The sequence below is a fragment of the Streptomyces sp. NPDC003032 genome, assembly GCF_053591415.1.
The window spans coordinates 112,521-167,029 of record NZ_JBSFTT010000018.1; the positions used below are offsets into that span (position 1 = coordinate 112,521).

Annotated in this window: 58 protein-coding genes and 1 pseudogene (2 of these 59 cut by a window edge); 24 read left to right on the forward strand and 35 right to left on the reverse strand. The window is 72.7% G+C overall.

Annotation, left to right across the window (positions count from 1 at the left end):
- Positions 1-655: the 3' portion of an ANTAR domain-containing protein gene (locus tag ACWDZ7_RS24845; RefSeq protein WP_451799850.1), read on the forward strand. It extends 230 nt beyond the left edge of the window; the window shows 655 of its 885 coding nt (coding positions 231-885); the start codon falls outside the window, past its left edge; the stop codon is at positions 653-655.
- A 143-nt stretch (positions 656-798) separates the two neighbouring features.
- A complete protein-coding gene (locus tag ACWDZ7_RS24850) occupies positions 799-1,035 on the forward strand; it encodes a hypothetical protein (RefSeq protein WP_451799852.1) in 237 nt (78 codons plus the stop codon).
- Between the two features lie 66 nt (positions 1,036-1,101).
- Here ACWDZ7_RS24850 and ACWDZ7_RS24855 read toward each other — a convergent pair whose 3' ends face one another.
- Complete coding sequence (locus tag ACWDZ7_RS24855; RefSeq protein WP_423591155.1) at positions 1,102-1,272, reverse strand: hydrophobic protein; 171 nt, start codon at positions 1,270-1,272, stop codon at positions 1,102-1,104.
- A 92-nt stretch (positions 1,273-1,364) separates the two neighbouring features.
- Between ACWDZ7_RS24855 and ACWDZ7_RS24860 the strand changes: the two genes are divergently transcribed.
- Positions 1,365-1,625, forward strand: a complete 261-nt coding sequence (locus ACWDZ7_RS24860; RefSeq protein WP_451799854.1) for a hypothetical protein — start codon at positions 1,365-1,367, stop codon at positions 1,623-1,625.
- A gap of 47 nt (positions 1,626-1,672) precedes the next feature.
- The gene (locus ACWDZ7_RS24865; protein ID WP_451799856.1) at positions 1,673-2,578 is read left to right on the forward strand and encodes a YihY/virulence factor BrkB family protein; all 906 of its coding nucleotides are present in this window, start codon (positions 1,673-1,675) and stop codon (positions 2,576-2,578) included.
- 18 nt (positions 2,579-2,596) lie between these two features.
- Here ACWDZ7_RS24865 and ACWDZ7_RS24870 read toward each other — a convergent pair whose 3' ends face one another.
- On the reverse strand, positions 2,597-2,992 hold the full coding sequence (locus ACWDZ7_RS24870; RefSeq protein WP_451799858.1) for a hypothetical protein: 396 nt from the start codon (positions 2,990-2,992) through the stop codon (positions 2,597-2,599).
- A 251-nt stretch (positions 2,993-3,243) separates the two neighbouring features.
- On the opposite strand from ACWDZ7_RS24870, the gene ACWDZ7_RS24875 reads away from it, so the two are divergent.
- The 3 genes from ACWDZ7_RS24875 to ACWDZ7_RS24885 all read left to right on the forward strand — a co-directional run bounded on the left by ACWDZ7_RS24875 (position 3,244) and on the right by ACWDZ7_RS24885 (position 5,285).
- Positions 3,244-3,822, forward strand: a complete 579-nt coding sequence (locus ACWDZ7_RS24875) for a VanZ family protein (protein ID WP_451799860.1) — start codon at positions 3,244-3,246, stop codon at positions 3,820-3,822.
- A 129-nt stretch (positions 3,823-3,951) separates the two neighbouring features.
- Positions 3,952-4,584: a hypothetical protein gene (locus ACWDZ7_RS24880; protein ID WP_451799862.1), complete on the forward strand. Its 633-nt coding sequence runs from the start codon at positions 3,952-3,954 to the stop codon at positions 4,582-4,584.
- Between the two features lie 152 nt (positions 4,585-4,736).
- Positions 4,737-5,285, forward strand: coding sequence for a hypothetical protein (locus tag ACWDZ7_RS24885; protein WP_451799864.1), 549 nt, complete (start codon positions 4,737-4,739; stop codon positions 5,283-5,285).
- A 65-nt stretch (positions 5,286-5,350) separates the two neighbouring features.
- Here ACWDZ7_RS24885 and ACWDZ7_RS24890 read toward each other — a convergent pair whose 3' ends face one another.
- The 5 genes from ACWDZ7_RS24890 to ACWDZ7_RS24910 form a co-directional block, all read right to left on the reverse strand.
- Positions 5,351-5,917 carry a type 1 glutamine amidotransferase domain-containing protein gene (locus tag ACWDZ7_RS24890; protein ID WP_451799866.1) on the reverse strand — a complete coding sequence of 189 codons (567 nt, stop codon included), beginning with the start codon at positions 5,915-5,917 and terminating at the stop codon, positions 5,351-5,353.
- Positions 5,918-5,975: 58 nt separating this feature from the next.
- Positions 5,976-6,245 carry a GlsB/YeaQ/YmgE family stress response membrane protein gene (locus ACWDZ7_RS24895; protein ID WP_451514640.1) on the reverse strand — a complete coding sequence of 90 codons (270 nt, stop codon included), beginning with the start codon at positions 6,243-6,245 and terminating at the stop codon, positions 5,976-5,978.
- Positions 6,246-6,416: 171 nt separating this feature from the next.
- Entirely contained in the window at positions 6,417-6,983 is a 567-nt protein-coding gene (locus ACWDZ7_RS24900; protein ID WP_451799868.1) for a TetR/AcrR family transcriptional regulator, read from the reverse strand.
- 9 nt (positions 6,984-6,992) lie between these two features.
- The gene (locus tag ACWDZ7_RS24905; RefSeq protein ID WP_451799870.1) at positions 6,993-8,423 is read right to left on the reverse strand and encodes an amidase; all 1,431 of its coding nucleotides are present in this window, start codon (positions 8,421-8,423) and stop codon (positions 6,993-6,995) included.
- Positions 8,410-8,589, reverse strand: a complete 180-nt coding sequence (locus ACWDZ7_RS24910) for a hypothetical protein (RefSeq protein WP_451799872.1) — start codon at positions 8,587-8,589, stop codon at positions 8,410-8,412. Before ACWDZ7_RS24910 ends, ACWDZ7_RS24905 begins: the two co-directional genes overlap by 14 nt.
- A gap of 109 nt (positions 8,590-8,698) precedes the next feature.
- Between ACWDZ7_RS24910 and ACWDZ7_RS24915 the strand changes: the two genes are divergently transcribed.
- Positions 8,699-9,640: an MBL fold metallo-hydrolase gene (locus ACWDZ7_RS24915; protein WP_451799874.1), complete on the forward strand. Its 942-nt coding sequence runs from the start codon at positions 8,699-8,701 to the stop codon at positions 9,638-9,640.
- A 20-nt stretch (positions 9,641-9,660) separates the two neighbouring features.
- Here ACWDZ7_RS24915 and ACWDZ7_RS24920 read toward each other — a convergent pair whose 3' ends face one another.
- The 4 genes from ACWDZ7_RS24920 to ACWDZ7_RS24935 form a co-directional block, all read right to left on the reverse strand.
- On the reverse strand, positions 9,661-10,272 hold the full coding sequence (locus ACWDZ7_RS24920) for a hypothetical protein (protein WP_451799876.1): 612 nt from the start codon (positions 10,270-10,272) through the stop codon (positions 9,661-9,663).
- Between the two features lie 155 nt (positions 10,273-10,427).
- The gene (locus ACWDZ7_RS24925; RefSeq protein WP_451799878.1) at positions 10,428-10,802 is read right to left on the reverse strand and encodes a hypothetical protein; all 375 of its coding nucleotides are present in this window, start codon (positions 10,800-10,802) and stop codon (positions 10,428-10,430) included.
- Complete coding sequence (locus tag ACWDZ7_RS24930; RefSeq protein ID WP_451799880.1) at positions 10,799-11,503, reverse strand: Asp23/Gls24 family envelope stress response protein; 705 nt, start codon at positions 11,501-11,503, stop codon at positions 10,799-10,801. The genes ACWDZ7_RS24925 and ACWDZ7_RS24930 overlap by 4 nt, the downstream gene beginning before the upstream one ends.
- On the reverse strand, positions 11,494-12,084 hold the full coding sequence (locus ACWDZ7_RS24935) for an RNA polymerase sigma factor (protein ID WP_451799882.1): 591 nt from the start codon (positions 12,082-12,084) through the stop codon (positions 11,494-11,496). The genes ACWDZ7_RS24930 and ACWDZ7_RS24935 overlap by 10 nt, the downstream gene beginning before the upstream one ends.
- A 245-nt stretch (positions 12,085-12,329) precedes the next feature.
- On the opposite strand from ACWDZ7_RS24935, the gene ACWDZ7_RS24940 reads away from it, so the two are divergent.
- From ACWDZ7_RS24940 to ACWDZ7_RS24955, 4 genes are all read left to right on the forward strand, one after another.
- Entirely contained in the window at positions 12,330-12,857 is a 528-nt protein-coding gene (locus ACWDZ7_RS24940; protein WP_451799884.1) for an Asp23/Gls24 family envelope stress response protein, read from the forward strand.
- Between the two features lie 83 nt (positions 12,858-12,940).
- Entirely contained in the window at positions 12,941-13,126 is a 186-nt protein-coding gene (locus ACWDZ7_RS24945; protein ID WP_451799886.1) for a hypothetical protein, read from the forward strand.
- Complete coding sequence (locus ACWDZ7_RS24950) at positions 13,123-14,160, forward strand: DUF6286 domain-containing Asp23/Gls24 family envelope stress response protein (protein ID WP_451799888.1); 1,038 nt, start codon at positions 13,123-13,125, stop codon at positions 14,158-14,160. Before ACWDZ7_RS24945 ends, ACWDZ7_RS24950 begins: the two co-directional genes overlap by 4 nt.
- Complete coding sequence (locus ACWDZ7_RS24955; RefSeq protein WP_451799890.1) at positions 14,157-14,741, forward strand: alkaline shock response membrane anchor protein AmaP; 585 nt, start codon at positions 14,157-14,159, stop codon at positions 14,739-14,741. Before ACWDZ7_RS24950 ends, ACWDZ7_RS24955 begins: the two co-directional genes overlap by 4 nt.
- Positions 14,742-14,946: 205 nt before the next feature.
- On the opposite strand, the gene ACWDZ7_RS24960 is transcribed toward ACWDZ7_RS24955, so the two are convergent.
- The 5 genes from ACWDZ7_RS24960 to ACWDZ7_RS24980 all read right to left on the reverse strand — a co-directional run bounded on the left by ACWDZ7_RS24960 (position 14,947) and on the right by ACWDZ7_RS24980 (position 20,455).
- Positions 14,947-16,068 carry a DUF2867 domain-containing protein gene (locus ACWDZ7_RS24960; protein WP_451799892.1) on the reverse strand — a complete coding sequence of 374 codons (1,122 nt, stop codon included), beginning with the start codon at positions 16,066-16,068 and terminating at the stop codon, positions 14,947-14,949.
- A gap of 194 nt (positions 16,069-16,262) precedes the next feature.
- Positions 16,263-16,661 carry a nuclear transport factor 2 family protein gene (locus ACWDZ7_RS24965; protein ID WP_451799894.1) on the reverse strand — a complete coding sequence of 133 codons (399 nt, stop codon included), beginning with the start codon at positions 16,659-16,661 and terminating at the stop codon, positions 16,263-16,265.
- Positions 16,648-17,877: a DegT/DnrJ/EryC1/StrS family aminotransferase gene (locus ACWDZ7_RS24970; RefSeq protein WP_451799896.1), complete on the reverse strand. Its 1,230-nt coding sequence runs from the start codon at positions 17,875-17,877 to the stop codon at positions 16,648-16,650. The genes ACWDZ7_RS24965 and ACWDZ7_RS24970 overlap by 14 nt, the downstream gene beginning before the upstream one ends.
- 76 nt (positions 17,878-17,953) lie before the next feature.
- A complete protein-coding gene (locus ACWDZ7_RS24975; RefSeq protein WP_451799898.1) occupies positions 17,954-19,069 on the reverse strand; it encodes a GNAT family N-acetyltransferase in 1,116 nt (371 codons plus the stop codon).
- 336 nt (positions 19,070-19,405) lie between these two features.
- Positions 19,406-20,455, reverse strand: coding sequence for a MerR family transcriptional regulator (locus ACWDZ7_RS24980; protein WP_451799900.1), 1,050 nt, complete (start codon positions 20,453-20,455; stop codon positions 19,406-19,408).
- Between the two features lie 122 nt (positions 20,456-20,577).
- Here ACWDZ7_RS24980 and ACWDZ7_RS24985 point away from each other — a divergent pair, with 122 nt between their 5' ends.
- The 6 genes from ACWDZ7_RS24985 (at position 20,578) to ACWDZ7_RS25010 (ending at position 29,074) form a co-directional block, all read left to right on the forward strand.
- Complete coding sequence (locus ACWDZ7_RS24985; RefSeq protein WP_451799902.1) at positions 20,578-21,168, forward strand: RNA polymerase sigma factor; 591 nt, start codon at positions 20,578-20,580, stop codon at positions 21,166-21,168.
- A 505-nt stretch (positions 21,169-21,673) separates the two neighbouring features.
- Positions 21,674-22,888 (forward strand): alpha/beta hydrolase family protein, encoded by a 1,215-nt coding sequence (locus ACWDZ7_RS24990; RefSeq protein WP_451799904.1) that lies wholly within the window; start codon positions 21,674-21,676, stop codon positions 22,886-22,888.
- Positions 22,889-22,993: 105 nt separating this feature from the next.
- Positions 22,994-23,899 carry a bis(hydroxyethyl) terephthalate hydrolase gene (bdeA, locus tag ACWDZ7_RS24995; protein WP_451799980.1) on the forward strand — a complete coding sequence of 302 codons (906 nt, stop codon included), beginning with the start codon at positions 22,994-22,996 and terminating at the stop codon, positions 23,897-23,899.
- Positions 23,900-23,972: 73 nt separating this feature from the next.
- Positions 23,973-26,789, forward strand: a complete 2,817-nt coding sequence (locus tag ACWDZ7_RS25000) for a LuxR C-terminal-related transcriptional regulator (RefSeq protein ID WP_451799906.1) — start codon at positions 23,973-23,975, stop codon at positions 26,787-26,789.
- Between the two features lie 102 nt (positions 26,790-26,891).
- Entirely contained in the window at positions 26,892-28,499 is a 1,608-nt protein-coding gene (locus tag ACWDZ7_RS25005; protein ID WP_451799908.1) for a sigma-70 family RNA polymerase sigma factor, read from the forward strand.
- 128 nt (positions 28,500-28,627) lie between these two features.
- The gene (locus ACWDZ7_RS25010) at positions 28,628-29,074 is read left to right on the forward strand and encodes a hypothetical protein (protein WP_451799910.1); all 447 of its coding nucleotides are present in this window, start codon (positions 28,628-28,630) and stop codon (positions 29,072-29,074) included.
- Positions 29,075-29,112: 38 nt separating this feature from the next.
- Here the strand turns inward: ACWDZ7_RS25010 and ACWDZ7_RS25015 are convergent, their stop codons facing one another.
- Entirely contained in the window at positions 29,113-30,225 is a 1,113-nt protein-coding gene (locus tag ACWDZ7_RS25015) for a hypothetical protein (protein WP_451799912.1), read from the reverse strand.
- A gap of 430 nt (positions 30,226-30,655) precedes the next feature.
- Here ACWDZ7_RS25015 and ACWDZ7_RS25020 point away from each other — a divergent pair, with 430 nt between their 5' ends.
- Together ACWDZ7_RS25020 and ACWDZ7_RS25025 are read left to right on the forward strand one after the other, a co-directional pair.
- Positions 30,656-30,988, forward strand: a complete 333-nt coding sequence (locus tag ACWDZ7_RS25020) for an STAS domain-containing protein (RefSeq protein WP_451799913.1) — start codon at positions 30,656-30,658, stop codon at positions 30,986-30,988.
- 81 nt (positions 30,989-31,069) lie between these two features.
- Complete coding sequence (locus ACWDZ7_RS25025; protein ID WP_451799915.1) at positions 31,070-31,912, forward strand: DUF1206 domain-containing protein; 843 nt, start codon at positions 31,070-31,072, stop codon at positions 31,910-31,912.
- A gap of 27 nt (positions 31,913-31,939) precedes the next feature.
- On the opposite strand, the gene ACWDZ7_RS25030 is transcribed toward ACWDZ7_RS25025, so the two are convergent.
- Positions 31,940-32,887, reverse strand: coding sequence for an oxidoreductase (locus ACWDZ7_RS25030; RefSeq protein ID WP_451799917.1), 948 nt, complete (start codon positions 32,885-32,887; stop codon positions 31,940-31,942).
- A 105-nt stretch (positions 32,888-32,992) separates the two neighbouring features.
- Here ACWDZ7_RS25030 and ACWDZ7_RS25035 point away from each other — a divergent pair, with 105 nt between their 5' ends.
- Entirely contained in the window at positions 32,993-33,580 is a 588-nt protein-coding gene (locus ACWDZ7_RS25035; protein WP_451799982.1) for a TetR family transcriptional regulator, read from the forward strand.
- Between the two features lie 111 nt (positions 33,581-33,691).
- Here the strand turns inward: ACWDZ7_RS25035 and secD are convergent, their stop codons facing one another.
- From secD to ACWDZ7_RS25085, 10 genes are all read right to left on the reverse strand, one after another.
- Positions 33,692-36,115 carry a protein translocase subunit SecD gene (gene secD, locus ACWDZ7_RS25040; protein WP_451799919.1) on the reverse strand — a complete coding sequence of 808 codons (2,424 nt, stop codon included), beginning with the start codon at positions 36,113-36,115 and terminating at the stop codon, positions 33,692-33,694.
- Positions 36,116-36,205: 90 nt separating this feature from the next.
- A complete protein-coding gene (locus ACWDZ7_RS25045) occupies positions 36,206-36,580 on the reverse strand; it encodes a hypothetical protein (RefSeq protein WP_451799921.1) in 375 nt (124 codons plus the stop codon).
- A 304-nt stretch (positions 36,581-36,884) separates the two neighbouring features.
- Positions 36,885-37,913, reverse strand: a complete 1,029-nt coding sequence (locus ACWDZ7_RS25050; RefSeq protein WP_451799923.1) for a LacI family DNA-binding transcriptional regulator — start codon at positions 37,911-37,913, stop codon at positions 36,885-36,887.
- 41 nt (positions 37,914-37,954) lie between these two features.
- Positions 37,955-38,884, reverse strand: a complete 930-nt coding sequence (locus ACWDZ7_RS25055) for an ROK family protein (protein ID WP_451799925.1) — start codon at positions 38,882-38,884, stop codon at positions 37,955-37,957.
- Positions 38,881-40,596 carry a class I mannose-6-phosphate isomerase gene (locus ACWDZ7_RS25060; RefSeq protein ID WP_451799927.1) on the reverse strand — a complete coding sequence of 572 codons (1,716 nt, stop codon included), beginning with the start codon at positions 40,594-40,596 and terminating at the stop codon, positions 38,881-38,883. Before ACWDZ7_RS25060 ends, ACWDZ7_RS25055 begins: the two co-directional genes overlap by 4 nt.
- Before the next feature lie 52 nt (positions 40,597-40,648).
- Complete coding sequence (locus ACWDZ7_RS25065; protein ID WP_451799929.1) at positions 40,649-43,813, reverse strand: glycoside hydrolase family 38 N-terminal domain-containing protein; 3,165 nt, start codon at positions 43,811-43,813, stop codon at positions 40,649-40,651.
- A 35-nt stretch (positions 43,814-43,848) separates the two neighbouring features.
- Entirely contained in the window at positions 43,849-44,661 is an 813-nt protein-coding gene (locus ACWDZ7_RS25070) for a carbohydrate ABC transporter permease (protein WP_451799931.1), read from the reverse strand.
- Positions 44,662-44,675: 14 nt separating this feature from the next.
- Positions 44,676-45,650 (reverse strand): carbohydrate ABC transporter permease, encoded by a 975-nt coding sequence (locus ACWDZ7_RS25075; RefSeq protein ID WP_451799933.1) that lies wholly within the window; start codon positions 45,648-45,650, stop codon positions 44,676-44,678.
- Positions 45,647-46,954, reverse strand: coding sequence for an ABC transporter substrate-binding protein (locus ACWDZ7_RS25080; protein WP_451799935.1), 1,308 nt, complete (start codon positions 46,952-46,954; stop codon positions 45,647-45,649). Before ACWDZ7_RS25080 ends, ACWDZ7_RS25075 begins: the two co-directional genes overlap by 4 nt.
- A gap of 101 nt (positions 46,955-47,055) precedes the next feature.
- On the reverse strand, positions 47,056-47,238 hold the full coding sequence (locus tag ACWDZ7_RS25085; RefSeq protein ID WP_451799937.1) for a hypothetical protein: 183 nt from the start codon (positions 47,236-47,238) through the stop codon (positions 47,056-47,058).
- A gap of 142 nt (positions 47,239-47,380) precedes the next feature.
- On the opposite strand from ACWDZ7_RS25085, the gene ACWDZ7_RS25090 reads away from it, so the two are divergent.
- Both ACWDZ7_RS25090 and ACWDZ7_RS25095 read left to right on the forward strand, forming a co-directional pair.
- A complete protein-coding gene (locus ACWDZ7_RS25090; RefSeq protein ID WP_451799938.1) occupies positions 47,381-48,271 on the forward strand; it encodes an SGNH/GDSL hydrolase family protein in 891 nt (296 codons plus the stop codon).
- Between the two features lie 69 nt (positions 48,272-48,340).
- Complete coding sequence (locus tag ACWDZ7_RS25095) at positions 48,341-49,195, forward strand: endo alpha-1,4 polygalactosaminidase (RefSeq protein ID WP_451799940.1); 855 nt, start codon at positions 48,341-48,343, stop codon at positions 49,193-49,195.
- A gap of 543 nt (positions 49,196-49,738) precedes the next feature.
- Here ACWDZ7_RS25095 and ACWDZ7_RS25100 read toward each other — a convergent pair.
- From ACWDZ7_RS25100 to ACWDZ7_RS25130, 7 genes and pseudogenes are all read right to left on the reverse strand, one after another.
- Positions 49,739-51,334, reverse strand: coding sequence for a PTS ascorbate transporter subunit IIC (locus ACWDZ7_RS25100; protein WP_451799942.1), 1,596 nt, complete (start codon positions 51,332-51,334; stop codon positions 49,739-49,741).
- 24 nt (positions 51,335-51,358) lie between these two features.
- Positions 51,359-52,168 (reverse strand): PTS sugar transporter subunit IIA, encoded by an 810-nt coding sequence (locus tag ACWDZ7_RS25105; RefSeq protein ID WP_451799944.1) that lies wholly within the window; start codon positions 52,166-52,168, stop codon positions 51,359-51,361.
- A 34-nt stretch (positions 52,169-52,202) separates the two neighbouring features.
- Positions 52,203-52,355 (reverse strand): annotated as a pseudogene (locus ACWDZ7_RS25110) (RICIN domain-containing protein); the annotation flags it as partial.
- 42 nt (positions 52,356-52,397) lie between these two features.
- Positions 52,398-52,763, reverse strand: a complete 366-nt coding sequence (locus ACWDZ7_RS25115) for a hypothetical protein (RefSeq protein WP_451799946.1) — start codon at positions 52,761-52,763, stop codon at positions 52,398-52,400.
- Between the two features lie 31 nt (positions 52,764-52,794).
- Positions 52,795-52,986: a hypothetical protein gene (locus ACWDZ7_RS25120; protein ID WP_451799948.1), complete on the reverse strand. Its 192-nt coding sequence runs from the start codon at positions 52,984-52,986 to the stop codon at positions 52,795-52,797.
- A 125-nt stretch (positions 52,987-53,111) separates the two neighbouring features.
- The gene (locus tag ACWDZ7_RS25125; protein ID WP_451799950.1) at positions 53,112-53,498 is read right to left on the reverse strand and encodes an NAD(P)-dependent oxidoreductase; all 387 of its coding nucleotides are present in this window, start codon (positions 53,496-53,498) and stop codon (positions 53,112-53,114) included.
- Positions 53,499-53,545: 47 nt separating this feature from the next.
- Complete coding sequence (locus ACWDZ7_RS25130) at positions 53,546-54,355, reverse strand: NAD(P)H-binding protein (protein WP_451799952.1); 810 nt, start codon at positions 54,353-54,355, stop codon at positions 53,546-53,548.
- 106 nt (positions 54,356-54,461) lie between these two features.
- On the opposite strand from ACWDZ7_RS25130, the gene ACWDZ7_RS25135 reads away from it, so the two are divergent.
- Positions 54,462-54,509, forward strand: partial view of a winged helix-turn-helix transcriptional regulator gene (locus tag ACWDZ7_RS25135; RefSeq protein ID WP_451799954.1) — the beginning only. 372 nt of this gene lie beyond the right edge of the window; only the first 48 of its 420 coding nucleotides appear in the window; it begins with the start codon at positions 54,462-54,464; its stop codon lies off the right edge, out of view.

The window sequence follows — 54,509 nt, forward strand, 5'->3', positions numbered from 1 at the left end:
CCAGGCGTCCCAGCGGGCCAACATCAAACTGCACCAGTTGGCCATCGCGGTCGCCCGTACGCCGGGGCCCGCCAAGGGCGCCGACGTATGGCTCGGCACCCGGGCGCGGCATCCGGCTCCGCCCCTGACGACGCTGGGCGCCGGCACGCTCGACGCGAGCAACCAGGGCGAGGTCCTCGGCGCCGCGCTGCACCGCGTCCTGAACATCACCAGTGCGTACATGGGCAACGTCCAGCTGGTCGAGGACGGCGCGCTGCGCATGGAGAAGCACGCCGGTCTGCCCCGGCAGTTCACCGACTACTTCGCGTTCGTCGACGGGGGCACCGCCTGCTCCCGGGCCGCCGTCGCCAACCACCAGGTCACCGTCAGAGACTTCGTCTCATCGCCCGGCTTCGACGACGTCACGCGCCGCGTCATCCTCTCGGCCGGCAGCCGCGCCTGCCACAGCATCCCCCTGGTCGACGGGACCGACACCGTGCACGGCGTCATCTCCTCGCACCACCCGCGCCCCCTGGACGGCTTCACCCAGACACAGCTCCAGGCGCTGCAGCACACAAGCCGTGCCGTCGGCACATGGATCGACTGGCACCAGCGCACGATCCTGCTCGACGCGCTGGAGGACCTGCACCAATTGGCCCTCGCGCAGCAGCGGTAGTCGAATCTCCGCCTCCTGTGCGGCGTCACCGCGTGGCGCCGCACAAGCAGTGCCGATTTGTTGCGGAATCTTCACGTCACGGCGCTGTTTCCCGCCGGTTTGACGGGCACCCGCACCGCGTCCTCAACGGAAAGGGGTGCGGCATGATCGCGGTCGCCGTCCTACTCCTGCCGGGGCTGGCGCTTCTGCTGTTCATGATGGTGCGTCTGGAGGACGGGCTGCTCGCCGCCAAAGGCGAGGCCCCTTCCACCCGTCACGCCCGGCATGCCCGTCGGCAGCACCTGCGCCTGATCCACGGCGGAAGTGACGCGTCACCGGCATCGGAGAACCACGGACAACTGCAGGAATTGCGGGACAGGCAGGGCAGAAACGCTGCCTGAACCGATGGCGCGGCCGGGGCCCGGACGAATTCGTCCGGACCCCGGCCGCGGTTGTGCTGCGGATTCCTACCAGCGATACCAACGGCCTCGCCGGCCACCCGCTCCCGCGGAGCGCATCACGAAGCCGAGCAGCCACAGGACGAGCACCACGGCCGCGACGAACCACAGCGCCTTCAGTGCGAATCCCGCACCGAAGAGAAGCAGGGCCAGCAGAAGAACAATCAGCAGGGGAACCATCGATATCAACCTCCAGTGCACCGTGTGCCCCGGGTCAGCTTCCTTAAGCATGCGTTTGGCGTGATGGTCATAGGACGTGAAAGTCTACGGGCATGACGATGAATGACTACGACCGTGTGCGCGCCGGGATCGAAGCCATGACCGCGTACATTTCCGGCGAGCGCGTAATGGAGGAATACGTCGCGGAGAAACGCACCGTCGACGGCAATCTCGACCAACTCGCCGACAGCGCGACCGCGTTGTGTGCCGCATTGCTCTTTCAGATCGCCGAAATGACCGGAAAGACCCAGCACGAAGTGCTGCAGGAACTGGCGCACGGGCTCAACCGCAACGAGGCGGAGCAGCAGGACTGAACGCGGCACACCGCGCCGCGAACATGCGAGAAGGAGCTGGCAGCACCATGGAAAGTCCCCCGTCGGCCGCGCGCGGAGCGCGTGCCGGGTGCGAGCCCTTGGGCGGCTCGTCGGCGTGGGCCCCGCGGCGCACCGCCCTGCGCCGCACCCCCATATCGATGTGGAACGACGACGTCTCGGACTGGGCCGCGGCGTTGACGTACTACGCGATCCTCGCCCTGCTCCCCGCTCTCCTCGTCACGGTGAGCCTCATCAGCCTGGTCAGCCCCGCCACGACCGAGGCGCTCATCGCCGAGGTGACGGACTGGGCGCCCGCGGAGTCGGGCCGCTCCTTGCACGAGGCGCTCAGCGAGATGGCCGACGCCCGTTCCGCGGCCCTCACGGTGGTGATCGCCGGAGGGGTCAGCGCGCTGTGGTCGGCGTCCAGTTACTCGGCCGTGTTCCGGCGGGCGCTGCACGCGATGCACGGGGTGGAGGACGCCCGGCCCGCCTTGCGCAAGGCGCATCGCGTGCTCATGACCGCGGCGACGCTGCTCGCGCTGCTGGTCGCCAGCGCGCTGCTTCTCGTACTGAGCGGACCGCTCGCCGAGGGGCTGGGGCGGCGCGTCGGCTTCGGGGGCGCGGGGCAGACCGCCTGGAGTGTGCTGCAATGGCCCGCGCTGGTCTGTCTGGTGGCGCTGCTCGTCCTCGTGCTCTTCCGCAACGGGCCGTCCGCGGCCCGCGGTTGGCGTCAGATCCTGCCGGGCGGGGTGCTGGCCTCGCTGCTCTGGCTGCTCGCCTCGGGCCTGTTCACGTGGTACGCGTCGGGGTTCGGCACCTACGGCAAGCTCTACGGCTCCCTCGCGGGCGTCGTCGTCTTCCTGGTCTGGCTGTGGGTGTCCAATCTGGCGCTGCTCGCCGGGGCGCAGTTCATGGTGGAACTGACCCGCGCGCGGGCCGCCGTGAGCCCGTGATCGCCCCGGACGGCACGATCACGGGGTGACGCGGCGGTACGCGGCGCGCGCGTACATCAGCCGGGCGGTCGTCGTGCCGATGAGAGCCGCCGCCAGCAGGCAGGCCATCCAGCCGGGGTCCCGGTGCCCCGCCCAGGAGATCTCCCCGGTGGGATGGGTGGCGAAGACGTTGAGCAGCGCCCAGCACAGCAGCGCCGTGCCCGGTGCCGCCGCGAACCGGCCCAGCATGCCGAGGAGCGCGGCCAGCAGGGACAGTGCGGCGAGGGCGAGGCCGGTGCGGTCCAGGGCGCCGAGCAGGTCGAGCACACTCACCAGTACGAAGGAGCCCCAGGAGGCCGCTGTCCAGACGAAGGGTGTGGCCAGGGGCTCGGGAACCGCCTTCGCGCCCTTGGCGACGTCACGCCACTCCACCACCGTCGGTTCCTCCCCACCACCGGGCGCCGGGCACGACAACGAATCCCGGACCCTTCACAGCCAATTCCTCGAACGACGAGACCACCGCGCCGGTCAGAGGCACGGCCGTGGTCTTGTCAGCAGATTGTCGCACCCCTTCCGGAGGGCGATAAGGCGTCTTCCCGCGCTTGGGAGGCGCGGCTCGAGGAACCCGTCGGCCTGGGCACCCCGCGCCGTGCCGCCCCGTCCAATGGCCCTTCCTGGAGGCACTGATGGCACGAACAGGTCGTTACAAGGAGCTAAGGGAAGAAAGCGGAGCACGAGGAGAGGGTGATGACCCGGCACACCGGCGCAGAGCGCCGCTGCGGCCACTGGCGCGCGCGGCCACGATGCTGGTCGCCTTCGCCGCGATGGTCGCGTTCGGCGTGGTGCTCACCCGTCTGACCCTGGAGCCGTCGGCGGCCTCCGAGGCGCTGACGCACAGCAACTTCAAGCCCGGTGACTCCATCCGCGACTACCTCGCGCAGCCCGCCTTCCGCGACACCGTCAAGCAGATCGGCGGCAACATCCTCCTGGGCGTGCCGTTCGGGATGCTGCTGCCGGTGCTGCTCCCCCGCACGCGCGGCCTGGTGCGGGTGGCGGTGGCGACGGCGGTGACCATGGTGCTGGTCGAACTGGCCCAGGGCGCCTTCGTGACCGGCCGGACCTTCGACATCGACGACGTCATCCTCAACACGACGGGCGCGCTCCTCGGTTACCTCCTTCTGGGGCGCCGGCTCGGACGGGCCGTGCATCCCCGGCGGCGGCACTGGTGGCACCGGTACACCAGGCGTGGCCCGGCGGGCGCCTGACGGGCCTCTTCACACCTGGAAAGGTGAATCACCCCCCGAATGTCACCCAATGCGTTTATTTCCGCCCTCGGTTGGTAACTCGCTGTAGCGAAAGCCTCGCGTGAGGGATCCTCTGCGGAAGGCAGGCACATGTCCGTAAGCATGCTGGCCGTCCTGGGCGCGGCGGTGGCGATCATCACCGCGCTGCTGCTCGCCCGCCCGCTGAACCAGACGACCACCGACGACCTCCGGCGCCGCTTCGGCCCCGAGTTCGACCGCGCGGTGGCGGAGCACCAAGGGGACACAGAGGCCGCCGAGCGAGAGCTCAGCGAGCGGCTGCGGCGCTTCGGCGGCCTCCGCGTCAAGGGCCTGACCACGGCGGCCCGCGAGCGCTACAGCACCGAATGGGCGCTCCTCCAGGAGCGGTTCATCGACGCCCCGGGGCAGACCGTCGCCCGGGCCAACGCCCTTCTCAACCGGCTGGCCGCCGAGCGCGGCTTCCCCGCCGAGTCGCGTGAGCGCCAGGCCGACGCCCTGTCCCTGCACTGTCCGCGGCACGCTCACGGCAGTCGCGTACTGCACGAGTCCGCGCGGCGCGCCGCCGCGGGCGACACCGACACCGAAGCCATGCGCCACGCCATGCTCGCCGGGTACGAGCTGTTCCACGAGCTGCTCCTTCCCCGGCCGCAGGACCGCAGGGCCGATGCCCTGGCCGGCCACTCCCGGCCTCACCGCCCCTTCGGGGTCCCGCCCCAGCGGTCCATCCACTCCACGCGCCACTGACACACGCCGTGACCGGCACGGTGCCGGTCGCGGCTACTCCGCGTGGCCGTGTCCGACGCGCCGACCGCGGTGGTTGCGCCTTGCATGAGGGACAGCGCGGAGTCCGCAGGGACGGCATGCTCCCGGCCGCGCGAAGGATCGAGGTATGTCTCATGCGCGTCCGTCCCACCGTCACCGCAGCCGCTTTCACCGTCGCGGCGTTCGCCTTGATGGCGCCGCAGGCGCTGGCCGAAACCGAGGTGCCGACAGCGCCGCACGTACGGAACGACACCGAACCGACGACGGTGCCGGACGCGCGGACCGACGGCCAGCCTTCGCTGTCGATCAATCCGAGCCCCGGCAGGCCCGGGCAGTCGGTGGTCGTCTCGGTCAGCGGCGGGTGCGCCGCCGAGTCGGCCACCGCCAGTTCGGACGCCTTCACCGAGAGCGTTCCGCTGTCCACCGGTTCGGCCGGCATCTACACGGGCACCGGCACCATCCGCGCCGACGCCCGGGCCGGCAGCCACTCCGTGAACGTCTCCTGCCCCGGTGGCGGCACGTCCACATACTCGATCACCGTGGCCGGTGCGACGTCGCCGGAGCGGGGCGTGCGGGCGGGCACCGGCGGTTCCCTGGGTACCGACGCGCTCTACGTGGGGGCGGGCGTCGCGCTCGTCCTCGTGGCGGGCGGGTACACCGCGTACCGGATGCGGCGCCGGTAGTCCTGACACACACCAGCGGCCGGGAGGTCTCCTCCCGGCCGCCGCGTCGTAAGGCGTCCGCCGGATCAGGCGGCCGCTTCGAGCATGGTGTCGATCTCACGGAGGAAGTCGTCGAGGTCGTCGGGGGTACGGGAGGTGACGAGTTCCCAGCCGTTGGCGTCGCAGTGCATGACGGGCTTGTCGACCCAGGTGCCCTTGGCGTTGCGGATGTCGGTGGCGACCGAGGCGTACGACGTCAGGGTCTTGCCCTCGACCACGCCGGCCTCCACCAGGAGCCAGGGGCCGTGGCAGATCGCCGCCACCTTGCCGCCGGACTCCGCGCAGGAGCGGACCATCTGGACGGCGCTGTCCTGCATGCGCAGGTTGTCGGCGTTGACCGTGCCGCCGGGAATCAGCAGTACGTCGTACGAGGAGGCGTCCGCGTCGGCGAGGGTGAGGTCGGGCTGGACGGTCTTGCCGGGGTCCTTGTCGCCGACGAGAGTGCGGATCTCGTCCGTCGACACGGCGGCCACGTCGACGTGCGCGCCGCGGTCGCGCAGGTGCTGCACCGGCACCACCAGCTCGTCCTGTTCGACTCCGTAGTTGGTGACGATCGCCAGTACGCGGCGGCCGTTCAGGGTGTTGTCAGCCATGACGTTGCCTTTCCTGGTGCTGTGCTGCTGCTGTGCTGCTGTTTCTGTGCCGTATTCCTCAGTGGGCGGTGCGGCGGCCGGACAGCATTCGGTAGACGAAGAGGACGACCACGGATCCGACGACAGCCGCGATCCACGTCGACAGGTGGAAGAAGCCGTTGATCGACTCCACCCCGAAGATGATCTTGCCGAGCCAGCCGCCGAGCAGTCCGCCCACGATGCCGATCAGCATCGTGACGATGATCCCGCCCGGGTCCTTCCCCGGAGTGAGCGCTTTCGCGATCGCTCCCGCGATCAAGCCGACCAGAATCCAGGCGATGACGCCCACGGTGCTACCTTCCGTTCACTTTCGAGGTCGTCGGTCGCTCCGGTACCCGCCTTCAGCATGACCACACGGCGGGACGCCGCCAGACGGGTCCGGCGACCGGAGTAATGGTCGGGTGCCCGGCGGCCCGAGCGCCATTCGGGACCAACGACCCCCACGGGAAGGAACGAAGTCCTACGGCAGAGGCATCAGCCGGTAGAAGACGGTGGCGACGAGATCGCGGGCGTACCGCGCGTCGAGCAGGCCCGGCCGGAAGAGGATGCGGTACATCATCGGCGACACGACGTGGTCCATCACCGTGTCGGTGTCGGGGACGTGTTCGCCGCGCTCGGTCGCGCGGCGAAGGATGGTCTGGACCTGTTCGACGGCGTAGGCGGAGCACTGGCCGGCGTTGCCGCCGTCGGGGTCGCCCGCGAGGGCGTCGCGGATGTAGGAGCGGCCCGGCGGGGAGGACATCTCCTCCAGGAAGTCGGCGGCCCAGTGCTCCAGGTCCTCGCGGAGGTTCCCGAAGTCACCCGGAGGCGTCTCGGGTCGCAGCCGTTCCACCGCGACGTCCGCCAGCAGCTCCTGAAGGTCTCCCCACCGCCGGTAGATCGTCGACGGGGTGACACCGGCGCGCGTGGCGATCCTGGGGACGGTGAGATCGCCGCCCTCCGCCTGTAGTTCGCGCACGGCGGTGTGCACCGACTGCTGGACTCGGGCGCTGCGTCCCCCGGGACGGACGGCTGGTCTTGGGCTCACCCCTTCACCTTAACGCAAAGACATTGCGACACTGTTCGAGTGCGTGTCGGCATCGCTTCGCGTCGCCTCGTACGCGCGACCTGTCCGCAGGATCGTCGCCTCGCCGAAGGGGCGGCCGATGAGCTGCATGCCGATGGGGAGCCCGGCGCCGTCAATGCCGACCGGCAGGGTGAGGGCGGGCATGCCCGTGATGTTCGCCGGCGCCGACAGACGTACGTAGGCGTCGGACACGCTCTCCTGCGTTCCGTCCGGCCAGAGCAGGCTCCGCTGGTCGCGGTGGGCGGCGGTGGACGGCACCGTCGGGGCGGCGATGACATCGACGGCGCCGAACAGCCGCGTCCACGCGTCGCGCATGAGCGCGCGGGACCGCCGGGCGCGGAGGTGGTCGCTCGCCGATACGAGTCCGCCCGCTTCGAGCAGGGTGCGGACGTCGCCGGAGTACAGCTCGGGGGACGTACGAAGGGTCCGCTCGTGGTAGGTCGTGGCCTCGGGCACCATGAGCCCCCACTGGGTGGCCTGGACGTACTCGGTCATCGGGATGTCGACGCCGACCAGTCCGGCGCCGAGCCCGCCGAGTGCGTCGATCGCGCCGCGCACCGCCTCTTCGACCTCGGGCTTGACGCGGTCGAAGTAGTAGTTGCGGGGGATGCCGACCCGCAGGCCGGTCAGGCTGCCGTCGGCGGGGCGCGAGCCGGGGGCGGGACGCGAGCCGGGGGCGGGGGCGGACGCGGGGGCGGGCGCGGTGTCGCGTTCGCTTCGGAGGAGCGCTTCGAGCACGAGGCCGGCGTCCTCGACGGTGCGGGTGATCGGCCCCACGTGGTCGAGGGACCACGACAGAGGCGTCACGCCGCGCCGCGGGACGAGTCCGTAGGTGGGCTTGAGGCCGACCACGCCGTTCAGTGCCGCGGGGACCCGGATGGACCCGCCGGTGTCCGTCCCCAGGGCGAAGGTCGCCCCGCCCGCCGCGACCGCGACCGCCGATCCGCCGCTGGAACCGCCGGCCACCCGGTCGTGGGCCCACGCGTTGCGGGTCTGGGGCGTGGTCAGTCCGTAGGCGAACTCATGCGTGTGCGTCTTGCCGAGCAGGACCGTCCCGGCGGCGCGCAACCGGCCCGCGACCGTGCTGTCGTGGTCGGCCGCGGCGGCCTGTCCGCGCACGCGGGAACTGGCCGTGGTGGGCACGCCCGCGACGTCGATGAGGTCCTTGAGACCCATCGGGATGCCGTGCAGCGGGCCGAGGTACGCGCCCGCCACGATGTCCCTTTCCGCCCGCGCGGCCGCCTCGTGCGCGGCGTCGGCGAGGACGGTCACGTAGGCGCAGAGGCGTCCTTCCACGGACTCGATCCGCCTCAGCACCGATTCGGTCAGTTCCATGGGCGACAGCTCCTTCGCCGCGATCGCCCTCGCCGCTTCGGCGAGCGTCAGCTCATACGGACGCATCGTCGCGCTCCTCGCCCGGATCGAGGTCGCGCAGTACGCCGATGACGCTCCGGATGTGGTTGGCCGTGGCCGTCACCAGGTCGAGGCGCTCGGCCTCGACGGTGAGTCCGGCCCGCTGGGCCCATCGGGCCACCTCGTGCGGGAGGAGATCTGTGGTGGTCGACATGGCCGCTCCCTAAAAGCTGAACATTTGCGTTAGCTGGACCGTACGGCATACCGTCGCCTTAACGCAAAGACATTGCTTTAGCTCTGCCCGGACGTGAAGGACCCTCCTGATGCCGCACTCCCTCCCGCCCCTCCCTGTCTCCACGCAGACCTCCGGCGGCGCCGCTCCGAGCTGGGCGGTGGGCGACCTGCTCGTGCACCGCATCGACGAGGTGGCGCTGCCCGCCCGGACCGGCCCCTGGCTGCTGCCCTCCGCCACGCCCGATGTCGTGCACCGCACCCCGTGGCTCCGGCCGGACTTCGCCGGGTCCGACGGCGTGCTGCGGCTGGCCAGCCACACCTTCGCCGTCGAGGCGAACGGGCTGCGCGTACTGATCGACACGGGCATCGGCAACGGCAAGACCCGGGCCAACCCGGCCTGGCACGACCTGGACACCGACTACCTCGCCCGGCTCACCGCGGCGGGCTTCGCGCCGGAGAGCGTCGACCTGGTCGTCCTGACCCACCTCCACACCGACCACGTCGGATGGAACACCCGTCAAGACGGCGGTAGTTGGGTGCCCACCTTCCCCAACGCCCGCCATCTGACGTCCCGCGCCGAATGGGACCACTGGACGGGAAGGGAGCTGGAGGAGCCCCGTCGGCAGATGTTCCGGGACTCCGTGCTCCCGATCCGTGACGCCGGACTGCTCGACCTCGTCGACATGACGGGCCCCGAGACCGAAGTGGCCGACGGCATCCGCCTGTTGTCCACCCCCGGCCACACACCGGGGCACGTCGCCGTGCGGCTGCGCAGCTCCGACCACGCCGCCGCCGTCGTCACCGGCGACTGCGTGCACCATCCGGTGCAGATGCGCCACCCCGACATCACCAGCTGCGTGGACACCGACCCGGTCCGGGCCACTCGCAGCCGCCGGGACCTCCTCGCGGCGCTCGCCGACACCGAGACGCTGCTGCTGGGCGGCCACTTCCCGCCGCCGACCGCCGGTCTCGTGGTCTCCGACGGCAACGGCGGCTATCGTCTCGACACCGCGGGCATACGCCGAGGCTGAGGCTGAGGGTCGGCGGAGGTTCAGTAGAGCTTGTTCACGGCCGTGGCGGTCGTCGTCCTGAAGTCGGTGACCTGGGCGTTGGCGAAGTCGCCCATCCGGCCCCAGTGGACGAGCGTCACCGTCCGCCCGTCGCGGCCCACCGAGAACATGTTGATGTCGGAAGCCCCCCACGAGGCGGCCGTGTGGACGCCGTAGACATGGGCCCCCTCCTCGGCGTTCACCTTGCCGTAGTACTTCTGCTTCGCGGTGATGTCGGGGTACTGCTTCATCATCTCCTCGGCGCACCCGTCGAGCTTCTTGCGCAGCAGGGCCGCGAAGTCCTTGGCCCGCTGCTCGTCGCGCTCGACCACGGTCACCTGCAGCGCACCGGTGTCCAAGTCGGTGCGGTACGCGCGGTGCACGGACGTCGACGGCAGCGCCTCGCCGACGCACATCGGCAGCGGGTCCGGCTGTCCCGCCGTCACCGGCCCTGCGTACCAGGCCGACGACGCGTGCGGCGGCAGCTCGGAAGGCGCCAGGAAGCGGGGCGTGTCGGCCGCGGCGGCCGGCATCGTTCCCGCGGCGACCCCTGACGCGGCCAGCACGGCGGCCGCGGCGAACAGTCTCCTGTCGATGCGTACGTTCATCCTCATCGTCTCCCCCACATGGTTCGGTCGTTCGGTCTGCTCCGGGCGGATCCGTCCGCCCTTGGATCCCACGCCCCGTACGACCCGCCACCCCCCGCGCCCGTTGCCCTCGCGCGCGTCACAGCTCTGTCTCCCATGTCACCGGACGGCAACACCGCACCTCACACAAGCCCCGTCACGGTCACGGACACGGACACGGACGCGCGGAGGGGCTCCGGCGCCCCTGTCTCCCGGCGCAGGGTCTCGGTGACCGCGGCGCGTACCTCCCGGGTGACGTCCACGGCGCGGTGTCCGCGGTGCAGGACGACGTACACCTCGACGTGCCAGTGCTCGGCGCCGTCGCCCCGTGTCAGCCGTACGCCCGAGGCGTGTGCGGATCTCGCGGAGCCGTCGCCGCCCAGGCGAAGCCGGGTCAACGGGCCTGAGGCGCGCAGGAGTTGGGCCAGTCCCGGGCGCAGGAAGGCGACCCCGGCCGTGCCGAGCACCGCCCTCGCGACGGCATCGGTCAGATCACCGGAAGAGAGCTGTTCCGTCACGGCCGCCGTCCCTCCATGTCGTCGTCCACAGTGTCGGTGATGTCGGTGATCGTCACGTCGACGGTCACCGTCCGCATGCCCAGCTCGGCGTCGACCGCCTCCAGCACCCGGTGGCGGACCCGGTCCGCGACCTCCTGGAGATTCCAGCTGAGGGGCGTCTCCACTTCGAGGCGGATCATGACCGGGTCCCGTCGCGGACGTCCCTCAGGCGCGGCGGGGGCGGTGGGGGCGGCGGCCGGGGCGGCGTCCTGGGGCCGGACCTCGATACGGCAACTGCCCGCGCGTACTCCCGGCAGGCTCTCCGCGGCCGCGCGGACGGTTCTGGCGGCGGCCGCCTCGACGATCCACGCGTCCTCGTCCTCTTCACCGAGCGGGAGCGTCCGGCCGGGCCGCAGTTCGAGCCGCACCACGTCCATGACACGGCCGACCAGCGCGGAGGCGTCGGCTTCCTGCTCCCGCGGTTCCGTCTCGCGCGCGGCGGAGACGACGTCCTCCAGACGGCGCAGGGTGTTCAGCGCCTCGGCGCAGTGCGGGCACGCGGCGGCGTGCGGATCGGGCTCGCCGCTCTCCCAGCGCTCCCAGACGCTCCACAGGTCCCGCCCGCAGGGCAGCGGTTCCCGCTCCGCGAGGCCGTCCCGCGGATTCCCCCCGGCGACCGCCTCGCGCTCCTCGGCCCGTCCGGTCTCCTCGTTCATCGCCATGCGGCCATCGCCTCCGTCAGATAGCGCCGCGCCCTGAAGACACGGCCGCGCACCGCCTCCGGACTGATGCCGACCGACTCGGCGATGGATTCGTAGGAGAGGCCGTTGAGTTCGCGCAGCACCCAGCACACCCGTTGTTCCGGTGACAGACCCGCCATCGCCCTGGTCAGGTCCGCCACGGCCGCATGCCCCTCGGCCACCCGGGCGGGCGAGGCCTCGTGCTCCGGCGCTTGTGGCTCGGGCACGCCCTCCAGGTCCACCGCGGGCCGGCGAGCGCGCAGCAGGTTCAGACACCGGTTCGTGACGATCCGATGTATCCAGGTGCCGAACCGCGCGTCCCTGCGGAACTCCGGCAGCTTGCGCCAAGCGCTCACGAAAGACTCCTGCACGGCGTCCTCGGCCTCCGTCCGGCTCCCCAGCAGCCGTGTCGCGAGCCGCAGCAATCCGGGCGCGTGGCGTCGCACCAGCTCCTCGAACGCCTCTTCGTCGCCTTCCCCTGCCCGTACCGCCAGCAATCCGTCCGCACGCCGTGCGGACTCCTCCGCTCCGTCCTGTGGCGCTCTGCCCCGGTCCCCGGGCACACGCGGCTCCTCTCATCCAGGTCGCGTCCGTACGACACGCGGAAAGCCGCCCGCGTTACGCGGCGAGGGCACGTTACCCCCCGGAAGGAGAACTTCTTCCGAGGCGCGTAACGAATCCCCGGCGGCCGTGTCAGACAAGTGAGGAGCCGGGCACCCGGCCCGGTACCGAACGCACGGGCAACCGACGTACGGAGCGGAAGAGTTCACACGGCTCCACGAGACTTCGACCATGAGGAGATGCCGACATGGCGACGCAGGACATCCACTCGAACGCGACCACGTCCGGTGGCGGCAACAGCGGCTCGACCAGCTCCACCGGCACGATCCAGAAGAGCGCGGGTACCACCACCGTGACGGGCGGCACCGGCGCGGGCGAGCCGGCCGCGACGCGCGGGAAGACCTCCATCGCCGACGTCGTGGTCGTGAAGATCGCCGGAATGGCGGCGCGGGAGATCCCTGGTGTCTTCGACATGGGCGGCGGTCTCTCGCGCACCATCGGCGCGGTCCGCGACCGCGTCCCCGGCGGGCGCCCCAACGTCGGACGCGGTGTGAAGGTCGAGGTCGGTGAGCGGCAGACGGCGATCGACCTGGACATCGTCGTGGAGTACGGCGTTCCGATCACCGACGTCGCCCACGACGTGCGGGAGAACGTCATCTCCGCCGTGGAGCGCATCACCGGCCTGGAGGTCGTCGAGGTCAACGTCGCGGTCAACGACGTACGGCTGCCCGACGACGACACCGCGGACTCCGCCGGCGAGACGCGCGTGGAGTAGCACTCCCCCTTCCGCCCGGCCCCGGGCGCTGCCCTGACGTCGTCTCTTTCTGTGGTGTGAGGTGAGTGGTGAGCACAGCTCCGATGAGCACAGCTCTGGTGGGCATGATCGCCGGGATGGCGCTCGGATTCGCCGGGTGGTTCGGCGGTTTCGGCGCCTTCCTGCTGGTCGCCGCGCTCGGCGCGGTCGGCTTCGTCGTGGGACGCCTGGTGGAGGACGGCACGGACGTACGGGCCTTCTTCGGCGGCCGTGGCCGGGAGCGGCGATGAGCACACCGGCGGCGGAACGCGGCTCGACGAGCGTGGCCGAGCGGGCGGTGCGCCGCATCGCCGAACGGGCCGCCACGGAGGCGCTCGATCCGGGCGAGGTCCAGGTGGGCCGCGGCTCCGCCGCCGTACGCGGCCGCCGGGCCCGGGTGGGCGTCACCGTGACGCTGTCCTACCCCGTGGTGCTCGACGAGGCGGGCGAGCGCGTACGGTCGCACGTCGCCGACCGGACGGCACGCCTCACTGGACTGGCCGTCTCCTCGGCCCGGGTCCGTGTCCGCGAGCTGCGGGTGCGGGAGCGGGAGCGGGCCGAGGGGGCGACCACGCCGGACAGGTCGGAAGGGGCCGCGTGTGAGGCCTCGGAGGGGGCCCGGGTGCGGCGGCCGTGGGCCGAACGCCGGACGCCCGTCGCGGTGTTGGCGTTCGCCTGCGCCGCGGTCTGCGGTCTCTTCCTGTACGACGTGGTCTCCGTGCACGCGGCCGGTCACCGTCCTGCCCGGTGGCGGGCCCGGCTGATGGAGTGGCTGGGCACGCACGGCCCGGACAGCGGCGCCTGGCCCGGCCTGGCGCCGGCGGCGGCCGTGTTCCTTCTCGGCGTATGGCTGCTGGTACTGGCGGTCACGCCGGGGCGGCGGCGCCGTCTTCCCATGGCGGCACCGGCCGCGGGCGTCCGCGCCGTCCTCGACCGGCGTGCCGTGGCGGCGCTGCTGCGGGACGCGGTGGCGGAGCTGCCGGGCGTCACGCGGGTGCGGGTCGGTGTCGGGCGCCGCGGGGCGCGGGTGCGGGCCGGGCTCGGCTTCGGGCAGCTCGAGCCCACGCGCCGGGCGGTGACCGAAGCCGCGGAGGAGGCTTTGGCCGCGTGCGGTCTGGCGAGGTCCTTGCGGTTGAGGGTGCGGGTGCGGGTCGCGCCTGCGTGGCGCGAGCCTGCGGCGCCGGAGGGGAAGGTGGCGCCGGCGCGGGGACCGTCCGCTGGCAAGACCCCACGCACCCCACCCACACCCTCCACACCTTCGACGCAGAGGAGCGCCCTTCCATGAGCCGGCTGCGTAACGGCACCAACCGCGCGGTGCTGCTCGGGGTGGCGGCGGCGCTGCTGGCCTCGGGGGCCGCCCTGGCGTCCGCGACCGGCCTCGCCCGCGACCGGTTGCCGTCCGACTGGCCCCGGCTCTCCTCCGGGAGGGCGTGGTTCGCCGGGGAGGCTCTCGGGCGGTGGCGGGACCACGGCTGGTGGCCGCCCCTGGTGATCACCACGCTGGCCGTCGGCGCGCTGCTGTTCCTGTGCTGGGGCGCGGCCCAGATCCGTGCGGGGCGGCTGCGGGAACTGCCGCTGGGGCGACCGGGGGTGACCTTGTCCGGCCCGGCGCTGGCAGCGGCGATGGCCGAACGGGCGGCAGCGGTCGACGGCGTGGCCCGCGCACATGTGGCCCTGCTGGGCCGTCCCCACCGCCTGCGAGCGCGGATCACCCTGGTCCTGACCGCCGACAGCCGCCCGGAGACGGTGCTGCACGACCTCACGCGACAGGCTGTCGTGGAGGCGAGAGCGGCGGCGGCGCCCCGTGCCGTGGAGGCGGACGTACGACTGACGGTCCAACACCACGGGACCCGACGACTGCGCTGACACGATCGCGCTCCCGCAAGACCCGTCCCCCGTCGGTCTTCATGGCCTCCGGCATCGCGGCGAAGGCGGCGCGTGCCGGAGCGCCGACCGTCACCACAAGCGCCGCCCCGTCATGCCGTCACCTCCGGCGCCTCCCGGAGGCGGGCGCCGCCTGCGTATTGCTCGATCCCTGGCCAGCGGGCCATCTGCCCGGGTCGCTCACCGCTCACGGGCGGGATGCGACTCCCGCAGGGAGTGCCCGAAGCCTCTCCGCGGCCTCCCGCAGCGCTCCAGGTATCAGTCCGCGGTGGACGGCGGACGACGGCGGCCAGATGACGGCGGCAAGCCCGCGGTCGTAGCGCAGGAACGTGGCCAACGACACCCGCCCGTCGCTCACGCGGACGACGAGGTTGCCCGTCAGGAACCAGGAGGCCGCCTCAAGCCGGACCCAGTCTTCGCCACGCTCAACGAGCCGCCAACCGGCCACGGTGTCCGGAGAGCGCCCTCGGCTCAGCCGCAGACCGAGCACCCCACGCCAGATCAGCCGTCCCGGGACGCTGGGGACGTCACCGAACATCGCCCGGGCCCACTGCTCCGCACCGGCCGAGACGCTCGTGGCGAGAGTGAACATGTCGACATAGTCGGCGTCGGGCAACGAACTGAGCGCGCGGACGGAGGCGGGCACCTTGTCCGCCCCCACGGCCCCAGCGACGCCCTCCATGGCACCCCCTCCCGACGTCACGCCGCGCTCTTCCGAGTGCGGGGCGCGGCCCCGCTCCCGCCACGCGCGCTCCCATTGCCGAGTCAGTGCCGGATAGACGATGAGATGACGGAAGGGCGCGATGGCCGCCATATACAGCCTGCCGAGCAGGCCGTTCGGCTTCACGAGCACCGCCATGCGCAGCTCGTACTCGCCACTCGCGGCCGGAACCCACCCCAGGTGCATGACCGCGTGCACGGTCTTGTTCGCCAGTTCACGCGCGCACTCGTCGTCGAGCTCGTACACCGTGGTGAAGGGGGTTGTGGTGGGGTCGGAGCCACTCGGAGCCGGGCTCAGGTCATGAGGCAGGCGGTCGCGCAGGGAAGGAACGCGCTCCGTGATGCCGGCCTTGGGTTTGTCCCACCCCAAGAGGGCACCGAGTTTCCAGCGCGCCGCGAACAGCGCCCGGACCAGCCCGGTCTGCCTCGCGGGCCCGCCTGCCGCCTGGATCGCGTCGACCATCGCGGAGAAGTCCTCCGCGCCGGCGCCCGGTGCGCGAAACGCCCACACGTCCTGCAGCCGAAAGCCTCGGGTCAACTCGTGGACCCGCCAGGGGAGTTCGGTGTGAGCCGTTTCAGGGAGCCTCATGGCCACAGCTACCTTTCCTTCTTCGGCGCGAAGTATACGGCTGCGTATATGTGGAGGCTAGGCCATGTATACGGGTCCGTATACATGCCGGGAAGTGAGGTGGAACACAGGGGCTGGAGAGCCCATCAGGGCGCCGTGGTGTTGCCCCAGCCCGCCGTGCGGCTGCGCGGCTGCCCCTCGCGGCTGAGAGCACGTCAGGGGTGGTCGTACCAGGTGAACGACGCGATCCGCCAGCCGTCCGCGTCGCGGACGAACTGGATGCTCTTGGTCCCGGCTCCCTCGAACGGTTCGCCGTCCATGATCCCCGACTTGCGGTACTCGCCGAACCGTGCCGCGACATCGCCCGCGATCGAGGTCTGTTCGGAGGTCTCCCACTCGGAGAACTCGACGAGCCGGCCGTCGGCCAGCAGCCGTTGGCGGGGCTCGATGAACTCCTCCACGGTGTACACGCTGAGCTTCTGGCCCGTACTGACGATCACTCCGCCCGGGAGCATCAGGCGTCGGATCCGGGCCACGTCGGCGGCCTTGCCGCCCCGGTTGTCGAAAGCGCCGAAGAACTCGGCGGTCAGCGTGTCTATCTCAGCCTTGGACATGGCGCGACGGTAGCAGCGGTGGCGTCGGCGGTGCGGGGTGCGCGGGCCTCGCCCCTTCTTGCGTCAGAGCGTTGGTGACCGTGCGGGCGAGGAGGGGGTCGGCCGGGAGCGTGTGCGAGGCGAACCAGCGGGCGGCCGACGGGTCGGGGGACGGCTCGACGAACTCGGCGCCCGCGTAGTCGTCGAGCGGAGGGTCGTACACGTACCCGCAGACCACGCCGTGGTCCACGAGGCGTTCTATGAGGGCGTCGCGGCCCTGGACCAGGAGCGGGACGCGGAAGAGGGGCAGCGGTCCGTCGCGCGTCGTCCGGTCGCGGAGCGCCGGGCCCGCCCAGCCGGTGCCCGTCAGCAGGGAGACACCCACGGTACGGCGGGCGAGGTCACCGTCGAGACGGTCCATCCGCAGCTTCAACTGGCCGCGTACGAGCGCTCCGTGGCGCGAGCGGAAGCCGTGGAGGTCGACGCGCACCCAGGGCTCGTACGCGGTCAGGCTCGGCGCCCGGCGGGCGCAGTCCGCGAGGCGCCGCGGGTGCAGGTCCATGCGGAACGTGTCGCGTTCCATCAGCCCCAGCCGCCGCATCGTCCGCCACACGGGACGGACGAGGTGCAGGGCGCGTACGCCCGATCGCGCCAGCGGGCGGAGCGTGGTGGCCAGGTCGTCGTGGAGGCGTCGCGGGACCAGGAGTTCGTCGCGCAGCCGCTCCAGCTCCCGCCGGGTACGGACGTCGTCGACCGCGAGGAAACCACCGGCCATCCCCGCCACGTGCTTGGACAGACTGAACGCGGCCGCTCTTCCGAACGTACCGACCGGCTGTCCGTCGACGCGCGTGCCGATCGCGTGGGCCGCGTCCTCGAACAAGGGGATACCCAACTGCTCGCAGCGCCGCCGCAGTTCGACAACTCGGTCCGGCACCCCGTACAGGTTGGTGGTCAGCACGGCGTCCACGTTCCGCCAGGTCGACTCGGGTACGGCGGCCGGGTCGATGTTGCCGTCCCAGACGGACACGGGGGCCTGTACCGGGCGCAGCCCTGCCGCGAGGACCACGAAGAGGATCACGTCGTCGTTCACCGGCGACATCAGCACGCGTGCGCCCGGCCGGCACCAGTGCCGCAGCGCCAGGTAGAGGGCGAGGCGCGCCGAGGGCGTGTAGAGGCATTCGCGGCCGAGCCGTCGTGTCATCTCCGCGCTGAGCTGCGATCCGTAGGGCGTCGGCACCGTGTTCTCTTCCGCTTCTCTTCGTCGAAGGGTGGGGGCGGTGGGGGTGGGTGCGAGGGGGGAAAGGCGGCGATGCTCAGTGTGTGCCGGGGCGGCTCGACGTGCGCAGCGGCCGGCTCGACGTACGCAGCGTGCCGACGGTCTTGAGCAGCCGGTCGGCCGGTTCCCGCAGCGTGGGATGGGCCAGGACCGTGTTCCGCAGGCCGCGCACCGGTCGGCGCCACAGCCGGTGGGCGGCGGCCACCGGGTGGGGGCGGGTCGCGAAGCCCTCGCCCACCCGCAGCTCACGGGTCTTGAGCCAGTCCTTGTACTCCTTCTCGCCGCGCCCCATGTCCATCAGCCGCACGCCCTGCCGGCCCGCCGCCTCCGCCACCCGCAGGTGCATCAGCAACCCGGGCGAGTAGTAGCGGAATTCGGGGTCGTACGCGGTGAACCAGGCCGCGAACACCGTCCGCGAGGCCGGCCCGAAGTGGGCGGCCACCGGCCGGTCACCGGCGTACACGACGGACAGGACGCCGGTGAAGTGCTCCTCGCGGACCTGGAAGAGGTGGTCCACCAGGTCGACGATCCAGGGCCGCGCGAACCGGTCCATCCGTCCCGTCCTGCGGTACTGGGCCGACTTCCAGCGCATGAGCGTGCGCAGCACGTGCGGGTCGCGCTCGTCGTAGACGAACCGCATCTCGCCGACATCACGCCCGAGGCGGCGTTCCTTCTTCAGCGTCGTCTTGGCCAGTCCGGGGTAGGCGCCGCGCAGCCACTCGGCGTAGCCGCCGTCGCCGGCCGTCAGGTCGAGCACCGGCGAGGCGAACGTTCCCGTGACGTGTCCGACGAAGGGCTTCTGTTCCTCGACGAGGTGGTCGAACTCGAAGACGGAGAGACCGCACGCCTTCAGCAGCTCCTCGGTGTCCCAGGTGACTCCGGGGCGGTGCACGAGGGCCTGGCAGTCGGAGAGGCCGAGGCCGATGGCCCGGCCGACGCCGAAGGAGTTGCGTTCGTACGGGAAGAAACCGACGGGCTGGTCGTTCTCGCGCAGGACGGCCACCTGTGAGCCGCCGCGGTATCTGGCGACTCCTTCGGCGAACTCCGGTGCGAGGAAGGGGTTGGCGTACTCGGGCGACTCGTCCATCGCGCGGTGCCAGGCCGAGCGGAGCGCATCGCTCAGTCCGTCGAGTCTGTGGTTGGTGATCTCCACCTCAGGTCGACCGCCCTTCCAGGGGTCGCGCGAAGGGTGTGCCGCGTGTGCCGTGTGTGGCTCCGGCCGGTACGGCGTGCGGATCAGTGCTCGTGCTCTTGGATCGCATGGGCGACCGCTCCCCCCAGTGACGCGCTGTCGGCGTCCTGCCTCTTCTTCAGATGCTGCTGGACTCCAGATACTGCGGATGTCTGCCGGCTGCCGGCTACTGGTTGCCGGCTGGCTGGCGGCTACTGGTTGCCGCCAGCCGGCTGCTCGGCGATGCTCAAAGGTCGCGAAACCGTACGCACGTGTCAAGGGCGCCTGCGTGCTCCGCGGCTCAACCAGTCCCGCGGCTCAACCGGTCCCACGGCTACCGGCCCCGCGGCCAGGGGCGTCCCCCCGCTCCCCGTACACCCTGCCGATCCGGGTGAGCGCCTCGCGCAGAGTGGCCGGCCGCAGCGCTCCGCGCACCGCGGGCCCCGCCCAGCCCGGGCCGCCCAGCATGACCACGGGCCGGCCCCGGGCGCCGCGTACGCCCCAGCGGGTGTCGGCGATGTGCCGGGCCAGCGGCACGCTCGCGGTGGAGCGGGCCTGCGACCACAGGACGACGACCGCGGGGCCCGTCCTGCGGACCGCCGCCGACACCGCCTCGACCGGTACGGCCGCGCCGAACATGCGCTGGGCTACGCCAAGTCCGCCCAGCGCCGCGCTGAGCGCCTCCAGGGGCAGCGAGTGCTGCTCGCCGGGGACGCAGGCCAGGACGAGCGGTGCCGTCGGGGACGGTGGTGCCGGGATGGTGGCGCAGCGGTGCAGGGTGCGGGAGACGTGCCAGGACAGCAGGTGCTCCACCTCCACGTACCGGTCACCGGCCTCTTCCCATTTGCGGCCCACCGCGTGCAGCGTCGGCACCATCACCTCCTGCCAGGCGGCGATCAGGCCGTGCCGCTCCACCGCCTTCGACAGCAGGTCCTGGACGGCGGGCGCGTCGAGACGGACGGCGGCGCGCGACAGGCCCCTTCGCTGTCGTACGAGCGTTTCGGGGAGCTCCGGCCGGGGGCGGGTCGCCTGCCGGGGCGGTGGCACCTCGGGGTGGAGGCCGGGGGCGAGCTCGAGCGCCGCGCGGGCCGCGTCGGCCGGTGGCACACCCAGCGAGGTGAGGCGGCCCATCTCCTCGACCACCGCGATGTCCCGCTCCGACCAGCGGCGGTGGTGTCCCGGCTCGCGTCGGGCGGGGCCGAGGCCGTACCTGCGGTCCCAGGTGCGAAGCGTCGTCGGCGAGACTCCCAGGCGCCTCGCCAGGGCGCCGGTGGTGACGGCGGCGCCCGCCGCCGTGTCGCCGTCCCGCGGGCGGCCCCGCACCCCGTCCGTGCGTCCCGCGCTCCCGCGCCCCCCGGGCTCACTCATGCCGCTCACGATACGACGCACAACCGATGCGGGTCGCCTGGTGCACGGAGCTGCTCCCAAGATGTCCCAGCCATGGCCGGGAAGGCGGTCTCCGAGGGAGCCGAGGAGTTGACGAGTCGTCGATGAACGCAGCGGTGTCACAGTCGGCACGGGTCCCCGTCGAAGCGGCGGGCAGGGGCGACGCGTTGGCCGTTGGACTGGCCCGGGGCGACCAGGTGTGCGTCGCCGCGGTGTACCGGCGGTGGGGGCCTCGGGTGCAGGCCCTGGCGCGGCGCGCGCTGGGCGACAGCCGTGAGGCGGAAGACGTCGCGCAGCAGGTCTTCCTCGCCGCGTGGCGGGGCCGGTCGGGCTATCGACCAGAACTCGGCACGATCATGGCCTGGTTGACGGGCATCACCCGGCGGATGATCGCGGACGCGTGGCCGCGCGGACCCGCAGGGCGGCCCGTCGAAGGCGTGGGCGCGCGGTACGTCATGGAATCCACCGGCCGCCAAGAGGCGGACGCGGTGGTCGACCGGGTGCTGGTGGCACGGGAGTTGGCGAGGCTTCCGATGCCGCAGCGGACGGTGCTGTGCCTGACGTTCTACAAGGATCTGACACAGCCGCAGATCGCCGAGCGGGCCGGCTGGCCGCTGGGCACGGTCAAGAGCCACGCGCGGCGCGGCATGCGCCGGCTCCGCCGGCTTCTGCGGGACGCGTCGGGCGCCCCGTGAAGAATCTTCGCCCCGGTGCATCCATCCGCACCCGGCCGCCGGAAGCAAGGAGCAGCCCTCTGCGGCCGCCGTCACCGACTCGCGCCGGACCGGGACGCCCGGACCTCGCCTCCTGTACGCCTCAGCGGAGTCGGCGCCGCTGAGGTGCCGCCGTCACCCCCGAAACGGCGGCCGAGGGGCCGTGGGACAGCGCACGCGTCACACGACGCGCCGCCGCCCCACGGCCCCGATTCGCATCCGGGCGCGCGGCGGGTTGGCGGTGGGCCCACGTGTGCCTTGGCGGCCCGGCCACGCGCCCCACGGTGGTCGGCCGTCGGCAGCTCGACGGCAGGCCGTGAAACCGCCCGCGTCCCACGGCGCGGCGGCCGAGCCCCGCGGAAAGTGGCCAGTGTGGCCGTATCGCGTCTCCTACCAGGAGCTGACCTCCGCCTACCTCCACGGACTGGTGCGCTTCCGACCACGGGGTGACGTGTCGCCAAGCAGCCCGCAACTAGCGTCCTTTGGCATGACACCAGCCCGAATCGCCCTGCCCCGCCGCACCCTTGTCGCCACGCTCGCGTTCGCCCTCGCCGTGCCCGCCGTGGGGGCGGCGACCGCCCACGCCGCATCCCTGAGCGGTGCCGGCCGCGCCACCGCGGCCGACGTGGCTTCGGCGGCGTTGCGTCTGCCGCGGCCCACGGGGCCGTACTCCGTGGGGCGGGACACTCTGCATCTCGTCGACGAGAGCCGCCGTGACCCGTGGGTGCCCTCGGCCGGGGCCAGGGAACTGATGGTGTCCGTCTACTATCCGGGGCGGCACGGCGGCAAGAGCCCCGCCCCGTACACCTCCGAGGAAGAGGCCCGGCTCCTGTTGGAGCGGTGGGGAGTGGACGGGCAGATCTCGCCCGCCGCGTACAGCTCCACCCGCGCCTTCGCCCGCTCCGGAGCGCGGCCCGCGCCGGGGCGGTTCCCGCTGATCGTGCTCTCGCCCGGCTTCACGGCGCCCCGCGCCACTCTGACCCATCTCGCCGAGGAACTCGCCTCCCGGGGTTTCGTCGTCGCCACCGTCGACCACGCCTACGAGTCCGTCGGTACAGCCTTCCCCGGCGGACGCGTCCTCACCTGCCAGGCCTGCGGTCCCGCCGAGGAGCCGGGGATGGGCCAGGTCGTCACCGAGGGGCGGGCCAAGGACCTCTCGTACGTCATCGACCGGCTGACCGGCCGCGACGCCTCCTGGCGGCATGCCCGCATGATCGACGCCCGGCGGATCGGCGCCGGTGGCCACTCCATCGGGGGCGCCGCCGCGCTCGCCACCATGACCACCGACCGCCGCGTACGGGCCGGCACGAACATGGACGGCAGCTTCCACACGGACCCGACAGGGATCGGCGGCCGCCCGTTCCTGATGCTGGGAACCGAGGCCGAGCACACCCCGGGACGCGAGGACGGCGAGAACTGGGACCGTACGTGGGAGGGCCTCGACGGGTGGAAGCGCTGGCTCACCGTCAAGGGCTCCGGGCACTTCACGTTCACCGATGTGCCCGTCCTGGCAGCTCAGGCCGGGGTGGTCGACCCCGAAGTGCCGCTCTCCGGTGAGCGGTCCCAGCAGATCACCCGCGCGTACATCGGCGCCTTCTTCGAGAAGTGGCTGCGCGGCGAGCCCCGGCCGCTCCTCGACGGGCCGACGCCGGGGCATCCCGAAGTCGTCTTCCCTCGGCGTCAGGTAGTTGAAGACCGGTGATTTCGCCGATGTGTCCGGGGCCGATGTGCCCGGACAGTTGCCGCTGCCAGCAACCCCCTCGTGCGAAAGGACGCGATCGTCGTGCAGCAGCTGAGCAACGAGACCATCGGCAGACCCCTCCGCCCGACACGGCGGTTCCGGCCGCGCCTGTTGCGGGCCGGACTCGCCACCCTCCTGGCCGCGGGCGGACTGATCACCGCCCAGTCGGGCAGCGCGGGCGCCGCGGAGAATCCGTACGAACGCGGCCCCGCGCCGACCGTGTCCAGCATCGAGGCGCCCCGCGGCCACTACGCGGTGTCCGAGACGCGCGTGTCGTCCCTGGGCGTCACGGGCTTCGGCGGCGGCACGATCTACTACCCGACGACCACCGGCGACGGCACGTTCGGCGCCGTCGCGATCTCCCCCGGCTACACGGGCACCCAGTCGTCCATCTCCTGGCTGGGCCCGCGGCTCGCCTCGCAGGGCTTCGTCGTCTTCACCATCGACACCCTCAGCACACTCGACCAGCCCGCAAGCCGGGGCAGCCAACTCCTCGCGTCACTCGACTACTTGACGCAGCGCAGTACGGTGCGCAACCGCGTCGACGGCAGCCGGCTCGGCGTCATGGGCCACTCCATGGGCGGCGGCGGCAGCCTGGAGGCCGCCAAGAGCCGCCCCGCGCTCCAGGCGGCCATACCGCTGACTGGCTGGAACCTCGACAAGACCTGGCCCGAACTGCGTACGCCCACCCTCGTCGTCGGCGCGGACGGCGACACCATCGCCCCGGTCTCCTCGCATTCGGAGCCCTTCTACGAGAGCCTTCCCGGCTCGCTCGACAAGGCGTATCTGGAGCTGAACGGCGCGAGCCACCTCACGCCCAACACCTCGAACACCACGATCGCCAAGTACAGCGTCTCGTGGCTCAAGCGCTTCATCGACAACGACGTGCGCTACGAGCAGTTCCTCTGCCCGCTGCCCCGCCCCAGCTCGACGATCGAGGAGTACCGGGGAAACTGCCCGCACACTTCTTGAGAAGGTTCCCAGAAGGTTTCCCAGAAGTTGAGGAGGCTTCCAAGAAGTTTTACGCGGCAGTAACGTGACGGTCGTGGCCGGACTGACGACTGTGACGGGTCCACTCCGGATATACGGCCGGAGCGCTCAACTGCACGCCGTCGACTCCCTCCTGGCCGGCGTGCGCGACGGACGAGGCGGAGCCCTGGTGGTGGCGGCGGCCCCCGGGCTCGGCCGCACCACGCTGCTCGCCCACGCCGCCCGCTCCTTCCGTTCCTTGCGGGCGGGGACGGTCCTGAGCACGCGCGCCGTCCCCGCCGAGAGCCTGATCCCGTACAGCGGGGTGCACTCCCTGTGGTGTGCGGGGGCGGCCCCCGGCTGGTGTGCGGGGGCGGCCCCCGGCGCGCTGCCGGAGGAACCGGGCGCCCTGCTCGCCGTGGTGCGCGATCTCACGGGCGGGCGCCCTCTGCTGATCTGCGTGGACGACGCCCACCTGTGGGACGCCGCCTCCCGCGCCGCCCTGGGCTTCACCGCCCGCCGCCTCGGCGGACCGCACCCCGTCGGTCTCATCCTCTCCGTCGCGGCTCGCCGTGCGGACGATCCGCACCTGGCCGCGCTGCCCGTCCTGCGCCTGGACCCACTCGCGCCGCCCGAGGCGGCCGCGCTCTTCGACGACCTCACGCGGGGCGGCACCGACGGTATCGACGGAATCGACACGAGCGTACGAGAGGAGATCCTGAGGGCGGCGGGCGGCAACCCTGGCCTGATCCACGCCCTCACCGCCGGGCTGACGCCCCAACAGCTGGCGGGATGTGCGCCACTGCCCCGGCGGCTGTCCGACGGCGAGGGTGCCGTAACCCCGTACGACGGCATCGACCCGGCCGAGCTGCCGCCGGACACGGCGCGGTTGCTGCTCCTCGCCGCCGCGGCCCACGATCCCGGGGCCGAGAGCGCGGGCGCCGACGCGGATCTCGTCCTGCGGGCCGGTGCGGCGGCCGGGCTCGACGGCGCGGCGCTGGGTCCGGCGGAGGCGGCCGGGCTCGTGCACCGCGCCACTGACCGGGTCCACTTCGACGCCCCCGGCCTGCGCCGCGCCCTGTACACAGGAGCGCCGGCCGCCCGGCGCCGCGCCGCTCACCGACTGCTCGCCTCGGCCCTCGACGACGGCCGTACGCCCACGCTGCCGCGGCAGCTGCACCGGGCCCTGGCGGCGGAGGGGCCCGACGCCCGTCTCGCGGCGGTGCTGGCCGCCTCGGCGCACGCGTCCGGAGCGGTGGCGTCCCACGCCCTGCGCGCGGCGGCCCTGTCCGCGGCCGCGGACCTCACGAGGGCCGCCCGGGAGCGCGCCCTGCGCCGCGCCGCCGCCGCGCACCACGCCCGTCTCGCCGGCCGGCCCGCACAGGCCCAGGAGCTGCTCGTCGCCGCCCGGTCCGAGTCGACGGACGCCGGGACGCGCGGCGCCGTCGAACTGATACAGGGACAGCTGACGCTCGCGGACGGCCCCGTCGCCGACGCCCGCGAGACGCTCCTGCTCGCGGCGGAGCTTCTCACCCCGCATGACCCGCACGGCGCCCGGGAGGCCCGCCTCTGCGCCATGGCCGCGGCATGGGACATGGGTGACGCCGAGGCGTACCTGTCGGCGCTGGGCACGCCACCGGCGGTCGGCGCCCCACCGTCACCGGCCGCCGGTGGCGACACACTGGCCGAGGAGTACCGCGCCGCCATGTCCGTCGTCATGCGGGGGCGGCTCGGCGCCGCGAGCCATGGGCTGCGCGGGGTCGTGGCGCGGGGGCAGGCGGCGGACGAGCCGTCGCGGCTGCTGCGGGCCGGGGTCGCGGCCCTCGTCGTCGGCGACCTCGCGGCGGCCTCCCGCGTCAACGCCCGGGCCCTGGCCGCCGCGCGGGCGCGGGGCACCGACATCCACGTACCGCAGGCCCTGGAGTATCTGGCCTACGCCGAACTGCGGGCCGGGCGGCACGCGCGTGCCCGGGCCCACGCCGAGGAAGGGCTGCGCGCGGCGGGCCGCACCGGGCAGCGCAACATCGCCGCGCAGCATCACGCGATCCTCGCCCTGGTGGCGTCCGTCCAGGGCGAGGACGAAGCGGTCGCCGCCCACGCCGCCGCCGCGGCACGGACCGCCGACCGGCACGGGCTCGCGCAGGCCGCGACCCTTGCCCAATGGGCGCTGGCCCGCGTCGACCTGAGCCGTGGCCGCGCTCCCGAGGCAGCCGCGCGGCTCGGCCCGGTGGTACGTCCGGGGCCGCGGCGGGGGCACTTCGCCGTGCGGATGCTCGCCGTGCCCTGCTTCGTGGAGGCGGCCGTCCTCGCCGGGGAGGGCGACGCGGCCCACGGCTGTGTCGCGGAGTTCGCCGGCTGGGCCGCCCAGGGCGCCGACCCGCAGGCCCCCGCCCAGCTGGCCCGCTGTCACGCGCTGCTCGCGGGCCCTGAGGACAGTGACGCGCTCTACACCGTCGCGCTCGCCCGCCACGAAAGGGTGGGCGGTGACTTCGAGAGCGCCCGTACCCAGCTCCTGTACGGCAAGTGGCTGCGCCGCAGGCGCCGCCCGGGCGAGGCCAGGGGCAGGCTGCGGGACGCCCTCGTCTCCTTCGAGCGGTGCGACGCCCGCGCCTGGGCCGAGCAGGCGCGGGCCGAGCTGCGCGCCACCGGGGAGGCCCTGGCCGCGGGGCCGCCGGGCGGTCTGTCGCGGCTGACCCCGCAGCAACTGCGGATCGCCCGCTGTGTCGCGGAGGGCGCCACCAACCGCGAGGTGGCCCGGCGTCTGTCGGTGAGCCCGAGGACCGTCGATCACCACCTCCGGAACGTCTTCGCGCTGCTCGGGGTACGCTCACGCGTCGAACTGTCCCGGCTCGTGGCCAGGTCCGAGCGGCTCACCGCCCACGGCGAGCCGTGAAGCCGTCGGTTTTCTGTTGTCCGGTTTCTGTTATCCGGGCGGCGGCTGTGCGTCTCCCTTGTGTCGGAGGAGACAGGTCCCCCCACAGAAAGTGGTCACAGCGTGAGCAGCGAACGGCAAGTCGCGATGGTCAGGGCGGCGCAGGGCGGGAACGAGCAGGCGCAGGACGCGCTCGTGGCGGAGTACCTTCCGCTGGTCTACAACATCGTCGGGCGGGCCCTGAACGGCCACACGGACGTGGACGACGTGGTGCAGGAGACCATGCTCCGCGTCCTCGGCGGTCTGGACGGGCTGCGCGACCCGGAGGACTTCCGCAGCTGGCTGGTGGCCATCACCATGAACCAGATACGCGGGCACTGGCGGGAGCGCGCCACGGGTGCGATACCCGCCGGTGGCGGTCCGGCGGACGGGTACGACGTGGTGGACCCGGGCGCCGACTTCGTGGACCTGACCATCACCCGGCTCGGTCTCTCCGGGCAGCGCAGGGAGACCGCCGAGGCCACGAGGTGGCTGGACGAGGACGACCGGGCCCTGCTGTCGCTGTGGTGGCTGGAGTCCGCGGGCGAGCTGACGCGGACGGAGGTCGCCGAGGCCCTGGAGCTGTCCCCGCAGCACGCGGCGGTGCGGGTGCAGCGGATGAAGGCCCAGCTGGAGACGGGGCGTGTGGTGGTCCGCGCCCTGGCGGCCGAGCCCCGCTGCGAGGCGCTCGGGCAGCTGACCGCCGGCTGGGACGGCGGGCCCTCGGCGCTGTGGCGCAAGCGGCTGGCCCGCCATGCCCGCGACTGCGCGGTCTGCGCGGGTCACTGGTCCGACCTGGTGCCCGCCGAGCGGCTGCTCGTGGCGCTCGGTCTCGTCCCCGCGGGGGCGGCCCTGGCCCGGCTGGTCACCCGCCCCGACCTCGTCACGGCCGGCTCGGCCACATCCGTGCGCGGCGCCGGGGCACCCGCCTCCGGGCGGGCGCGGGCCCGCCATGAACGTGCCAGGCGGCGGCGCCGCACCGCCGGTGCGGCCGCCGCGGTCGTCGCGCTCGTCGCCGGTGGCGCGGCGGTCCATCTGCTCACCGGACCGGAGCCGGACGAGAGCTCGCCCGCCACCGCTGCCGCACCGGCCTCGCCCAGCACCCCCTCGGCCTCGAAGAGCGCGTCGACCTCTGCCAAGCGCTCCGCCTCCTCCTCGGCGAAGCCGGCCCCCGGCAAGACGAAGTCCAAGGCGAAGAAGAAGACGAAGCCGGAGCCGAAGCCCGAGACGAGTCCGACCAAGGCCAAGGCGAAGCCCACACCGAAGCCGAAGCCGAAGACACCCGATCCCACTCCGGCGGCCACCCCGAGCGGCACGGCCGCACAGGTCGTCGCGCTGGTCAACTCCGAACGGGCGAAGGCGGGTTGCGGGCCCGTCCGCTCCAACGGCAAGCTCGCCGCGGCCGCCACGAAGCACTCCGCCGACATGGCGGCGCGCGACTACTTCGACCACACCAGCCCCGACGGCACCGACCCCGGCGACCGCATCACGGCGGCCGGTTACCGCTGGAGCACGTACGGCGAGAACATCGCGCGGGGCCAGCGGACCCCGGCCTCGGTCATGGACTCCTGGATGAACAGCTCCGGCCACCGCGCCAACATCCTCAACTGCGACTTCAAGGAGCTGGGGGTGGGCATCCACAACGGCTCGGGCGGCCCATGGTGGACGCAGGCGTTCGGCACGGCGCTCTGACGGTGGGGCGGGCGGGGCCTCGTGCATTCGGATGCGCTTCTCGTGCGCGTGGTGCGGCGGAACGCGAAGCTCGGTCAGGACAGCCCTATCCGTACAGCTAGCGTCAGCTAGGAACCACAGGAGGCACCATGCGTGCGCCCACCGCTCTGACCGCCGTCGGCCTGGCCACCGCCGGCATCCTGGCCACCACCACTCCCGCGGTCGCCGCCCCCGCGCCACCCGGCAATCCCCTCACGGGCGTCCACGCCACCACTCCCGGGACGGCGCACAGCCCCGTCGCAGCCGAACCTGAGCCGTCGAGCGGCATCCTCGGGGGCCTCCTCGGCGGCCTTCTCGGCGGTGTCACGGGCCTGCTCGGCGGCCTCCTCGGCGGGGGCGAGACCGGAAACGCCGAGCGTGAAGAGGTCGACCACGGAGAGGTCGACCAGGGAGACCTCGACCAGGAAGAGCTCGACCAGGGAGAGGTCGAGCAGGAGGAGGCCCGGCAGGAAGAGGCCGAGCGGGGAGAGGCCGACCAGGGAGAGGCCGAGCAGGGAGACGTCGAGCCTGAAGGCGTCGGACGCGACGTCTACTGACGGACGGTGACGTACGGACGGTGGCGTACGGGCAGGCGTCAGCCGACCCGCTGCGTGTGGAACTGTTCGAGGCGGCGCTGCGCCAGCGACAGCGTTCCGCGCTGGCGGCCCGGCACCTGACGGCGCAGGCGGATCAGGTCGGGGCCGAGGGCGCGGACGGTCTCGGCGTCGCGTACGCGGTCCCAGAGGTGGTGGGCACGGTCCGCGGCGGCCTCCACCGCCGGGGAGTCGGGGGCCTGCCCGGCCGTGAGGCGGGCCATGGCCACCGCGAGCCAGATCTCGCAGCTGCGTGCCGGGTCGCCGGCGAACCGCGCGAGGTCCGCGCGGACTTCCATCCAATGGATGACCTCGTTCGAGCCCGGACCGTGCATGCGCAGCGCGGTCTGCTCCCAGGAGGCGGCGAGCGCCGCCGCCTCGCCGTGCCGGCCCGCCTCGACGGCGGCGGTGATCGCCGCGTGCGGATCGGTGTGCGGATCGGTGTGCCGGTCGTGCCCGCCCGGAGGCGCGGCGGGCGGCGGCATGCGTGGGTCGCGCGCGAGCACCAGGTCCTGGGCGCCCTCCGCGAGGGACTGGGCGGCGGCCTGCTCGTGGAGTCGCGGGAGCGGGGGGCGGTGGCCGCTGCGCAGGACGGTGGCGAGCGCCTTCATGTAGACGGGGACCGCCGGTGTGCGGCGCCGGGCCGGTGGGGCGACACGGCCGTACAGCGCTACGCCGGGGCCCGCGTCGAGCGGTTGCTCGTGCAGGGCCTGCCAGCTCTCGGCATCGGTGTGCAGATCGACGATGAGCGTGGTGGCGCCCGGCGGGCGCAGCCGCAGTTCCTGGGTGAACCAGTGCCAGGGGAAGCCCGTGTAGCGCATGGTCGCGGGGGTGGCCCGGGCGAGCGCCACGTGCAAGTGGCGTTGGCGTCGGTCGAGATGGAGCTGCCCGATGAGGTAGACGGTCAACGGGCCCGGCGCCATGGCGGCGGCCCGCAGCCGGGTGAGGACCGTCTGCGGGTCCAGCGGATCCGCCAGTTCCACCACGCTCGCTGTATCGGTCCCGGCGAGCGCCGCGGGTGACACGGCCGCGAGCACGGGAAGTACGGAGGCCGCGTCGACGAGCCGGCTCCTGCTGACGGGGGCCGCCGCGATGAGCAGCGCAGTTCCTGGCACCGGCCCCTCCCTATCGATCACCACGTCTGCACCGTATCCGCTGCTCGCGCCGGGGACGACAAGCAGGCGGTGATCCGTTCGAACTGGGCGCACGGCGTCGGCGTACGAGGGCGGGTTCCGCCGACGCTCCTCGCCCGTGCGGCAGGCAGTCGGCCCGCCCGGCCTGCAATTACACTACGTAATTGCCCATTTGACCCTTGATCGGACGGGTCTTTCGCTCAAACTACCCTACGGACAAGGGTACGAACGCCGCTGAGCGGGCACGATGGACGTAGGACCTTGGTGCCGCGCAGGACCCCGGTGGCGTCCGGTACCGGTCTCCGCAAGCCTCGCCACCCTCCAATCGACTACTCTCAGTGAAGGAGGCAGGACACTGCTGGACTGGGAAACGGGCACCGCCGACTTCACCTTCGGCCTGCAGCACCGCGTGGTGAACGGCACTGATGTCCTTGTGTTCTGGGGCGAACTCGACGCCTGGGCCGACCAGGAGCTCTCCCCCCGTGTGACGGCACTCCTCGACCGGGCCGGCCACCAGGTCGTCGCGGACCTTCGAAAGGTGACGTTCCTCGACGCCGGCGGCCTGCGGCTGCTGGTACGGATCAGAAAGCACGTGGCCGCCGAGCAGGGCACCTTGTGGCTGGTGCCCGGCGGCCCGCGGAACTGGCGCGTGCTCCGCATCACCCGCCTCGACCGGACCTTCACGATCCCGGCCTGCGCCCCGTACACGGGCGGACGGCCGGGCGCCCGCAGCGCTCACCACTGACCCGGGTCGGCCCGGGCCGACCCGGGCCGCGCCATGACTGCTCAAGCGCATAAGGCAGTACCACGGGGGCACTTGGAAGCCATGCATCTGCCTTCGGTGACAGCACACGGCAAGGTCCGGGCCCGGCGGGCCGCCAGGGGGACGACCATCGCCGCGGTCGCGCGCGCCGGGTTCGTCGGCCGCGGAGTGATCTACCTGCTCATCGGGGCGCTGGCCCTGCGGATCGCCTTCTCGGACGGAGGGGACCGCCAGGCGGACCGCGGCGGCGCCGTGGCGGAGCTCGCGGACCGGCCCTTCGGGAACGTACTGCTGTGGCTGCTCGGCATCGCCCTGGCCGGGATGGCACTGTGGCGGCTCTCGGAGGCCCTCTTCGGACAGGCGGGGCCGGACGGCGACAAGGCGGGCAAGCGGGCACTGTCCGCCGGGCGTTGCCTCTTCTACTGCTTCGTGTCGTACTCCGTCCTCGCGTACGCGGCGGGCGACCAGGGAAGTGGCAGCGGCGCGAGCGACCGGCGCACCAAGGATGTGACGGCGAAGGCCTTCGACTGGCCGGGCGGGCGGTGGATCGTCGCCGCCGCGGGAGCCGCCGTGCTCGTGGCGGGGCTGTGGATCGCCGGCCGGGCGCTGCTGCGCAAGTTCCACAAGAGGCTGCGGCTCTCCGAGATGCCGCGAAGGGTGCGCCAGACCGCGGACGTCCTCGGCGTGGCCGGCGGCGTGTCCAGGGGCGTGGTGTTCGCCGTGGCCGGGGGGTTCGCCCTCGCCGCGGCGCTGCGGCACAAGCCCGGCGAGGCCAAGGGCATCGACAACACGCTCCGCTCCTTCGCCGACACCGGATTCGGCCCCTGGCTGCTCGCGCTGATCGCCGTCGGCCTCGCCGCCTTCGGCCTCTTCTCCTTCGTGAACGCGCGGTGGCGCAGGCTCTGACGAGCGAAGTCACCGGTCAGCCCAGGTTCACACCGAGGCCCTGAACACGTATCGGACATCGGTCAGTCGCTCCGACACCTCCCACAGCCGACGGCCCGTCTCCGCGTCGGCCGCGGCGGGCGACAGCACCACCCGCTTCGGCGCGCCGCGCAGCTCCGCCGGGCCGTCGGGGCCGATGAACTCACCGCCGAGCACACTCGGATCGGTCGCCGCGTACAGCTGTGAGCGGGCGCCGTCGGCCGGGCACTGGGCGAACAGCGGGTTGCCGATGCGGCCGAACACCACGCGCCACAGGCCGATCGGGCCGTTCAGCTGCAGGTTGGTGGCCGTGTACCCGGGATGGGCGAGCACGCTGCGGACGGGGCTCCCTGCCGCGGTGAGGCGCAGGTGGAGTTCCCGGCCGAAGACGGCGTTGGCGAGCTTCGACTGATTGTAGAAGGCCATGGGCTTGTAGCGGCGCTCGCCGTGGAGGTCGTCGAAGAAGAGGCGCCCCTGTCGGTGGTTCACCGAACTGACCGTCACCACGCGGGGATCGCGGCCCGCCGACAGCGGGTCGAGCAGCAGCCCGGTGAGCGCGAAGTGGCCCAGATGGTTGGCGGCGAACTGGAGTTCATGGCCCTGCGCGCTGAGCGAGCGGGGCGGCGCCATCACCCCGGCGTTGTTGACGATCACGTCCAGTCGTGGATGGTCGGCGCGCAACCGGTCGGCGAAGGCGCGGACCGAGCCGAGGTCGGCCAGGTCGAGGCGGCGCACCTCCAGGCGCGTTTCCAGCCCCGCCTCGGGCTGTTCGGCGGTGATCTCCGCCACCGCCCGGTGGCCCTTGTCCTCGTCGCGCACCGCGAGGATCACGTGCGCGCCCCGGTGGGCGAGCGCACGGGTGGTCGCGAGGCCCAGGCCGCTGTTGGCCCCGGTGACGAGGAACACCCGGCCGGTCTGGTCCGGGATCTGATCGGTGGTCCAGTGCTGCTGCGTCATGCGGCACATGTTGCCGCCTTTGGCACTCAGTGTCAACGCGTTACTGAGTGCTGTGAAAGGCATGCCGTGTACGATGGATGGGTGAGCTACCGCCCTGAAGTGAGCATGGCCGAGCGCAAACGACGGCTCGTCTCGGACGAACTGACCGAATCGGCGCTGCAGTTGCTGGCGCTGAAGGGGTTCGACGCGGTCACCATCGACGAGATCGTGACCACCGCCGGCGTCTCGCGGCGCACGTTCTTCCGGTACTTCGCGTCCAAGGAGGACGTGGTCGTCCAGTTCCTGGCCGACATGGGCGCCGGCATGCGCGCGGACCTCGCGGAGCGGCCCGCGGACGAGCCGCCCTCGGTGGCGCTGCTGCACGCCGTCCGGCTCCCCCTGGCCACCTGCGCCGCCCACTCCGAGCGCGCGCTGCGCGTCGTCCAGCTGATTCTGCGCACCCCCGCCCTGCTCGCGCGTTTCCTGGAGCGCCAAGCACAGTGGCGCGGCGATCTGACGGCGGAACTGGCGCTGCGTATGGGGCTCGACGCCGAGAGGGAGCTGTATCCGCGGCTGGCCGCCGGGATGGCGCTGACCGCCTTCGACGCCGTGTTGCAGCGGTGGAGCGGCAGTGACGGCACCGAGGACCCGGCCGCACTGCTCGACCGGGCGTTCGCGGTGATCGCCCCGGCGCTCGACGGCGTCGAGGGGTAGTCGTGAGGTAGTCGTGAGGTAGTACTCCGCAGGGCGCCCGAAGGCCGTGGCGGGCGGCCCGGCAGGCTCGCCGGGCCGCCCGCGCCCCTTGGGCGACCGCCCGTGCCCGTCTCAGACGACCGCCCCCGTCCCCCGCTCCTTCCTTCTGCGCGCCTCCAACGGGCTGCCACCTTCCGGCGCTCGATCCGCAGGGCCGCCTCGCGCGGGCGGCGGCGCCACGGGGTTCACGGGGTTGCGCTGTTCGAGCGCGACGGCGATCGGAACCGCCGTGAAGACCGTCGACGCGATGCCGACCACCACTCCCGCGATCAGCGCCAGCGAGAAGTCGGCGAGCGAGTCGCCGCCGAGCACGGCGAGCGCGGCCAGGATGAACAGCGCGCCCATGCCCGTGTTCACGGTGCGCGGCAGCGTCCGCACGACGGCGCGGTTGGCGGTGGACTCCGGATCACCGCGCGGGTCGCGGCGCCGGGCCTCGCGTACGCGGTCGAAGACGACCACCGTGTCGTTGACCGAGTAGCCGATCACGGTGAGCAGGGCGGCGAGGAAGACGCTGTCGATCGGCTTGCCGAGCCAGGCGAAGAGGCCGACGACCAGCAGGACGTCGTGGACCATCGCGGACACGGCCGCCGCGGCGAGGGTCCACCGGAAGCGCACGCTCAGGTAGATCAGCTGGGCGGCGACGGCGATGCCCAGGGCGATGAGGGCCTTGTTCCGCAGTTCGGTGCCCAGACTCGGTCCGATCAGTTCGTCGCGCTCGACGGTGACGGTGCCGCCCGGCCTCTCCAGGGCCGCCTGGACGCGCCGCTGTTCGTCGTCGGTGAGCCGCTCCGTGCGTACGGTGATGTCGCCGTCCCCGGACTCCTGCACCACGGCGCGCGGGAACCCCGCGTCCGAAACGGCGCCGCGGGCCGTGTCGGCGTCGACGGGCCTGCTGGTGCTGTACTCGACGAGCCGGCCGCCGGTGAACTCGACGCCGAAGTCCAGGCCGCGCAGCGCGATCCCGGCGACGGCCACGGCGACCAGGAGGGCACTGGCGCCCAGCCAACGGCGCCGGTGGCGCACCAGGTTCGGTTCGCGTCGGGCCAGCCAGGCGCGCACGCGGCCCGTGGAGGCGATGCCGGTCAGGGCGGGCCGCTTGCGTACGAAGCGTCGGGCGACGGCGAAGTCGGCGAGCACCCGGGTGATGACCAGCGCGGTGATCATCGAGGCGAGGACGCCGATGCACAAGGTGACGCCGAAGCCCTTCACCGGTCCCGTGGCGAAGAAGAAGAGCAGGCCGGCGGCGAGCAGCGTCGTCACGTTCGAGTCGACCACCGCGCTCCACGCCTTCGCGAAGCCGGTGCGGACGGACCCCGCCAGCTCCGTGGAGCGGACACCGATGTACTCCTCCCTGGCCCGTTCGAAGACGAGGACGTTGGCGTCGACGGCCATGCCGATGGCCAGGACGAACCCGGCGAGGCCGGGCAGGGTCAGCGTCGCGCCGAGCGCGATCAGAGCGGCGTACGAGATCAGGCCGTACAGCGCCAGGGCGAGCGCGGCGAGCACGCCGAGGAGCCGGTAGACGACGGTGATGAACAGCGCGGTCAGGGCGATGCCGATGAGGGCGGCCTGGGTGCTCGCGGCGATGGCGTCGGCGCCGAGGGTGGGGCCGACGGTCCGCTGCTCGACGACGTCGACGGGCACCGGCAGGGCGCCGCCCTTGACGAGCGCGGCGAGGTCGCGGGCCTCGGACCGGCTGAAGTCGCCGGTGATCTGGGTGGAGCCACCGGTGATGCCGACCTCGCACGACACGCCCTCGTTGACGCCGGGCGCTGAGATGATCTTGTCGTCGAGGGTGATGGCGACGCGTCGCTCGGGCGCGCCCTGGGGGGCGCAGGCCGCCTTGCCTGTGACGCGCGCCCAGGCGTCGGCCGCCTTGTCGCGGAAGTCGAGCGAGACGACCCAGCCCTCCAGGGACTGCTGGTCGAGGAGTGCCTCGGCGTCCTTGACGCCCCCTCCGGAGAGCGCGGTGGGGCCGAGGACTAGGTGGTTGCCTGGTCGGTCGGGGTCGGGCAGGGTCCGCGATCCGTCGGCGGCGGGCTTCGCCTCGCCCCGCTCCGCGGACTCCCCCGTCACCGGGTGGACCGTCAGCTGCGCGGTGCGGCCGATGACTTCGGCCGCCTCGCGGGGGTCCTGCACTCCGGGGAGTTCGACGATGATCCGCTTCTCGCCGGAGCGGGCGAGGCCGGGCTCGGCGACGCCGAGCGCGTCGACGCGCTGCCTGAGCACTTCCAGGGCGCGGTCGGTCGAGGCGGCGTCAGCCTTGACGGTGGGCGAGTCCTTGGTCTCCAGGACGATGTGGGTGCCGCCGCGCAGATCGAGGCCGAGGCGAGCGGTTTGGGTAAGGGCGATGTAGACGGACAGGGCGACGACGCACAGCGCGACGACCGCCCGCCACAAGGGCGCACGGGACTTGGGGGTACGCGGTTTGGGCGTACGTGATGTGGCCGCACCTGATTTGGCGGGCGGTGCACCTGACTTGGGCGCACGGGACATGGGTTCTCCACGGATGAGGGCAGGACGGAAGAACGCGTGACCGGGCGGCGCGGTGCGCGCCGGGTCAGGCGTCGGGGACGGTCTGCGTGCTCATCGGTGGGGCGGGCCCCGCGGCGCGGCGGACCCGACCGCCTCACGCGGCTGTACGCGCGTGGTGGCGGGCCGGGCATCGGGGCCGCCCGCGGCGCGGTGCGGCGCCGTGTCGACGGCCGTGCGCGCGGGGCCCACCGGATGCGGGCCCGGAATGTGGGCGTCGAGGCGGTGCGCGACGACGACTCGCAGGGCGGGGACGTCCTCGGGTCCGGTCTGCTTCCCGGCGTGTGCCGCCACCGTGTGGTGGGTGAGCGGGCCGTCGTCGGACGAACCGTACGCGGTCGCGGCGGACGGGGCGAAGAGGGCGAGGACGGCGACGACGAGGGACAGCGCGGCCCCGGCCAGGCGCGCGGAACGGCTCTGCTGCGACACGCGTGCCCCCCGTTCCCTCGTCCGTGCCGCCCGCCGAGCGGTACGGCGCCCGGTGCGGCGACCGGCGCTCAGCTGTCCGGCGGGGCACGCACGCGTACCCCGCCCCGTCAACGTACGGACCCCCACAGGCGGTTCCGCCCCGCACCCCCGAACTCGATCCCGTCCACGGCCCCACGCGCGGCCCGCGAGGGACAGAACAGGCACGCACGGCGAACCCCGCCCCCGTCAACGTACGGACACGCGGTCCGCGAGCGGCAGGCAGGGCACGCACACCTACCGAGCAGTTCCGGCCCCGCCCGCTGCCTCACCCCCCGTACTCCACCAAGCCGGTGGGCACCACGATCTGCCGGGGCGGCTCAGCATCCTCCCCCGCGGGCCCGCCCCGTACGCGGTCCGCGAGGAGGTGGCCCGCTGTGCGGCCGAGTTCGTCGCTGTCGTACGTGACGAGGGTGAGGGGCAGGCCCAGCGCGTCGGCCAGTTCGAAGTCGTCGAAGCCCGCCAGGGCGGTGTCCGCGCCGCCACGGGCCCGCAGGGCCCGGATCGCGCGGAACGCTCCTATCGTGTTGCGGTTGTTCGAGCAGAACAGCGCGGTGGGCGCATCGGGCCGCGCGAGCAGTTCGGTGGCCGCCAGTGTGGCCTCGTGGGGTTCCGTCTGGCCCTGGCGCACGAGGCGGTCGTCGACGGCGAGGCCCGCCGCCGTCAGGGCGGCCGCGTAGCCGCGAAGACGTTCGGTGCCGGTGTAGACGGCCGGGGGCGAGCCGAGGAAGGCGACGCGGCGGTGCCCGCGGTGCAGGAGGCGCGTCGTGGCGGCGTGGGCGCCACCGAAGTCGTCGACCAGGACGCAGTCGGCCGCGAAGCCCTCGGGCGGGCGGCTCGCGAGAACCACCGGCACCCCCTCGGCCGCCGCCGCGGCGAGGTGGCGCTGGTCGGCGCCCGCGGGGACGGCGATGATGCCGTCGACGCGGCGGGCCACGAGGTCGGCGACCAGCTCACGTTCGGCGTGCGGGTCCTGGCCGGTGTTGCCGATGACCGTCTTGAGGCCGTCCTGGACGACGACGGAGTCCACTCCCAGGGCCAGGCGTGAGTAGAAGGGGTTGGCGAGGTTGGTGACGACGAGTCCGACGAGGCCGCTGCCGCGGCCGAGCCTGAGGCTGCGGGCCACCTCGTTGGGGCGGTAGCCGAGCGCGGCCGCCGCGGCGCGGACCCGTTCGCGGGTGGCGGGCAGCACCCTCGGGTCGTCGCGCAGCACGCGGGACGCGGTCATCGCGCTGACCCCCGCGCGTTCGGCGACGTCCCGCAGGGTGGGCTGGCCGCCCCTTCTGTTCTCGTCCATTGTCCCGTTCCGTTACTGGGCTTCGGCCATGTCGTTCCGCCTCAGGTCACCGCCGCCGCGTACGCCGCCGCCCCCATCAGCGCCCCGTTCTCGCCGAGCGCCGCGCGGCGCAGCGTGACCGGAGTGTCTCCGAGGCCCGCGCGCAGGGCGGGCCGGATCAGGTCCCACGAGGCGGCCATGGCTCCGCCGACGACGAGGGCCGTCGCGTCGAAGTCACGCAGGTGCGGGGCGAGGACGGCACCGAGGGTCGTGAAGGCCTCGTCGAGGACGCGGTGCGCGCGCCGCTCCCCCGCCCGCGCGCGCTCCGCGATCTCGCGCACGTCCTGGGGCTCGCCCGGGCCGAACGGCCTGCCCGGCCTGCCCGGCCCGCCCGGTCCGCCCGGTCCGCCCGACCCGCTCGGCCCGGCGCCGCCGTAGCGCGCCAGGATGGCGCGGCGCGACACCGCGTCCTCCAGCGGTCTGCCGCCCTCCTTGAGCAGGTCGACGCGGCCCTGCGGCGGTACGCCCGGCCCTTCGCGTCGCACGAAGCCGTCGACGGCGAAGGCCGAACCGACGCCCGTCCCCAAGGTGATGCCGACGCAGCGGCGGTGACCGCGCGCGGCGCCCGCCCGCCATTCGCCGAGGAGGAACGCGTGGGCGTCGTTCAGGAACACCGTCTCCGCGGGGCGCGGCCACACGCCGTCCAGAAGCACCGACCGTACGTCGATGCCGTACAGGTCGTCGAACTTGCCGACGCCTTCGAAGCGGGCGATGCCCTTGTCGTAGTCGAAGGGGCCGGGCACCGCCACGCCCCACACCTGTCCGGCCGGCGCCTCCAGCTCACCGGCGCAGCGGACCACCGCGCCCAGGATGTGTTCGGCGGTGCCCCGGGCGTCGAGCGGCCGCCGCACGCTGCGGGCGACGACCGCCGTGTCCGGGTCGGCGAGGGCCGCGGTCACATGGGTGCCGCCGATCTCCAGGACGGGCCTCATGAGTCGCCGCGCACAGGAGCCTGCCGGACCAGGGCCTTGACGACCTTGACCGTGCGGCCGCCGATGGCCGCCAGGCGGTAGGGGCCGACCGCCGCGGGCACCGTCAGCGTCTCGGCGTACGACAGGGTGTGCCGCTCCCCCGCCTCCGTGAGCACCACGACGCCCTCGCCCTCCGCCACGTTCAGGACGTGGAAGCGGCCCGCCGTGTCGTCGTCGGCGACCGCGTCGGCGCCGCCGTCCAGGACGTAGCGCCGCACCTCGTAGAACATCTCCTCCAGGGCGCCGATGAGTTCCTCGCGCCAGCCCTGGCCGCGGCGCAGCGTGCGCGGTTCCTGGACGAGGTCCCGGACGACGGCGTCGCCGCGCCGCTCGGTCTCCAGGTTGGCGAGGCCGTGTTCGTAAGGGAGTTGGCGGGGCTCGCCGTCGGCGTCGGGGCGCAGCCAGTCGTAGAAGCGCAGGGAGTAGAGGTAGGGGGTGGCGCTGATCTCCAGGACGAGGTTTCCGGCCCCACTGGCGTGCGGGGTGCCCGCCGGGATCATGAAGAGGCGGCCCCGGTCGGCGGGGAAGGTCATGACGTGGTCCTCGGGGTCCATCGGTATGCCGTCGTGCGCTGCCTCCTCGATCTCCTTGCGGAAGAGGTCCAGGTCGGCGTCCTCGCGCAGGCCGAGGAAGACGCGGGTGCCGGGGCCGCCGAGGGTCAGGTAGTACGTCTCGTGCTGGGTGTAGGGCCAGCCGAACCGCTCCCGCATGTACCGCTCCTTGGGGTGGCAGTGCACGGACAGGTTGCCACCGCCCACGGTGTCGAGGTAGTCGAAGCGGATCGGGAAGGACGTGCCGAAGCGGGCGCTGACCTCGGGTCCGAGCATGGCTTCGGGGTGCAGGACGCAGAGGAGCTGGAAGGGGATCTCGGCCTGTTGGCCCGGGTGTGTGCCGATGAGGACGCCCGCTTCGGGGGCGATGAGTTCGTAGCCGAGGGCGGTGTTGCGGGCCCCGGGGTTGAAGCCGAGTTCGCTCTGGGCCCAATGTCCGCCCCAGGGCGTGGAGTTGAAGTACGGCCGGGTGCGTACGGGGCGCCGGGCGAGGCCGGCGAGGGTGGCGCGCAGCCCTTCGCCGTCGATGTACGTGGGGCGGTCGTGGTCCTGTACGTCGAGCCAGCCGTCGACGCGGGCGGCGAGCGCGTCGCGGTGGCGGTCGAGGACGGGCCAGTCGATGTAGAAGAGACGCCTCGACCCGCCCGGCTCGGACGGCAGGCCGAGGTTGCGTCCGATGCCCGCGGCCATGGCCGCCTCGGCGTGGCGCTTGGGCAGGTCGGCGTACCAGAGCAGGTCGTGCGGGAGGAGCGAGGCGCCGGGTCCGTGGACGAGCATCAGTTCGCCCGCCGAGGGGCGCGGCGGAAGGGGCAGGTCGTCGAAGAGGTCGCGCAGGGGGTTCTCGGCGAGTCGGCAGTAGTAGGGGTCGTCGGTGGTGTCGGTGCGTTGGCGTACGGTCTCGGGCGGGGCGTGGTGGGCGCGCAGGTCGAGGGTGCGCACGGTCGTGCCGAGCGTGGCCAGTTCCTCGCCGAGCCGGCCGGCGAGGCGGTCCCAGTCGACCGTCGGCGGGCCTTCCACGGCGACGGTGGCCGGGCCTTGGGGCAGTCGTGCGGCGACGGCCCGCCAGCCGGTGGCGAGGACGGCCCCCGGTGCCGGGGCGTAGCGCGGGTCGAGCCGGTACACACGTTCTCCTTCGTGCGGCCGTACGTACGTGAACACATGCGGGGGCGGGGCTTCAGGGACGTACGAAAAGAACCGCGGTGGTCCCGAGGGCGGGGACATCGACCACCACCTGCCCTTCGTCGCCGGGGAGATGGGCGCCCACCGTGCCGAGGAAGTCCGCGTGGTGTGCGGCGGTGACCGGGAAGCGGGCGCGGACCGGGCAGGTCAGCGGCTCCTCGGCGAACGACTGGAGCCGCAGCAGGACCTGGCCGGGCCGGGGCGTGGTGGCGCCGACGAGGCGGACCCGCGGGTCGCCGATGTCGGCGAAGGCGTGCTGGCCGGGCGCGCCGTCCGAGACCCCCCTGGCTCGGACGGCGCGCAGGGGGCGGCTCCAGGCGGCGGCCGTGTGAGGACCGAGGCCGTCGGTGGTGGGGCCGCAGGCCAGGCTGTAGCGGTAGGTGAACGCGAAGCCCTGCCGGCTGGGGAAGTTGGTGTCCCAGATGTTGTTGTGGATCCAGGAGAAGAGGGTGGCGGGTTCGTCGTGGTCCATCGTCCTGGGGAACGGCGCGTACGGCAGGGCGATGTTGCCGAACTGCACGAGCGGCGCGTCCTGCGTGGACCAGGCGACCGCGAGGGTGTCGTCGCGCAGCGTCACCCAGCGCCGGACCGCCCGCATGTGCAGGGCGGAGCCGGGCACCACGGGCAGGCCGCTGCCGGTGGCGCCGCCGGATGCCTCCATGCGGACGACCGGGTCGTCGAAGGCGAAGGGGAACGCGAAGCAGGCGCTCTCCTTGCCGAGGCGGGCGTCCTTGTCGAGGTGGTTCTCGATGTCGAGGCGGGGCACGCCGTGCGGCAGGGTCAGTGTGGTGCGCAGCCGGTTGGCGCCCGCCGGGCGGGTCTCGTACGTGATCGACTCGGCGGTGGCGGTGGAGCGGCGGGCGATCAGCGCGGCGGGCGGGGCGACCGCGCGGACGCCGAGGTGTTCGAGCCGGTCCGTGGCGGTCGTACGGCTGGAGTTGTGGTTGAAGCCCCCGGCCGTGGTGTAGCTGTCGTGGACGTAGCCGTTGAAGCCCACGACGGCGCCCGGACGGACGAGTTCGCGGCCGGTCGCCTTGTCGACGACCGAGGCGACGCAGGCGTGTGCGAGGTCGACGCGGACGGCGAGATGCTCGTTCTCCAGGAGGGCCGGGTCGGGATGGGCCAGGGCTTCGGCGGCGGTCTCGGCGGGGTCCTCGCGTTCGGTGCCACCGGTCGGGTTCCAGCCGGTGGCGGCCTTCACGGTCACGGTCCGCCGCTCCGGGGCGGCTTCGGCGGCGGCGATGACGTCCAGGCGTACCGATCCGGCGGGCGGCACGTCGTCGACGCGGACGAGCAGGAAGCGTCCGGCGTCGCGGTGGTCGTCGTTGGTCTGCGGCCGCTCCTCGTGGACGAGCCGCCGCCCGTCGCGGGCGTCGCGCACGGTCACCGGATGGTGCGGCGGCACGGTGCTCTCCGGCAGGAAGACGCGTACGACGTCGGTGCGCGGCCAGGAGCAGGTGTTGACGGCGTGGTACGCCGCCGCCGCGTCCGGCGGGGCGGTGAGCCGCTGCCCGAGGCGGGCGCTCGCGCGGGCGAGGAGCGCGTTGCCGTCGTCGTGGGCGCGCAGGGCCTGGCCGTACTTCCAGTGCCACTGGTGCGCGCCGCTGTGGCCGCCCTCGTCGCCGTGGGTCCACGGGTCGCCGGCGCCCCAGGTGTGCTCGTCGAAGAGCGACACCGCTTCATAGACCCCGGCGGCGTCCCTGCTGTCGTCCTCGGCCCCCGTGGCGCCGAGGAGGGCGGCGAACGTGCCGATGGTCTGGGCGTCGGCGACCACGGACTGGGCGGTCCGGGCCAGGGACAGCGGATGTGCCCCCGACCCGACCCCGTCGACCCACCAGTCGGTCCAGTCGCCCTCGAAGGTGCGGATCTCGCCGCCGAGCCTGGCCTCGGCGTCGGTGAAGAAGTCCTCGTTGCGGGAGAGCCTGAGCCGGGGGAAGGCCCAGGTGTCGTTCCAGCGGCGGACGGTGTCGGCGATGACGCGCCGGGGCGGCGCGTTGTCGCCGAACTTGCCCTGGACGCGCAGGTGGAGGATGTCCCAGGGATAGGGCTCCCGCTTGACCTCGGTGCGGTCCATGGGCCAGCCGAAGATGCCCCCTTGGTAGGGGTACGGGTGGGTGGCGAGGGAGGTGAGGTAGGCGGGCAGCAGGTCGTCGACGTCGGCGTACCGCGTGTCGAAGCCGAGCAGCGGCCCTTCCATGTAGGCGAGGCCGTGCGGGGTGTCGGTGACCCACACGAGCACGCTGTTGCCGCTGGGCGCGCGCCAGCGGAAGAGGCGGGGCAGCTTCTCGCCGCCGACGAGGTGGGGCACGGAACGCCCGGCCCAGTTGTGCGCGACGGACAGGTACCTGACGCCTGCGGCGGCGAGCGCGTCGACGAGGCCGACGACCGCGCCGGGCACGTCGGTCTGCATGGCGGAGGTGAAGTCGACGCCGTGTTCGTCGCGTATGTCGTGGGCGAGGCGCAGGAGTTCGTGCAGCTCGTCCGTGGAACACGTCTCGGTGTGGAGGTTGAACGGCATCGCCGTCAGTTCGATGCGGCCCTCGCGGACCCTGCGTACGAACTCCTCCACCTGCTCGGCGGGGCGGGCCTTCGCCCACTGCTGGAAGGACCACAGCGACTCGACGCACCACCTGAACCGGGACTCGGCGGGCCAGTCGTCGGTGGCGCGGGTCAGCTCCAGGCAGGAGTCGAGGAAGGACAGGTGCTCGGCGAGGACGCGGCCCTGCGGGTCGGTGTAGCCGATGTCGAGGTGGGAGTGGTGGACGAGGTGCAGGGTCCAGCGGCGCTGCGGGGTCAGCTGTACGTCGACACCGTCCCGCCCTTCCAGGAGGCCGACGGTGACGCGGGTCGCCGTCTCGACGGCGGGCAGCAGGAGCCGCACGGAGCGGCCGGGCCCGGCGGCACGCTCGGCGCGCACGGCTGTGCCGGATTCCGTACGAACACTCAACTCGACCGGGAGATCCGCGCCGTTGACGGACTCGACGCGCAGGGACTGGAGCAGGGTGCCGTCCTCGGCGTGGCGCAGGAGGGGTTCCTCGGTGAGCCTGATGGGAGTGCCGTCCGCCAGGGTGCCTTCGGCGCTCACCACACTGGAGCGCAGGCTGTCGCGTATCCGGTCGTTGTCCCAGTCGGTGGTGCGGACCAGAGCCCGTGTCGTCATGCGGATCGCTCCCGGGAGGCGGTGGTGTGGTCGGGTCAGCGGGCGGACGCGGTGACGCCGCGCAGGAACAGGCCGCGGAACACCAGGAAGAGGACGAGGGTCGGCGCCGACACGATCAGGGCGCCGGCGAGGATGACGGGCGGTCCTGTCGTGGAGTAGGCGGTGTTGAGGGCGGTCAGGGCCGCCATGACGGGCTGGACCTCGGGGCTGCGGCTGAGGGTGATGCCGAGCAGCAGGTCGTTCCAGACGGCCGTGAACTGGAAGATGAAGGCCGCGCCGAGCCCGGCCCTCATCAGCGGGACGTGGACGCGCCAGAAGATCCGCCGGAAGGACGCGCCGTCGATCAGCGCCGCCTCCGTCAACTCCGGCGGCACCGTGGTCAGCTGGTTGCGGATCAGGAAGAACGCGAAGGGCACCGCCCACGCCGTGTACACGAGCATCAGGCCGAGCCTGGTGTCGTACAGGTCGGCGTCCGCGTAGAGGCCGAAGAGCGGCGCGAGGAACATCTGCAGCGGGAAGAGCGTGCCGGAGTAGATCAGCCAGAACCAGAACGCGGGCCTCGGGATCGGCAGCACGACGACGGCGAACGCCGCCATGGCCGCCACCAGGACCGCGAGCAGACCGCAGACCACGGAGTAGAGCAGCGAGGCCTGGAAGCTGTCGCCGATGCCGGCCGCGTCCCAGGCGGTCCTGACGTTCTCCCAGAGGTCGAAGCCCCGCACCGTCCATTCGGGCTTGCCCGCGTACTCGTCCGACGGTGTGAGGGCGTTGACGACCAGCAGATACAGCGGGACCAGCCAGAGCAGCACACATCCGGCGACGAGCACGTTGCGCACCGCGCGTCCCATCACACTCCCCCCTCTCAGCTGTTGGCCGTGCCCGTGTCGGGCATCTGGCGGCGCAGATACATCCAGGACGAGGCGACGACGATCACCGAGAGGACGAGCGCGATCGCCGAGCCGTAGCCCACGTGGAAGAGCCGGAACGCCTCCCGGTACATGCTCAGGGCGAGGGTCTCCGAGGAGCGCGAGGGGCCGCCCTTGGTGAGGACCCAGATCATGTCGAACGCCTTGAGGCTGTTCACGATGGCCATGCCCACCACCACGACGGTCACGGCGCGCAGTCCGGGCAGGGTGATGTGGCGGAACATCCGCCAGCCGCCCGCCCCGTCCAGTTCGGCGGCCTCGACGGTCTCGCGCGGGATGGCCCGCAGGCCGATCGCGAAGAGCACGACGTTCAGTCCGGTCGCCTGCCATGTACTGGCGACGATCATCGAGAGCGTGTTCTGCGGCCACTCCAGGAGCCAGGCCTGCGCCCAGCCGTCCAGGCCGATGCCGCGCAGCAACTGATTGACCGCGCCGTCGGAGGTCAGCATCGAGTTCCACAGGACGGCGGTGGCGGTGGCCGAGATCGCGTACGGCAGCACGATGATCAGCTGCACGACGCCGCCGAACCGCATGCGGTGGGTGGCGACGGCGATGAGCAGTCCGGCGAGGACGGGCAGGAGCAGCGTTCCGGCCACCCACATCACGGTGTTGAGCAGCGATCTGCCGAAGATGGGGTCGTCGGCGAGGCGCGCGTAGTTGTCGAGCCCGGTGAAGCTGCTGGTGAAGCCGTTGTCCTCGAAGAAGCTGCCGTAGACGCTGCGGAGGAACGGATAGACCAGCAGGACGCCGACGAAGGCGAAGGCGGGCAGCGCCCAGGGCACGCCGGCGAGGGGGCCGCCGAGCCTGCCGCCGCCCGCCTTCGCGGCCTGGTGCGGGGTGCGGGTGGGCACCCGGCGTCGTACGCGCACGGCCTTCGCGGTGCCGTGCGCGGGGGTGGCGGTGCCGGTCATGTCTCCTCCGCCTCCCGCCACACCTGCCACGCGTCGTCCGCGCGGTCCTGCATGGTGCGCAGCGTCTTCCGGTACGAGGAGGGGTTCAGGAGGAAACCGGCGAGGTCGTCGACGGTCGCCTCGACCAACTCGGGCGGGCCCTGCTCCCAGAAGCGGTTGAGCAGCCACAGCTTGTCGCCGCGTACCTTCTTGGCGAGGGAGCCGATGAGGGGGTTCGCGGCCTCGACCCGCGGATTGGGGCAGCCGTCCTGGAGGGTGTGCGAGAAGGCCCTCATGACGGCGGGGTGCAGCCAGGAGCGGGTGGCCTCCAGCGCCTCCGCGCGGTCGGGGCCCTTCACGGTGGCGACGAGGGCGCTGGACTCGAAGATGACGCTGGGGCGGGCCTTCGGGTCGGCCATGGGGAGCACGAACGCGCCGAGGTTCTCGCCCGGCCTGCCGCCCGCGCCCGCGAGGGTGGAGCCGAGCCAGGTGCCGCAGGGCACCATGCCGACCTTGCCGTGCAGCATGGCGGAGGCGGCGTCGGTGTGGTTCATGTCCATGGGCGTGAACCAGTCCTTGTCGAAGAAGGACGCGAGGGTGCGCAGGGCGCGTTCGGCGCGCGGGTCGGTGTACCGCTCGCGGCCGTTCATCAAGCCGTCGTAGAACGCGGGGTCCTGGCGGCTGAGGACCTCCTGGAACCAGATGAAGGAGGGCCAGCGTTCGTGGGCCGTGCCGTGCAGCGGGGTGATGCCGGCCTTCTTCAGGCGTGCGCAGGCGGCGAGGAAGTCGTCCCAGGTCCGGGGGGTTTTCAGACGGTGCTCGCGGAAGACCTCGGGGTTGTGGAAGAGGACCCAGTACGCGAGGTTCATCGGCAGTCCGTAGACGCGCCGCCGGTAGGTGAACGCGTCGCGCAGGGAGGCGTCGACCCAGCCCTTGCCGACGGCGCTGTCCCACTGCCGGGTCAGGTCCTCGATGCCGCCGGTGCGGGCGAGGTCCTGGAGGCGGTAGCCCGACCAGTACTTGAGCATGTCCGGCGTCTTGCTGGTCCGCAGCGAGGACTTCACGATCTGCTCGAACGACTCCAGGGACGGGTTGACCTCGGGGACGAGGCGCGGCGCATACACGGACTTCATGGCCGCGCCCGCGGCGGCCATCGGCTTCTCCCATGCCGCGCTGTCGCCGAGGACGGCGACCTTGCCCGGGGGCTGCCCTTTCGCGGTGCCGCAGGCGGTGGCGAGGGCTCCGGTCGCGGCGGCCAGGAGGACGGTGCGGCGTTCGAGTGACGCTCTGGGCGCCCTCGTTCCCGGGTGACGACTACCTGACATGGATGACTCCCTCAGGTGTGCCTCGTCCCGTTGTTAGCGTTAACACGGGCGTCATGGAGCTTCACCGCGGGCGCACCGGATGTCAATGGGTCGCGAGCCGCTTACGTCGCCAACTCCCGTGCGCGGTACGGGGATTCGCCGCCGCGCAGGTACGCGTCGCGCAGCCGCTCGCCGTATTGGAACCCGCACCGGGGCGGGTACGTCCAGGGGCGGACGCCGCTCTGGACGGCGACGGTCGGCCCGACCGGCCGCGGGGCCTCGCCCGGGGCGCCGGTCCGGGTCATCCCGTCGTCCCCTCTTGTCACCCAGGTGCCAAACGCCCTCACCCGGACGCGCATCCCCACACATAGTGAACGGTCCAGACGTGAACTACGTTGCCCGACACCCCGGAAACCCCCACCGTCCATCGCCCCGAGGAGAACGCCCATGCGGATGCCCGCAGAGCATCGCACCGTCGCGGCCCTCGCCGCCGTCACCGCGGTCGCCACGCTCGGCCTCGCCGGACCGGCCGCCGCCGACGCCGGCACCGACGCCACGGAGCCGCTGCGCTATGTCGCTCTCGGCGACAGCTACAGTGCCGGATCGGGTGTGCTGCCGCTCGATCCGAAGGCGCCACTCCTGTGCGCCCGCACGTCGAAGAACTACCCGCACCTGCTCGCCGCCTCCCTCGGCGCGAAGCTGACGGACGTGACCTGCGGCGGCGCGCAGACGAAGGACTTCACCGCGGCGCAGTACCCGGGCGTCGGCCCGCAGTTCGACGCGCTGAAGAGCGACACGGAGCTGGTGACGCTCACCATCGGCGGCAACGACAACAACACGTTCATCAACGCGATCCTCGCGTGCGGCAGCGCCGGCATCTTCTCGGGCGGCAAGGGCAGCCCCTGCAAGGACAAGCACGGCGACACCTTCAAGGAGCAGATCGAGTCCAAGACGTATCCGGCGATCAAGGCCTCCCTGAACCAGATCAAGGCGAGATCACCGAAGGCGAAGGTCGCCATCCTCGGCTACCCCTGGATCACCCCGGCGAAGGCCGTCCCCGGCTGCTTCGCCAAGATGCCCATCGCGGAAGGCGACGTCCCCTACCTCCGCGATCTGCAGACCCACTTGAACGGCGCCGCGCAGCGCGCCGCGGCGGAGACCGGCACGGCGTTCGTCGACATGGCCGCCGCCTCCGACGCGCACGACGCCTGCCGCCCGGCGAACCAGCGGTGGATCGAGCCCGTACTGTTCGGCACGAACTTCGTCCCGGTGCACCCGAACGCCGCGGGCGAGGCCGGAATGGCCGAGCAGACGGCGAAGGCGCTGAAACTCTCCTGACGGAACCCGGCCCGCAAAAGTGAACCACCCACGCGCGGGGCGGTGGCGGAGGGCTGCGATCCTGGTCCGGTGACCGGAACCACGTGGCCCACCAGCAAGAACCGCTCCGCGCGGACCCTACGAGCCGGTGCCGGCGGCGCGCTGCTCCTCGCTCTCCTCGGCTCCTCCCTCGCCGCCTGCTCCTCCGGTTCCGGGGACGCCGTCCGGCGCCCGCCCGTCGACGCCGCCTTCGACTATCAGCTGGGCGGCGCCTACCGGCCCCCGTCGAAGGTGCGAGCCGTCTCCCGCGACCGCGGCGCCGATCCCGCCCCCGGCCTCTACAACATCTGTTACGTCAACGCCTTCCAGGCCCAGCCCGGCAAGGACGCCGCGCGCTGGTGGCAGCGCGAGCACCCCGATCTGCTGCTGCGCGACGAGGGCGGGCGGACGGTCGTCGACGAGGACTGGAAGGAGCCGCTCCTCGACATCTCCACCCGGGAGAAGCGCGCCGCGCTCCTCGATGTCGTCGGCGAGTGGATCGACGGCTGCGCCGAGGCCGGCTTCGACGCGGTGGAGCCGGACAATCTCGACTCCTACGAGCGCTCCGACGGCCTGCTCACCGCCGACGACGCGGCGGCCTTCGCCCGCCTGCTCGCCCGGCGGGCCCACGACGGGGGCCTGGCCATCGCCCAGAAGAACACCACCGATCTGCTGGAGCGGCGCCGCACCATCGGCTTCGACTTCGCCGTGACCGAGGAGTGCGCCCGCTACAAGGAGTGCCCCGATTTCGCGGCGGCGTACGACGGGAGGGTCTTCGACATCGAGTACGAGACCAAGGACTTCGACGCCGCCTGCCGCTCCTGGGGCAAGAAGCTGTCGGTGACCTTGCGCGACCGCGACGTCCGGCCCGTGGGTGAGGACGGGTACGTGTACCGGCGCTGCTAGCGCGCGCTTGGGGCGGCGTCTGGAAGAACTCGTCGAGCAGTCGGTAGAAGGCCAGCCGGCTCTCTTCGACAACGACCGCCCTTCCGGCCGCCCCGGTCCCGGTTCCGGTTCCGGTTCCGGTCGCGGTTCCGGGACCCTGGACGGTCGAAGGGGCAGTCCGCCGACGGCAGTTCGTGCAGGGCCCTGGCGACGTCCGCGAGTGCCTCGGCCACGGCGAAGCGGCTCTCCTCGGGCCACCGCTCGACGGCCGGTCTGCCCGGCACGGCACGGCCTCGGTCACCAGCCAGGCCGTCTCCCTGTCGGCGTCCCGCTCGACGACGCGCGGCACGGGGATGCCCCGCCCCGAGAGCCAGGCGAGGCGGTCGGCCTCGCCGGACAGGTCGAAGGGCGAGCCCTCGTACGTGACCGGGGCGACCTTGACGTACGGGTCGGGACCGGCACCGCCCGGGTCGGTGAGGCGGTGCACCTCGGCGCAGATCACTGTCCATGATCCGCGTCATGGCAGCCGGGCGGCCCCCGCCCTCCACTGGATTTACGGAAGGCTCAGCTCTCCCCCTCCGGCGGCGGAGGCGGCTTCGGTGCGCCGCGTGGCGGTGCGATCTTGTCGTATGTCGACTTGGCGTATGTCGACTTGGCGTATGTCGAAGAGGGACCGCTCGCCGGGGCCGGAGCCATGGCCTCGTCCGCCGGAAGCAGCGCGTCGCGGTGGGCGCCGGGGTCCCAGCCGGTCTCCACGACCCGCTTCTGGAAGACGACCGCGCCGAGCAGGACGGCCGCTCCGATCAGCAGCATGAGGACGACGCCGCCGGCCTCGCCCGCCTTGGCGGCGTACCCGATGAGCGTGCCGAACCAGCCGAAGTCGGCGTCGCCGAACGTGGTGTTCTCCTCGCCGAAGGCACCGAGGACCTTCAGGAGCAGCGCCGGCAGGAAGGTGATGAGGACGCCGTTGACGAAGGCGCCGAGGGCCGCGCCGCGGCGGCCGCCGGTGGCATTGCCGTAGACGCCGGCCGCGCCACCGGTGAAGAAGTGCGGGACCAGGCCCGGCAGGACGAGGGCGAGTCCGAAGGCGGGGTGGAAGACCCAGGTGAGCAGGCCGAGGCTGACGAGGCCGCCGACGAAGCTGGAGATGAAGCCGATGAGCACGGCGTTCTCGGCGTAGGGGAAGACGATCGGCGCGTCGAGCGAGGGCACCGCCCCGGGCACCAGCTTCCGCGCGATGCCCTGGAAGGCCGGGACGAGTTCGCCGAGGATCGTGCGGACGCCGAAGAGGATCACGGCGACCGCGATGCCGAACTGCAGGCCCTGCATCACGGACTGCATGACGTAGTCGCCGACGCCGCTCGCGCCCGCCGCGCCGTCCTCGCCGAAGGCCTTGAACGCGGCCTCCTTGCCGGCCTTGGCGAGGAAGACGAGGGACATGATGAGGTGGATGAGGACCATGGACAGGGCGGTCGCCACCATCGAGTCGCGCAGGAAGCGGAGCCCTTCGGGGAGGTTCATCTCCTCGGTGGAGCGGCTGCGGCGGCCCACCAGCCGGCCCGTGGCGCCCGCCGCGATGTACCCGGCCGTGCCGAAGTGGCCGATCGCCACGCTGTCGTTGCCGGTGACGCGCTTGGTCCAGGGGTGCGCGAAGGCGGGCATCGCCACCAGCAGGATGCCGAGCAGGACGCCGCCGACGACGACCACGACCCATGAGGTCTGGCCGCCGATGGCGAGGACCATCGTCAGCAGGGTGGCCATGAAGAGCATGTGGTGGCCGGTCAGGAAGACGTAGCGCAGGGGTGTGAAGCGGGCGAGGAGCAGGCTGACGGCGAAGCCGAGGATCATCAGCCAGGCGACGCGGGCGCCGTACTGCTCCTGGGCGATGCCGACGATCGCCTCGTTGGTGGGGATCACGCCGTGCGCGCCGGTGGCGCCCTGGATCATCTCGCCGAGCGGGGCGAGGGCGCCGACGACGAGCCTGGCGCCCGCCCCGATCAGCAGGAAGCCGAGCGTCGCCTTGATGGCGCCGCCGACGATCTGCCCCACCGGTTTCCGGAGCGCGATCAGGCCGGCCGCGGTGATGAGGCCGATCAGGTAGGCCGGTTGGCTGAGGATTTCGTCGACGAGGAACTCGGCGATCGACACGAGCCGGTCCATGGTGGGTTCTCCTTGCCCGGGTCGTCAGACGTCGTACGTGTCGCGCAGGACGCGGTCGGCCTCCGCCGCGCTGGTGAAGTCCTCGACGACCTTCACCGGGACGCCGACGCCGCCGAGCGTCCTCGCGATCTCCCGCGAGGTGAGGATGGCGACGGCCTCGTTCGCCCTGCCCTTGGCCGAGATGGTGTCGGTCGCCTCGACGGTGACGTATCCGCTCCAGCCCCAGCGGTCCAGGACGCCTTCGAGGGTCTGTTTGAGGAAGAGGCTCGTGCCGACGCCGTTGCCGCACACCGTCAGGATCTTGTGCGGGTCGCCGGTGTCGCGTGCCGCCGCGAGGCGCGGGGGCGCGTCCTGCGGGGGCGCGTCCAGCGGGGGCGCGTCCAGCGGGCCGCCGGTCAGGAGGGCGTGCACGGCGTGCGGAGTGGGCGCCTCGCGCAGGGCGCGCGCTGTGTCAGGGTCGGCGAGCAGCCGGGCGAGCGCGCCCATCGCCGCGGTGTGTGCGGAGGCGTCCTTCGCGGCGAGGCCGACGACCAGTTCGACGGGGTCGTTGGCCTCGTGGCCGAACTCCACGGGTGTGGCGAGCCGCACCCAGGACATGCCGGTAGCGAGGACGGCGGGCGAGGGCCTGGCGTGCGCGAAGGCGAGGCCTGGCGCGATGACGATGTAGGGCCCGTTCTCTTCGACGTTCTCGATCATCTCGGCGGTGTACGCGTCCGTGGCGGCGCCCGTCGCGACCATCAGGTCACCGGCGCGCCGGACGGCTTCGCGCCAGTCGGCCGCCGGGGCGTCGAGGAGGACGGCTTCCACGGGGAGGATCTCGTTCAGCGCTGCCATGCGCATGATTCTCGCCGACGCGGACTGGCGATGCTCAGCCCGTCACGTCCACGACCTTCCAACGCTGGCTGGCGCCGGAGTTCGGTGTCCACGTCGTCACGGCGGCCCCGTCGTGCGTGGCCTGACCGCCTACCTCGAGGAGCCGTCCGGTGGCGGCGTTGAGGAGGGTCCACGTGCCGTCGCCACAGCTTCGCCGGTTCCAAAGGGGGCGAACCGATCCGCCTCGGCGTCAGCCCGCGGGCACTGTCCAGCGCCTGCGCCGTCGTGGAGTGGTGCTCTGGCGGAACGAGAAGCCGGTGACCGTGATGTCGCTGGAGCCTCTGAAGACGAACCCTCGCTCACCGCGGAGCACCGCGCCGCCGCGGGACACGGAGGTGATGGTGATGGGTGCGTCCCGCGTGCCGTTCTCGCCCGAGACGCTGATGGAGGCGCCGGGCGCGGCGCTGTTGATCGCTCTCTGGAGGTCGTTCAGGGAGCTGACCGTGGTGGGCGCCCCGGCCTCGGCCGCGCTCGCCGCGTGCTGCGGGGCACCGAGCGGTACGGCGGCGAGCGCCGCTCCGAGGGCGGTGCCGGTGAGGAACGTACGGCGTTGCATGGATGCGTCCGGGGTTTCGGGGGACGCTGCTTCAGGAGTCGGCCCGGCTGTTCAGGAACAGCTCGATGACGGGCACGAGGGTGTCGGGGCGCTGGACGGGGAGTTGGAGGGTGAGTGTTCCGGCGGGCCGTCCGCCCATCTCGGTGTTGAGCGCGGGCCGGCCGGGGGCTATCTCGACGCGGGTGATCTCGGACGCGTCGTTCAGGAGCTGGGCGTGGCGCACCCGGCCCGCGAGTCCCGGCAGGTGCAGATGGGCGCAGCGGCCAGGCGATCAGTTGGACGTAGAGCCGGTCGCCGCGAAGTGGCCGCCGACCGCCGCTTCCCGCACGACGTCAGGGTCCCGGGCGCCTACCGGTCACGCGTGGGCCTGCTGGGGCTCGGGCACATCGGCCGGCTCCTCGCGGACCACCTCGGCCGCTTCGACGTGGAGGTCCTCGCCACGGACCCCCTGAGCCGGTGGCACTCGGCCCCGAGGGCGCCGGCCAGGTGGGGTGTCAGGACGACGTTGGGGAGCGTGAAGAGCGGTGAGTCGCGGGCCGGAGGCTCGGGATGCGTCACATCGAGTACAGCGGTGAGGTCGGCTCTGGCGCGCAGGACCTCCGCCAGCGCCCCCTCGTCGATGAGCGCGCCCCGCGCCGTGTTGACCAGCGTCGCGCCCGGCGTCAGGGAGTTCAGGAGGCGCGCGCCGACCGCGCCCCGGGTCTCGGGCAGCAGCGGTGCGTGCAGACCGACCACGTTCGAGGTGGCGAAGAGGCCCGACGGACCGGAGCCGTGCGGCCGGTTCAGCCCCGCACCGCCCGTACGTACGCCTCGATCGCCGGGCGCGGCGCGCGGTCGAGCAGGGTGCGCAGGTCGTTGTGGGCGATGGACGTGCCGTCCAGGAAGCCGCCGGTGATCGCCGAGTACGTGCTCAGGAGCATCGGCACCTGGAAGGGCAGGGCCTGGCCCGCCTCGGTGAGGGCGGCGCGGGTCGCGGCGAGGGAGCCCGGTTCGTACGAGCCGCCGAGCGCGGCGGCCAGATCGGCGCCGCCGATGGCCTGTTCGCCGACCAGTTCGTAGGTGCGGCCCGCGTGCGCGGCGGGTGCGGTCGCCACGCGGACGGCCACCTCCGCGAGGTCCTCGCGGGCCACCGCCGCCAGGCGGCCGGTGCCCAGCGGCGCGGCGATCGTCCCGTCGGGGCCCGGCGCGGCGACCGCGGCGAGGAACTCCGCGTACAGGCCGTTGCGCAGCACCGTCCACTCCAGCGCTGAGGCGCGGAGTCTGCGTTCGGTCCAGCGGTGGGCCAGGGCGTATGTGAGGTGGTCGCCGTCGCCGCTGAGGCTGGTGTAGACGAGGTGGCGCACGCCCGCCTTCTCCGCGGCCGATATCGCGGCGTCGTGGCGGGCGATGACGACGTCGTCCTCGGCGGCGCCCGCGGAGATCATCAGGAGGGTGTCGACTCCGGTGAAGTCCAGCGAGACCGGGTCGTCGAAGTCGACGCGGCGCTCGCCGGGCCCCGGGCCGCGGGTGCCGAGGACGACGTCGTCACGGTCGGCGAGGCGGGCGGTGACGAGCTTGCCGAGGGCGCCCGTGGCACCGGTGATCATGAGCATGGGATGGTTCCCCCGTTGTGAGTGGTTCGTCTCCGTGACGCCGCTGAGCAGCGGCTGCGGAACCATCATCAGCGGCGGCGAGCACGCCGCGTAAGGAGGCACTTGAATGTCGGCAGGGCACACCGCGGTAACCACCCCCGCGGCCGGGGAGCCG

Bases quoted from the DNA above. Each gene is read 5' to 3' on its own strand.
- ACWDZ7_RS24860 (WP_451799854.1), top strand. From the start codon at position 1,365: ATGACGATGAATGACTACGACCGTGTGCGCGCCGGGATCGAAGCCATG.
- secD (WP_451799919.1), bottom strand. From the start codon at position 36,115: ATGTCCCGTGCGCCCAAGTCAGGTGCACCGCCCGCCAAATCAGGTGCG.
- ACWDZ7_RS25075 (WP_451799933.1), bottom strand. From the start codon at position 45,650: ATGACCGGCACCGCCACCCCCGCGCACGGCACCGCGAAGGCCGTGCGC.
- ACWDZ7_RS24985 (WP_451799902.1), top strand. From the start codon at position 20,578: ATGAACGCAGCGGTGTCACAGTCGGCACGGGTCCCCGTCGAAGCGGCG.
- ACWDZ7_RS24965 (WP_451799894.1), bottom strand. From the start codon at position 16,661: ATGTCCAAGGCTGAGATAGACACGCTGACCGCCGAGTTCTTCGGCGCT.
- ACWDZ7_RS25115 (WP_451799946.1), bottom strand. From the start codon at position 52,763: ATGCAACGCCGTACGTTCCTCACCGGCACCGCCCTCGGAGCGGCGCTC.
- ACWDZ7_RS24865 (WP_451799856.1), top strand. From the start codon at position 1,673: ATGGAAAGTCCCCCGTCGGCCGCGCGCGGAGCGCGTGCCGGGTGCGAG.
- ACWDZ7_RS25090 (WP_451799938.1), top strand. From the start codon at position 47,381: ATGCGGATGCCCGCAGAGCATCGCACCGTCGCGGCCCTCGCCGCCGTC.
- ACWDZ7_RS25030 (WP_451799917.1), bottom strand. From the start codon at position 32,887: ATGACGCAGCAGCACTGGACCACCGATCAGATCCCGGACCAGACCGGC.
- ACWDZ7_RS24850 (WP_451799852.1), top strand. From the start codon at position 799: ATGATCGCGGTCGCCGTCCTACTCCTGCCGGGGCTGGCGCTTCTGCTG.
- ACWDZ7_RS24885 (WP_451799864.1), top strand. From the start codon at position 4,737: ATGCGCGTCCGTCCCACCGTCACCGCAGCCGCTTTCACCGTCGCGGCG.
- ACWDZ7_RS25085 (WP_451799937.1), bottom strand. From the start codon at position 47,238: ATGACCCGGACCGGCGCCCCGGGCGAGGCCCCGCGGCCGGTCGGGCCG.
- ACWDZ7_RS24915 (WP_451799874.1), top strand. From the start codon at position 8,699: ATGCCGCACTCCCTCCCGCCCCTCCCTGTCTCCACGCAGACCTCCGGC.
- ACWDZ7_RS24960 (WP_451799892.1), bottom strand. From the start codon at position 16,068: ATGAGGCTCCCTGAAACGGCTCACACCGAACTCCCCTGGCGGGTCCAC.
- ACWDZ7_RS25100 (WP_451799942.1), bottom strand. From the start codon at position 51,334: ATGGACCGGCTCGTGTCGATCGCCGAGTTCCTCGTCGACGAAATCCTC.
- ACWDZ7_RS24940 (WP_451799884.1), top strand. From the start codon at position 12,330: ATGGCGACGCAGGACATCCACTCGAACGCGACCACGTCCGGTGGCGGC.
- ACWDZ7_RS24910 (WP_451799872.1), bottom strand. From the start codon at position 8,589: ATGTCGACCACCACAGATCTCCTCCCGCACGAGGTGGCCCGATGGGCC.
- ACWDZ7_RS24945 (WP_451799886.1), top strand. From the start codon at position 12,941: ATGAGCACAGCTCTGGTGGGCATGATCGCCGGGATGGCGCTCGGATTC.
- ACWDZ7_RS25070 (WP_451799931.1), bottom strand. From the start codon at position 44,661: ATGGGACGCGCGGTGCGCAACGTGCTCGTCGCCGGATGTGTGCTGCTC.
- ACWDZ7_RS24890 (WP_451799866.1), bottom strand. From the start codon at position 5,917: ATGGCTGACAACACCCTGAACGGCCGCCGCGTACTGGCGATCGTCACC.
- ACWDZ7_RS25050 (WP_451799923.1), bottom strand. From the start codon at position 37,913: ATGGACGAGAACAGAAGGGGCGGCCAGCCCACCCTGCGGGACGTCGCC.
- ACWDZ7_RS24905 (WP_451799870.1), bottom strand. From the start codon at position 8,423: ATGCGTCCGTATGAGCTGACGCTCGCCGAAGCGGCGAGGGCGATCGCG.
- ACWDZ7_RS25130 (WP_451799952.1), bottom strand. From the start codon at position 54,355: ATGCTCATGATCACCGGTGCCACGGGCGCCCTCGGCAAGCTCGTCACC.
- ACWDZ7_RS24920 (WP_451799876.1), bottom strand. From the start codon at position 10,272: ATGAGGATGAACGTACGCATCGACAGGAGACTGTTCGCCGCGGCCGCC.
- ACWDZ7_RS24955 (WP_451799890.1), top strand. From the start codon at position 14,157: ATGAGCCGGCTGCGTAACGGCACCAACCGCGCGGTGCTGCTCGGGGTG.
- ACWDZ7_RS24930 (WP_451799880.1), bottom strand. From the start codon at position 11,503: ATGGCGATGAACGAGGAGACCGGACGGGCCGAGGAGCGCGAGGCGGTC.
- ACWDZ7_RS24855 (WP_423591155.1), bottom strand. From the start codon at position 1,272: ATGGTTCCCCTGCTGATTGTTCTTCTGCTGGCCCTGCTTCTCTTCGGT.
- ACWDZ7_RS25105 (WP_451799944.1), bottom strand. From the start codon at position 52,168: ATGGCAGCGCTGAACGAGATCCTCCCCGTGGAAGCCGTCCTCCTCGAC.
- ACWDZ7_RS24880 (WP_451799862.1), top strand. From the start codon at position 3,952: ATGTCCGTAAGCATGCTGGCCGTCCTGGGCGCGGCGGTGGCGATCATC.
- ACWDZ7_RS25080 (WP_451799935.1), bottom strand. From the start codon at position 46,954: ATGTCAGGTAGTCGTCACCCGGGAACGAGGGCGCCCAGAGCGTCACTC.
- ACWDZ7_RS24950 (WP_451799888.1), top strand. From the start codon at position 13,123: ATGAGCACACCGGCGGCGGAACGCGGCTCGACGAGCGTGGCCGAGCGG.
- ACWDZ7_RS25010 (WP_451799910.1), top strand. From the start codon at position 28,628: ATGCGTGCGCCCACCGCTCTGACCGCCGTCGGCCTGGCCACCGCCGGC.
- ACWDZ7_RS25065 (WP_451799929.1), bottom strand. From the start codon at position 43,813: ATGACGACACGGGCTCTGGTCCGCACCACCGACTGGGACAACGACCGG.
- ACWDZ7_RS25055 (WP_451799925.1), bottom strand. From the start codon at position 38,884: ATGAGGCCCGTCCTGGAGATCGGCGGCACCCATGTGACCGCGGCCCTC.
- ACWDZ7_RS24980 (WP_451799900.1), bottom strand. From the start codon at position 20,455: ATGAGTGAGCCCGGGGGGCGCGGGAGCGCGGGACGCACGGACGGGGTG.
- ACWDZ7_RS25035 (WP_451799982.1), top strand. From the start codon at position 32,993: ATGGCCGAGCGCAAACGACGGCTCGTCTCGGACGAACTGACCGAATCG.
- ACWDZ7_RS25025 (WP_451799915.1), top strand. From the start codon at position 31,070: ATGCATCTGCCTTCGGTGACAGCACACGGCAAGGTCCGGGCCCGGCGG.
- ACWDZ7_RS24875 (WP_451799860.1), top strand. From the start codon at position 3,244: ATGGCACGAACAGGTCGTTACAAGGAGCTAAGGGAAGAAAGCGGAGCA.
- ACWDZ7_RS24990 (WP_451799904.1), top strand. From the start codon at position 21,674: ATGACACCAGCCCGAATCGCCCTGCCCCGCCGCACCCTTGTCGCCACG.